General features: G+C 62.4%; 57 protein-coding genes (1 of these 57 running past the window's edge). 26 read left to right on the top strand and 31 right to left on the bottom strand.

The window, feature by feature from the left end; translation table 11 throughout:
• The first annotated feature begins 120 nt into the window (after positions 1-120).
• Complete coding sequence (locus tag AArcS_RS00855; RefSeq protein ID WP_375139667.1) at positions 121-1,440, top strand: MATE family efflux transporter; 1,320 nt, start codon at positions 121-123, stop codon at positions 1,438-1,440.
• A 29-nt stretch (positions 1,441-1,469) separates the two neighbouring features.
• Here the strand turns inward: AArcS_RS00855 and AArcS_RS00850 are convergent, their stop codons facing one another.
• Positions 1,470-2,465, bottom strand: a complete 996-nt coding sequence (locus AArcS_RS00850) for a hypothetical protein (protein WP_238478542.1) — start codon at positions 2,463-2,465, stop codon at positions 1,470-1,472.
• Positions 2,466-2,605: 140 nt separating this feature from the next.
• The gene (locus AArcS_RS00845) at positions 2,606-3,907 is read right to left on the bottom strand and encodes an amidohydrolase (RefSeq protein ID WP_238478541.1); all 1,302 of its coding nucleotides are present in this window, start codon (positions 3,905-3,907) and stop codon (positions 2,606-2,608) included.
• A gap of 269 nt (positions 3,908-4,176) precedes the next feature.
• On the opposite strand from AArcS_RS00845, the gene hisG reads away from it, so the two are divergent.
• Complete coding sequence (hisG, locus tag AArcS_RS00840) at positions 4,177-5,037, top strand: ATP phosphoribosyltransferase (protein ID WP_238478540.1); 861 nt, start codon at positions 4,177-4,179, stop codon at positions 5,035-5,037.
• A gap of 3 nt (positions 5,038-5,040) precedes the next feature.
• Here the strand turns inward: hisG and AArcS_RS00835 are convergent, their stop codons facing one another.
• The 3 genes from AArcS_RS00835 to AArcS_RS00825 all read right to left on the bottom strand — a co-directional run bounded on the left by AArcS_RS00835 (position 5,041) and on the right by AArcS_RS00825 (position 6,578).
• Positions 5,041-5,358, bottom strand: a complete 318-nt coding sequence (locus AArcS_RS00835; protein WP_238478539.1) for an SHOCT domain-containing protein — start codon at positions 5,356-5,358, stop codon at positions 5,041-5,043.
• A gap of 223 nt (positions 5,359-5,581) precedes the next feature.
• Positions 5,582-5,953: a DUF7473 family protein gene (locus tag AArcS_RS00830; RefSeq protein WP_238478538.1), complete on the bottom strand. Its 372-nt coding sequence runs from the start codon at positions 5,951-5,953 to the stop codon at positions 5,582-5,584.
• A 64-nt stretch (positions 5,954-6,017) separates the two neighbouring features.
• Positions 6,018-6,578, bottom strand: a complete 561-nt coding sequence (locus tag AArcS_RS00825; RefSeq protein WP_238478537.1) for a TATA-box-binding protein — start codon at positions 6,576-6,578, stop codon at positions 6,018-6,020.
• A gap of 138 nt (positions 6,579-6,716) precedes the next feature.
• On the opposite strand from AArcS_RS00825, the gene AArcS_RS00820 reads away from it, so the two are divergent.
• Both AArcS_RS00820 and AArcS_RS00815 read left to right on the top strand, forming a co-directional pair.
• Entirely contained in the window at positions 6,717-7,787 is a 1,071-nt protein-coding gene (locus tag AArcS_RS00820) for a methyltransferase domain-containing protein (protein WP_238478536.1), read from the top strand.
• A gap of 157 nt (positions 7,788-7,944) precedes the next feature.
• Complete coding sequence (locus tag AArcS_RS00815; protein WP_238478535.1) at positions 7,945-8,211, top strand: hypothetical protein; 267 nt, start codon at positions 7,945-7,947, stop codon at positions 8,209-8,211.
• A gap of 3 nt (positions 8,212-8,214) precedes the next feature.
• Here the strand turns inward: AArcS_RS00815 and AArcS_RS00810 are convergent, their stop codons facing one another.
• Positions 8,215-9,231, bottom strand: coding sequence for an AAA family ATPase (locus tag AArcS_RS00810; RefSeq protein ID WP_238478534.1), 1,017 nt, complete (start codon positions 9,229-9,231; stop codon positions 8,215-8,217).
• Positions 9,232-9,316: 85 nt separating this feature from the next.
• Between AArcS_RS00810 and rnz the strand changes: the two genes are divergently transcribed.
• From rnz to AArcS_RS00795, 3 genes are all read left to right on the top strand, one after another.
• Entirely contained in the window at positions 9,317-10,243 is a 927-nt protein-coding gene (gene rnz / locus AArcS_RS00805) for a ribonuclease Z (protein ID WP_238478533.1), read from the top strand.
• Between the two features lie 213 nt (positions 10,244-10,456).
• On the top strand, positions 10,457-10,966 hold the full coding sequence (locus AArcS_RS00800; RefSeq protein ID WP_238478532.1) for a hypothetical protein: 510 nt from the start codon (positions 10,457-10,459) through the stop codon (positions 10,964-10,966).
• The gene (locus AArcS_RS00795) at positions 10,953-11,378 is read left to right on the top strand and encodes a hypothetical protein (RefSeq protein ID WP_238478531.1); all 426 of its coding nucleotides are present in this window, start codon (positions 10,953-10,955) and stop codon (positions 11,376-11,378) included. Before AArcS_RS00800 ends, AArcS_RS00795 begins: the two co-directional genes overlap by 14 nt.
• Positions 11,379-11,713: 335 nt before the next feature.
• On the opposite strand, the gene AArcS_RS00790 is transcribed toward AArcS_RS00795, so the two are convergent.
• Positions 11,714-12,313: a TetR/AcrR family transcriptional regulator gene (locus AArcS_RS00790; RefSeq protein ID WP_238478530.1), complete on the bottom strand. Its 600-nt coding sequence runs from the start codon at positions 12,311-12,313 to the stop codon at positions 11,714-11,716.
• A 170-nt stretch (positions 12,314-12,483) separates the two neighbouring features.
• On the opposite strand from AArcS_RS00790, the gene AArcS_RS00785 reads away from it, so the two are divergent.
• Positions 12,484-14,478 carry a DUF460 domain-containing protein gene (locus AArcS_RS00785; protein ID WP_238478529.1) on the top strand — a complete coding sequence of 665 codons (1,995 nt, stop codon included), beginning with the start codon at positions 12,484-12,486 and terminating at the stop codon, positions 14,476-14,478.
• Between the two features lie 367 nt (positions 14,479-14,845).
• Here AArcS_RS00785 and AArcS_RS00780 read toward each other — a convergent pair whose 3' ends face one another.
• Complete coding sequence (locus tag AArcS_RS00780; protein ID WP_238478528.1) at positions 14,846-15,034, bottom strand: DUF7470 family protein; 189 nt, start codon at positions 15,032-15,034, stop codon at positions 14,846-14,848.
• A gap of 95 nt (positions 15,035-15,129) precedes the next feature.
• On the opposite strand from AArcS_RS00780, the gene eif1A reads away from it, so the two are divergent.
• Genes eif1A through AArcS_RS00765 form a run of 3 tightly spaced genes read left to right on the top strand, consistent with a single transcriptional unit; the run spans position 15,130 to position 16,881 of the window.
• Positions 15,130-15,414, top strand: a complete 285-nt coding sequence (gene eif1A / locus AArcS_RS00775) for a translation initiation factor eIF-1A (RefSeq protein WP_238478527.1) — start codon at positions 15,130-15,132, stop codon at positions 15,412-15,414.
• A gap of 52 nt (positions 15,415-15,466) precedes the next feature.
• Positions 15,467-16,345 (top strand): serine/threonine-protein kinase Rio1, encoded by an 879-nt coding sequence (rio1, locus tag AArcS_RS00770; RefSeq protein ID WP_238478526.1) that lies wholly within the window; start codon positions 15,467-15,469, stop codon positions 16,343-16,345.
• Complete coding sequence (locus AArcS_RS00765) at positions 16,342-16,881, top strand: GNAT family N-acetyltransferase (RefSeq protein WP_238478525.1); 540 nt, start codon at positions 16,342-16,344, stop codon at positions 16,879-16,881. Before rio1 ends, AArcS_RS00765 begins: the two co-directional genes overlap by 4 nt.
• Here the strand turns inward: AArcS_RS00765 and trpB are convergent.
• Together trpB and samp2 are read right to left on the bottom strand one after the other, a co-directional pair.
• Positions 16,878-18,038 carry a tryptophan synthase subunit beta gene (trpB, locus tag AArcS_RS00760; protein WP_238478524.1) on the bottom strand — a complete coding sequence of 387 codons (1,161 nt, stop codon included), beginning with the start codon at positions 18,036-18,038 and terminating at the stop codon, positions 16,878-16,880. The genes AArcS_RS00765 and trpB overlap by 4 nt on opposite strands.
• A 69-nt stretch (positions 18,039-18,107) precedes the next feature.
• The gene (samp2, locus tag AArcS_RS00755; RefSeq protein ID WP_238478523.1) at positions 18,108-18,305 is read right to left on the bottom strand and encodes a ubiquitin-like small modifier protein SAMP2; all 198 of its coding nucleotides are present in this window, start codon (positions 18,303-18,305) and stop codon (positions 18,108-18,110) included.
• 207 nt (positions 18,306-18,512) lie between these two features.
• Between samp2 and AArcS_RS00750 the strand changes: the two genes are divergently transcribed.
• Positions 18,513-19,034, top strand: coding sequence for a hypothetical protein (locus AArcS_RS00750; protein ID WP_238478522.1), 522 nt, complete (start codon positions 18,513-18,515; stop codon positions 19,032-19,034).
• 55 nt (positions 19,035-19,089) lie between these two features.
• Positions 19,090-20,082 carry a replication factor C small subunit gene (locus tag AArcS_RS00745; protein ID WP_238478521.1) on the top strand — a complete coding sequence of 331 codons (993 nt, stop codon included), beginning with the start codon at positions 19,090-19,092 and terminating at the stop codon, positions 20,080-20,082.
• 23 nt (positions 20,083-20,105) lie between these two features.
• On the opposite strand, the gene AArcS_RS00740 is transcribed toward AArcS_RS00745, so the two are convergent.
• The 3 genes from AArcS_RS00740 to AArcS_RS00730 form a co-directional block, all read right to left on the bottom strand.
• Entirely contained in the window at positions 20,106-20,474 is a 369-nt protein-coding gene (locus tag AArcS_RS00740) for a hypothetical protein (RefSeq protein WP_238478520.1), read from the bottom strand.
• A 151-nt stretch (positions 20,475-20,625) separates the two neighbouring features.
• Complete coding sequence (locus AArcS_RS00735; protein WP_238478519.1) at positions 20,626-21,240, bottom strand: helix-turn-helix transcriptional regulator; 615 nt, start codon at positions 21,238-21,240, stop codon at positions 20,626-20,628.
• Between the two features lie 67 nt (positions 21,241-21,307).
• Positions 21,308-21,820 carry a TspO/MBR family protein gene (locus AArcS_RS00730; protein ID WP_238478518.1) on the bottom strand — a complete coding sequence of 171 codons (513 nt, stop codon included), beginning with the start codon at positions 21,818-21,820 and terminating at the stop codon, positions 21,308-21,310.
• Between the two features lie 80 nt (positions 21,821-21,900).
• Between AArcS_RS00730 and AArcS_RS00725 the strand changes: the two genes are divergently transcribed.
• Both AArcS_RS00725 and AArcS_RS00720 read left to right on the top strand, forming a co-directional pair.
• Positions 21,901-24,087, top strand: a complete 2,187-nt coding sequence (locus tag AArcS_RS00725; protein WP_375139624.1) for an ATP-dependent DNA helicase — start codon at positions 21,901-21,903, stop codon at positions 24,085-24,087.
• A 69-nt stretch (positions 24,088-24,156) separates the two neighbouring features.
• Positions 24,157-24,903, top strand: coding sequence for a DUF7537 family lipoprotein (locus AArcS_RS00720; RefSeq protein ID WP_238478517.1), 747 nt, complete (start codon positions 24,157-24,159; stop codon positions 24,901-24,903).
• Positions 24,904-24,918: 15 nt separating this feature from the next.
• Here AArcS_RS00720 and AArcS_RS00715 read toward each other — a convergent pair whose 3' ends face one another.
• From AArcS_RS00715 to AArcS_RS00700, 4 genes are all read right to left on the bottom strand, one after another.
• Positions 24,919-25,317 carry a PIN domain-containing protein gene (locus AArcS_RS00715; RefSeq protein WP_238478516.1) on the bottom strand — a complete coding sequence of 133 codons (399 nt, stop codon included), beginning with the start codon at positions 25,315-25,317 and terminating at the stop codon, positions 24,919-24,921.
• 3 nt (positions 25,318-25,320) lie between these two features.
• The gene (locus AArcS_RS00710; RefSeq protein WP_238478515.1) at positions 25,321-25,584 is read right to left on the bottom strand and encodes an AbrB/MazE/SpoVT family DNA-binding domain-containing protein; all 264 of its coding nucleotides are present in this window, start codon (positions 25,582-25,584) and stop codon (positions 25,321-25,323) included.
• A 66-nt stretch (positions 25,585-25,650) separates the two neighbouring features.
• Positions 25,651-26,163, bottom strand: coding sequence for a KEOPS complex subunit Cgi121 (gene cgi121 / locus AArcS_RS00705; protein ID WP_238478514.1), 513 nt, complete (start codon positions 26,161-26,163; stop codon positions 25,651-25,653).
• Complete coding sequence (locus tag AArcS_RS00700) at positions 26,164-28,458, bottom strand: ATP-dependent DNA helicase (protein ID WP_238478513.1); 2,295 nt, start codon at positions 28,456-28,458, stop codon at positions 26,164-26,166. It abuts the gene before it with no gap.
• 103 nt (positions 28,459-28,561) lie between these two features.
• On the opposite strand from AArcS_RS00700, the gene AArcS_RS00695 reads away from it, so the two are divergent.
• Positions 28,562-28,807, top strand: a complete 246-nt coding sequence (locus AArcS_RS00695) for a ferredoxin (protein ID WP_238478512.1) — start codon at positions 28,562-28,564, stop codon at positions 28,805-28,807.
• A gap of 1 nt (position 28,808) precedes the next feature.
• Here the strand turns inward: AArcS_RS00695 and AArcS_RS00690 are convergent, their stop codons facing one another.
• Complete coding sequence (locus AArcS_RS00690) at positions 28,809-29,342, bottom strand: GNAT family N-acetyltransferase (RefSeq protein WP_238478511.1); 534 nt, start codon at positions 29,340-29,342, stop codon at positions 28,809-28,811.
• A 205-nt stretch (positions 29,343-29,547) separates the two neighbouring features.
• Between AArcS_RS00690 and AArcS_RS15820 the strand changes: the two genes are divergently transcribed.
• Positions 29,548-29,673: a hypothetical protein gene (locus tag AArcS_RS15820; protein WP_259372670.1), complete on the top strand. Its 126-nt coding sequence runs from the start codon at positions 29,548-29,550 to the stop codon at positions 29,671-29,673.
• 26 nt (positions 29,674-29,699) lie between these two features.
• On the opposite strand, the gene mdh is transcribed toward AArcS_RS15820, so the two are convergent.
• Positions 29,700-30,614: a malate dehydrogenase gene (gene mdh, locus AArcS_RS00685; RefSeq protein ID WP_238478510.1), complete on the bottom strand. Its 915-nt coding sequence runs from the start codon at positions 30,612-30,614 to the stop codon at positions 29,700-29,702.
• 241 nt (positions 30,615-30,855) lie between these two features.
• Here mdh and AArcS_RS00680 point away from each other — a divergent pair, with 241 nt between their 5' ends.
• Positions 30,856-31,422, top strand: coding sequence for an Sjogren's syndrome/scleroderma autoantigen 1 family protein (locus tag AArcS_RS00680; RefSeq protein ID WP_238478509.1), 567 nt, complete (start codon positions 30,856-30,858; stop codon positions 31,420-31,422).
• Here AArcS_RS00680 and msrA read toward each other — a convergent pair whose 3' ends face one another.
• The 3 genes from msrA to AArcS_RS00665 all read right to left on the bottom strand — a co-directional run bounded on the left by msrA (position 31,423) and on the right by AArcS_RS00665 (position 35,903).
• Positions 31,423-31,959 (bottom strand): peptide-methionine (S)-S-oxide reductase MsrA, encoded by a 537-nt coding sequence (gene msrA / locus AArcS_RS00675; protein ID WP_375139623.1) that lies wholly within the window; start codon positions 31,957-31,959, stop codon positions 31,423-31,425.
• A 65-nt stretch (positions 31,960-32,024) separates the two neighbouring features.
• Positions 32,025-33,380 (bottom strand): cytochrome P450, encoded by a 1,356-nt coding sequence (locus AArcS_RS00670; protein ID WP_238478508.1) that lies wholly within the window; start codon positions 33,378-33,380, stop codon positions 32,025-32,027.
• A 66-nt stretch (positions 33,381-33,446) separates the two neighbouring features.
• A complete protein-coding gene (locus AArcS_RS00665; RefSeq protein ID WP_238478507.1) occupies positions 33,447-35,903 on the bottom strand; it encodes a DEAD/DEAH box helicase in 2,457 nt (818 codons plus the stop codon).
• A gap of 96 nt (positions 35,904-35,999) precedes the next feature.
• Between AArcS_RS00665 and AArcS_RS00660 the strand changes: the two genes are divergently transcribed.
• Both AArcS_RS00660 and AArcS_RS00655 read left to right on the top strand, forming a co-directional pair.
• The gene (locus AArcS_RS00660) at positions 36,000-37,082 is read left to right on the top strand and encodes a mechanosensitive ion channel family protein (RefSeq protein ID WP_238478506.1); all 1,083 of its coding nucleotides are present in this window, start codon (positions 36,000-36,002) and stop codon (positions 37,080-37,082) included.
• A gap of 48 nt (positions 37,083-37,130) precedes the next feature.
• Positions 37,131-37,319, top strand: a complete 189-nt coding sequence (locus tag AArcS_RS00655) for a hypothetical protein (protein WP_238478505.1) — start codon at positions 37,131-37,133, stop codon at positions 37,317-37,319.
• A 23-nt stretch (positions 37,320-37,342) separates the two neighbouring features.
• Here the strand turns inward: AArcS_RS00655 and AArcS_RS00650 are convergent, their stop codons facing one another.
• The 4 genes from AArcS_RS00650 to AArcS_RS00635 form a co-directional block, all read right to left on the bottom strand.
• Positions 37,343-39,040, bottom strand: coding sequence for a cation:proton antiporter domain-containing protein (locus AArcS_RS00650; RefSeq protein WP_238478504.1), 1,698 nt, complete (start codon positions 39,038-39,040; stop codon positions 37,343-37,345).
• Positions 39,033-40,856 carry a cation:proton antiporter gene (locus AArcS_RS00645; protein WP_238478503.1) on the bottom strand — a complete coding sequence of 608 codons (1,824 nt, stop codon included), beginning with the start codon at positions 40,854-40,856 and terminating at the stop codon, positions 39,033-39,035. The genes AArcS_RS00650 and AArcS_RS00645 overlap by 8 nt, the downstream gene beginning before the upstream one ends.
• A gap of 97 nt (positions 40,857-40,953) precedes the next feature.
• Entirely contained in the window at positions 40,954-41,397 is a 444-nt protein-coding gene (locus AArcS_RS00640) for a universal stress protein (protein WP_238478502.1), read from the bottom strand.
• Positions 41,394-42,176, bottom strand: a complete 783-nt coding sequence (locus AArcS_RS00635; protein WP_238478501.1) for an Lrp/AsnC family transcriptional regulator — start codon at positions 42,174-42,176, stop codon at positions 41,394-41,396. The genes AArcS_RS00640 and AArcS_RS00635 overlap by 4 nt, the downstream gene beginning before the upstream one ends.
• A gap of 186 nt (positions 42,177-42,362) precedes the next feature.
• Between AArcS_RS00635 and AArcS_RS00630 the strand changes: the two genes are divergently transcribed.
• Genes AArcS_RS00630 through AArcS_RS00615 form a run of 4 tightly spaced genes read left to right on the top strand, consistent with a single transcriptional unit; the run spans position 42,363 to position 48,181 of the window.
• Complete coding sequence (locus AArcS_RS00630) at positions 42,363-44,663, top strand: amino acid permease (RefSeq protein ID WP_238478500.1); 2,301 nt, start codon at positions 42,363-42,365, stop codon at positions 44,661-44,663.
• 1 nt (position 44,664) lies between these two features.
• Positions 44,665-46,350, top strand: coding sequence for a potassium channel family protein (locus AArcS_RS00625; RefSeq protein ID WP_238478499.1), 1,686 nt, complete (start codon positions 44,665-44,667; stop codon positions 46,348-46,350).
• Positions 46,351-46,395: 45 nt separating this feature from the next.
• A complete protein-coding gene (locus AArcS_RS00620; protein WP_238478498.1) occupies positions 46,396-46,908 on the top strand; it encodes a cation:proton antiporter regulatory subunit in 513 nt (170 codons plus the stop codon).
• A gap of 1 nt (position 46,909) precedes the next feature.
• On the top strand, positions 46,910-48,181 hold the full coding sequence (locus tag AArcS_RS00615) for a cation:proton antiporter (RefSeq protein WP_238478497.1): 1,272 nt from the start codon (positions 46,910-46,912) through the stop codon (positions 48,179-48,181).
• A 10-nt stretch (positions 48,182-48,191) separates the two neighbouring features.
• On the opposite strand, the gene AArcS_RS00610 is transcribed toward AArcS_RS00615, so the two are convergent.
• Positions 48,192-49,421 (bottom strand): TrkA C-terminal domain-containing protein, encoded by a 1,230-nt coding sequence (locus AArcS_RS00610; protein WP_238478496.1) that lies wholly within the window; start codon positions 49,419-49,421, stop codon positions 48,192-48,194.
• A complete protein-coding gene (locus AArcS_RS00605) occupies positions 49,418-50,650 on the bottom strand; it encodes a potassium channel family protein (protein ID WP_238478495.1) in 1,233 nt (410 codons plus the stop codon). Before AArcS_RS00605 ends, AArcS_RS00610 begins: the two co-directional genes overlap by 4 nt.
• Before the next feature lie 190 nt (positions 50,651-50,840).
• Here AArcS_RS00605 and AArcS_RS00600 point away from each other — a divergent pair, with 190 nt between their 5' ends.
• Positions 50,841-52,973, top strand: a complete 2,133-nt coding sequence (locus AArcS_RS00600; protein ID WP_238478494.1) for a response regulator — start codon at positions 50,841-50,843, stop codon at positions 52,971-52,973.
• 1 nt (position 52,974) lies between these two features.
• Here the strand turns inward: AArcS_RS00600 and AArcS_RS00595 are convergent, their stop codons facing one another.
• Positions 52,975-53,559 carry a hypothetical protein gene (locus AArcS_RS00595; RefSeq protein WP_238478493.1) on the bottom strand — a complete coding sequence of 195 codons (585 nt, stop codon included), beginning with the start codon at positions 53,557-53,559 and terminating at the stop codon, positions 52,975-52,977.
• A 199-nt stretch (positions 53,560-53,758) separates the two neighbouring features.
• On the opposite strand from AArcS_RS00595, the gene AArcS_RS00590 reads away from it, so the two are divergent.
• Positions 53,759-54,601: a universal stress protein gene (locus tag AArcS_RS00590; RefSeq protein WP_238478492.1), complete on the top strand. Its 843-nt coding sequence runs from the start codon at positions 53,759-53,761 to the stop codon at positions 54,599-54,601.
• Between the two features lie 3 nt (positions 54,602-54,604).
• Here the strand turns inward: AArcS_RS00590 and AArcS_RS00585 are convergent, their stop codons facing one another.
• Both AArcS_RS00585 and glyS read right to left on the bottom strand, forming a co-directional pair.
• Positions 54,605-55,180: a diacylglycerol/polyprenol kinase family protein gene (locus AArcS_RS00585; protein WP_238478491.1), complete on the bottom strand. Its 576-nt coding sequence runs from the start codon at positions 55,178-55,180 to the stop codon at positions 54,605-54,607.
• On the bottom strand, positions 55,181-55,232 hold the end of the coding sequence (glyS, locus tag AArcS_RS00580) for a glycine--tRNA ligase (RefSeq protein ID WP_238478490.1). It continues 1,685 nt past the right edge of the window; the window shows 52 of its 1,737 coding nt (coding positions 1,686-1,737); the start codon falls outside the window, past its right edge; its stop codon occupies positions 55,181-55,183. It lies immediately after the preceding gene.

The following is a 55,232-nucleotide window of genomic DNA, read 5'->3' as shown; positions in this document are numbered from 1 at the left end:
TCAACGTTCAACTACACGCTCGGCTAACCCGACACCGTGAGCGAGTCGTCCGAGGAATCCACCGGGTGGGCACGCCTACGAGCGGTCTGGCTCTCGGTCCTCGGGCTGTCGTGGCCGGTGATGACCGAGCAGGTCCTGCGCACCCTGATGCGGACGACCGACGTGATCGTCGCCGGGTTCTTTTCGCCCGCAGCCGTCGCCGCGGTTGGCCTCGCGGACATCTACGCCAGACTGCCGCTCTGGTTCGGACTGGGTGTCGGTGACGGCGCGATCGCCCTGTCGAGTCAGGACACGGGCAGCGGCGCGACCGCCAACCGCGATGAGGCGGTGACCACCGCGCTGGCGCTGGGCGTACTCGCCGGAGTTCCCTTCGCCGTCTTTGGTCTCCTCTTCGATCAGGCTGCGATCAGTGTACTGGGAGCCGAGCAGGACGTCGTCCTGATCGGTGCGAGCTACCTCGCAGTCATCCTGCTGTCCTCGCCCGCGCGTCACGTCACTCTGATCGCCGCCCGATCCATTCAGGGTACCGGCGACACGCGCACGCCGATGTACGTCAACCTCGGCGGTAACACCCTCAACATTGGGCTAACAGTCGGTCTGGCCTTTGGCATCGCCGGACTCCCCGAGTACGGCGTCGTCGGTATCGCGGCCGCCACCGCCATCGCGGACACGCTCACCGCCGGAGCCTTCCTCCTGGTGCTCTCGACCGACCGAAGCCCGATCACGCTCGTCCGGCCGTCCGATCCGATCATCGGCAAACAGCTGGTCCTCATCAGCGCCCCCCGCATCGCCGAGGGGCTCTCGGAGGTCGTCGCACAGTTCCCCTTCAACGCCATCCTGCTTGCCTTCGGCACCGAAGTCAACGCCGCCTATCACATCGGAATGCGCCTCTACCAGCAGATCGCCGCGCCGCTCTCGCGGGGTTACGGCGTCGCCGCCAATGTCATCGTCGGGCAGGCGCTCGGCCGCGGCGAGCCGGATACCGCGTACTACGACGGGCTGGCAACCGCCGCGCTGGGTGCGATTACGGTCGGCGGGCTCGGTGTCGTCCTCTTCTTCCAGGCCGAGGCGTTCGTCAGTCTGTTCACCCGCGATCCGGTGACGATCGGCTATGCGACCGACTTCGCACGCGCATACGCCGTCGCCACCGTGCTGATCGCCCCCTACGCCATCCTCGCCGGGGCACTCCGGGGCGGCAGCGAGACGCGCTCGCCCTTCGTCGCCAAAGTCACGGGGACCTTCGTCTTCCTGCTCGGTATGACCTACGTCGGCGGCCTCCACCTCGGCTACGGCGTGGTCGCCGCCTACGTCGCCATCGTCGCCGACTACGTCTGGCGCAACATCGTTCTCGGCAGCGTCTACGTCCACCGCGGCTGGATCGAGCGCGGCACACGGATGATGCGCGAACGCGGCAGTCTCGACGCTACTGGGGACGAGTAAAGAAACAAAAAAGCGGTTACCGGATCCGATCAGGCATCCGCGTCGTCGCCGTCATCGTCACCGTCGTCCTCATCATCGTCTTCCTCGTCACCGTCGTCCTCATCATCGGCTTCCTCATCGTCGTCTTCAGTCTCTTCGTCATCTGCATCGTCACCGCCAGGTCCCGCATCCGCTGGTGGGCCCTGGTCGCTGTCCTCGTCGTCACTGTCCGGGCCTGCGTGGGACGGTGGACCCTGGTCGCGATCTTCCTCGTCACCGTCCGGGCCTGCGTGCTCAGGCGGACCAGCGTGATCCGGGATGTTGTCAGCGGCCGGGTTGTTCTCCGTGACAAACTCGGCAACGTGGAGACCCATCGGTCCGCTCGTGTCCTCGTCCTGTAGGTCAGCGACGAACGTGGAGACTTCCTGACCGAAATTCGCTGCCGCATCGTCCGGCGTCAGCGTCGCGGTGGCTTCGGCGGTGCGGTCACCGTCTTCGGCCGTCACGACGACTTCGACTTCCTCATCGGGTGCGGGAAGCTCGACCTGTCCGTCCTCGTCGGTCGTGTACTCGCCCGTGCCCTCGTAGGTGTACGCTTCTTCTTCATCGGATTCCTCGGAGTCATCTTCTTCGGACTCGTCAGCATCCTCGTCGTCCGATTCCTCGTCGTCCGATTCTTCATCGTCCGACTCCTCATCATCGGACTCATTAGCGTCCTCGTCATCCGATTCCTCGTCGTCCGATTCTTCATCGTCCGACTCCTCATCATCGGACTCGTCAGCGTCCTCGTCATCCGATTCCTCGTCGTCCGACTCCTCATCATCGGACTCATCAGCGTCCTCGTCGACCTGCTCGACGATCACCGTCGCGTTATCGACGGGGCCGTCGTCGTCAGTGAGCGTGACGACGTTGTCTTCGACGTCGATGGTCAGATCGCCCGGTTCTTCCTCTGCCACGGCCGCTCCCGCGGCGGCCGGTGCCAGGAGCGACGCGATCATCAGGACCGCGCCGACGATGGCGAACAGTTGTGCACGGTTGCGTGTCATCTACCCGGATAGAGACAGGTCAGTATGATAAAGTAGCCACCCTGTTCAGTCGATTTACGACCCCTTCCGGATACCAGACAAGAGCTTCAGAAATAGTTACAGCGTTTAAAACAGATTGTAAGCGTTTAGTTCAGATATAGTCAATCGTCCGCCTCCGCTCGCGCAACCAGCGACGCCGCGTGATCGGTGGCGTTCGCGATCACGGCCTCTTCGTCGAGCGTGAGGACCTCGCGGTCGCGCATCAGGATTTCGCCATCGACGACTGTGTGGCGAACGTCCGACCCCGACACGGCGTAGGCGAGATGGCTGACGAGGTCGTGCGGTGGCGTCAACCGTGGGGCGTCCAGGTCGATCACCGCGAGGTCGGCGTTCGCACCCTCCTCGATGCGCCCACTGTCGAAGCCGAGCGCCTCCGCGCTGCCGGTCGTCGCGAGCGAAAACGCGGTTTCGGCGTCGACCGCGCTGGCGTCGTCGGCCGCGAGCTTTCCGATCATTGCGGCGTCGCGGATCTCGTCGAACATGTCGAGATCGTTGTTCGAGGCCGCGCCGTCGGTGCCCAGACCGACCGTGACGCCCGCGTCGAGCATCTCCTGTACGGGAGCCATCCCGCTGGCGAGTTTCATGTTCGAGGCCGGACAGTGAATTGCCGCCGCGCCGGAGTCGGCGAGCAGATCGATCTCCGTCTCATCGATATGGACACAGTGTGCGAGATAGTCGCCCGAGCCCAGCAAGCCGTGTTCGTCAGCGAGTTCGAGCGGGCGCATTCCCTCCTCGTCGACGATCGGGTCGACCTCACCGGTCGTCTCGTTGGCGTGGTAATGCAGCGGGACGTCGAGGCCGCGTGCGCCCTCCGCGAAGTCGCTGAAGTACTCGGTGGCGACGGTCGTCAGGCTGTGCGGCATCACGGCCGAACTGACGAGCTCGTCCTCGCTGTCGTCGTACTGGCCGGCGATCTCGACGCTCGTCTGGACGTCTTCTTCGGCCGCCTCGTCGTCTTTCGCGACGGTGACCGCGGCGTGGCCGACGCGGGCGCGCAGGCCGCTTTCCTCTACTGCCTCGACGATGTTGGGGACCATGAAGTACATGTCGCCGAAGGCGGTCGTCCCGGACTTGATCATCTCCAGTACGCCGAGTTTCGTCCCCGCGTAGACATCGTCGGGCGTCAATTCAGCCTCGGTCGGCCAGATGTCCTCCTGCAGCCAGCGATCGAGTGGCTTGTCGTCGGCGTAGCCCCGCAGGAGCGTCATCGCGACGTGACAGTGGCCGTTCACGAGGCCGGGGATCACCAGCGACCCGTCGGCGTCGAGATACTCGTCCTCGCCATCGACGTCCGGGCCGATCTCCAGAATCTCGCCTGCCTCCTGGTCGACCAGCACGTCAGCCTCGATCACGCTCATGTCGGGGCGGAGCACCTTCCCGCCCGCGATCCGGAGTGTCGTCATAGCGCGGAGTTCGGAAGGCAGATAGTTAACGGGACCGGTGCAAAGTAACGATCAGAACAGACCGGAGGCCGAATGTTCGAAGTCTTCGTCTAGCTCGTTTTTCACGGTACTAACAGCCACGTCAATCTCCGTGTCCCTCCACGCTCCGAACCCAGACAGCGGTTCCGTCATCTGTCTCGACTGTGAACTGCTACGGCCTTCAACATATCGGCGATACTCTCGCTCCAAGGCCGAAACACAGTTCACGCAGGACGGTCAACTCCCGGTCAATGCGAATCGCTGTCCCCAACAAGGGTCGTCTTCACGAGCCAGCACTCGACCTGCTAGAGCGGGCAGGCCTGCACGTCGTCGACGGCGCGGACCGAAAGCTGTACGCCGACACGATCGATCCGGACGTCACCCTGCTCTTCGCCCGTGCCGCGGATATTCCCAAGTACGTGAGCGACGGCGCGGCCGACGTGGGAATCACCGGCCACGACCAGATCGCCGAATCCGATCCGGACAACGTCGCCGAACTGCTGGATCTCGGCTTCGGCCAGTGTCGTCTCGTGCTCGCCTCGCCGGAGGACGGCGATATCGAGCGTGTCGAACAGCTCGATGGGAAGAAAGTCGCCACCGAGTTCCCGACGATCGCCCGGAACTACTTCGACGAGCAGGGCGTCGAGCCCCACATCGTCGAGGTGACCGGCGCGACCGAACTCACGCCCCATGTCGAGATGGCAGACGCGATCATCGATATCACGAGCACGGGCACGACGCTCAAGGTCAACAGGCTAGGAATCATCGACGAGGTCCTGTCGAGTTCCGTCCGGCTGTTCGCCCGCGAGGACGTGGCCGACGACGACAAGGTCGGGCAGATCGAGACCGCGCTGGAATCGGTGCTGAGTGCGGACGGCAAACGGTACCTGATGATGAACGTCCCGGAGGACCGCCTCGATGCGGTTCGGAGCGTGATCCCCGGGATGGGCGGCCCAACGGTTATGGATATCGCAAGCGGGAACGGGAAGGATGGAAAGGTTGCAGTCCACGCGGTCGTCGACGAGCGCGACGTGTTCGAGACGATCAACGAGGTGAAATCGGAGGGGGCGAGCGACATCCTCGTGACCGAAATCGAGCGACTCGTCGAGTAGCCCCTATCGGTTCCGGCGGAGACGTTCGCGTCGGCGCTCGAACTCCTCGTCGGAGAGATCGCCACGAGCGTACGCCCTACGGAGTTCGTCGAGCGCCGCGTCGGTCTCCTGCTCGGAATCGTCGTCGACCAGCGCCACGTACAGACCGTACCCGAACAGGACCAGCAACAGGAGCGGGACGAGACCGAACAGCCCTCCACCGATGAGACCACCGCCCATGTGAGTACCGGCTCCGAACAGGCCAGTGGTCATCCATACCAGCGGGAGGAAAACGATCAGGGCGACGGCCAGCAGGACGCCGCGCAGGATGGCGTCGCTCATCCGACCACCCCGACGGTGTGGGACGTGTCCCCTGCTGTCTCGGTGGGCGAGGTAGCCCACGAACGTGTCCGTCGAACAATCTCGGTTCTGTATGTCATTGCTCTCACTGTCCCATTGTTGTGCTATCCGGTTAGCAGTACGGACGAAAACTCATCTTGGAGACGCCACTATAGCGTTTATAATCGTTTCTGAAGCCGCGAAATAGTAGAGACCGTTCGTCCGGCTATGCGACGAACATGGAGCCGAGCACGCTCCCGAGCAGGACGCTGATCGCGAAGTGGACGACGGTAATCATGGCGGCGAACCGACACTCCGTGTCATAGAGCCGTTCGATCGCCAGAAAGTCGGCGACGATCGCGGCGAGCACGACGAGGACGAGCCCTGCACCAGCCCCGAGTAGTTGGACGCCGACCACGATGATCACGGCCGGGACCGCTCCAACCATCAGGCCGTGCTCGATCCGGACGTCGCCGAGAACGTACCGGGCCGCGATGTGTGCCGTGAGACCGTAAAAGACGGTGGCGATGAGTACGGTGCCAAGCACGGCCGGGATCGTCTCGGGGACGGCAGACAGCGCAGGAACTGGGGAGCTCATGTATCAGGGTTCCGCCGATGAGACTTGTAAATGCTGATATACGATAGAACCGGAGTTTCGAGAGTTACTCCAGCAGTCCGAGATCTTCGAGTCGGGAGACGATCTTGTCGACCGCATGCTCGGCGTCAACGGGCTGTTTGCCGCCGGTGATGACGAGTTTCCCACTCCCAAAGAGCAGTGCAACGACTTCCGGATCATCGAGTCGGTAGACGAGGCCGGGGAACTGCTCGGGCTCGTACTCGATGTTCTCCAGGCCCAGCCCGATCGCGATGGCGTTCAGGTTGAGGTTGTGGCCCAGATCCGCCGAGGTGACGATGTTCTGGACGACGATCTCGGGGTCCTCGTTGACGTTGATCTCGAGGTCACGAAGCTTGTCGAAGACGATACGCAGACTCTCGTGGACGTCGTCGGTCGATTTCGCGCCGGTACAGACGATCTTGCCCGATCGGAAGATCAGGGCAGCCGACTTGGGTTCCTGGGTTCGGTAGACGAGACCGGGGAACTGCTCGGGATCGTAATCCGCGCCTTCGAGGTCCATTGCGACGCTCTGGAGGTCGAGCTCCTGTCCGATGCCCGTCGACGCCACGACGTTTTCGATATTGATAGTTTCCTTGGGGTCGCTCATAGCTCGTTTTAAAGGTTGTATTTAAGGCTTATAAAGGTTCATGCCACGGATCGATGAGTTGGGTAGTTTGCAGGTCAAATATTCGAAACGACGAGCGAAACCGGCCGATTCTTGAGCGCCCACGGCCCACAGTGGAGTGTGTACCTGCTGGAACTCGGCGGCGAGGACGACCGGTTCGCGGCCTACGAGGCGGCGAGCGCCGCAAGCGGAGCCGAGCTGATCGCCCCGGGCGTCATTACGGCGCGCGCAGTCGACCGTGCGAGGGTCTCGACACTCGCCTACACCCGCCACGCGAGCGAACTTATCGGGACGAGCGACGCGGATGTCGACAGTGCAACAGCCCTGCTTTCGGCCGCACCGCTGGACCGTGAGGGGTCGGTCGCGGTGCGCGCAGTCGATGTCCGATCGAGCACAGGAATCGACACCCAGCGCGTCGAACGCGCGCTCGGGGACGTGCTCGTCGACCGGGGCTTCTCGGTCGATCTCGACGACCCCGATCACGTGCTGCGCGCCGTCTTTACCGACGAAACGGCGTGGGAGCGTGAGGGCGATATCGACCCACGTGAGGCCGTCACGTCCGGGACGGCCGGTCCCGTTCCGATCGAAGACGACCCCGGGAGCGTCTGCGCGCTGGGCTGGCTCGCGGTCGAGAGCGTCCGCGAGTACGGTTCGCGCGCGCCGACCGATCGCCCGTTCTTCCAGCCCGGGAGTATGGACCCGCTGCTGGCGCGCGCGCTGGTGAACATCGCCGGCGCGCGGCCGGGCACGACGCTCGTCGATCCGATGTGTGGTACCGGCGGCGTCCTCATCGAGGGCGGGCTCGTCGGCGCGTCGGTGCTGGGCGTCGACGCGCAGGCGAAGATGGCCCGCGGCACGGCGGAGAACCTCGCCGCACTGGTCCCCGACGAGCGCGTTCTGGGGACGATGCGTGGGGACGCCACTGCCCTGCCCCTCGCCGACGACGCCGCCGACGCGGTCGTCTTCGACGCGCCCTACGGCCGCCAGTCGAAGATCGCCAACCTCGATCTGGCGGATCTCGTCGCGGGCGCGCTCGCGGAGGCACGCCGGATCGCCGATCGGGCGGTCGTCGTCGCCGATCGCTCGTGGGAGCAGGAAGCGAGGGGCGCCGGCTGGACCGTCGAGGCGCGCTTCGAGCGCCGGGTCCATCGGTCGCTGACGCGGCACGTGCTGGTGCTGGACACCGCGTAGTGGCACGCTATAGAAACTATAGTTATACGCTACAGTATTTGTAGTATAATACTATAGAAGCTGTAGTTATGTCTGTTCATCGTTTAAACCGCCGATGCGTCCGACATATCCCGATACGAACGTTGAAGTGTGGTACCGACATCGCTTCGGATATCCGATGGTAGATCTCCTCGCACTCGCTGGCGCTGTAAGCGTCGTTGCCGTCGTGGTCGCGGCGCTGTACGAACTCCGACGGAACAGTTCACGGAGACAACGCGTGGGTGCCCTTGTCCTGGCGGTCGGCTACGCAACAGGTATCGTCGCCGCTCTGGGGAGCCCAGCAGCGTGGCTTCCCGCGCCGGTTGGGGAATCACTCAGTCTGGTGGCGCTCGCGCTGTTGCTCCTCGGGGTGTCACTGTACCGGATCGATCGCGAGGCGGCGTGAATGTCAGGCTTCGGCCCACGTCAGCTCCGGCAGTTGCGAGAGCAGATGCGAGAGGTGGAGCCGGTCGTTCGTCCCCTCGGTGAGATCCATGTCGATCTCGCCCGCGATCCGGTAGAGCTTCGTCTGTTTGTCGCCGTCGTACCGTGACTGGGCGATCCGCAGGATGTCTTCGAGCACCTCCTCGCCCGACAGTCCCTCATCGACGAGCAGGTCGTCGAGCGTCGAGCGTGCGTCGGTGAACTCGCCCGCTTCGGCGGCGTCTAGCATCTCCTTTACCTGATCGTCGGTGCCCAGGTCGCCGAGCACCTCGTACGCTGCGGTGCGAGTGATCTCCCCTTCTTTCCCGTAGGTGGTCTGTGCGCCCAGGATCGCCTTCCGGAGGTCGCCGCCAGCGTAGCCCGCGATGAACTTGAGGCCGTTCTCGTCGAACTCGGCGTCCTCGGCGGTCGCGATCCGCTCCAGTATTTCAGCGATCTCGTCGTGGGTCGGCGCGCGGACGGGGACGGGGAAACACCGCGAGCGGATCGGCGGGATGAGCTTGGTCGGCTGGCGCGTCGTGATGACGAACTGCGTGGTTTTGTGGTGTTTCTCCATCACGCGCCGGAGCGCCTGCTGGAAGTCCTCGCGGATCGCCTCGGCGTTGTCCAGCACGATCGTCTTGTACGTCCCGGAGACCGGCGCATAGCTCGCCGACTCCTTGAGGACGTGATTGATCATGTCGCGTTTCGCCATCGAACTTCGCCCCTCCAGAAACGACGCAAACCGGTCGTCGTTTTTGATCTCGGTTTTCGTCCGGTCGAAGAAGTCGGCGACGTTGATCTCGATGAGATCGTTGTCGGGGTTCTCGTGCGCTTCAGCGGCGAGCGCGCGAACCGCGGCGGTCTTGCCGCTGCCCGGCGGGCCGTGCAAGACCAGATTCAGCGGCTCGTCGACGCCGCGCTGGAGATACTCGCGGACGTCGTCCTGCGGTAGCTCGTCCAGCTCCGGGGCGTGCACGTCGGTCCACAGCGGCGAATCCATCACGCACCCGTAGCGCTTGCGGGGGTAAGAATCGGTCGGTCGGGATCCGAAGCCGGTTTACCCGACCGGCGACCAGGTGGATGTAATGACGCTTCGCGTGACGTTTCTGGGGACCAGCGGGGCCGTGCCGACGACCAGACGCAACCCCAGCGCGATCTCGGTCGCCCGCGAGGGCGATCACCTGCTTTTCGACTGCGCCGAGGGCACCCAGCGCCAGATGATGCGCTTTGGCACCGGCTTCGACGTCTCGCATCTCTTCGTCACCCACACCCACGGCGACCACATCTACGGGCTCCCCGGCCTGCTGGACACGATGGAGTTCAACGACCGCGAGGCCCCGATGACGATTCACGTCCCGCCGGGCAAGAAAGGCCAGCTCAAAGCCTTCATCGAAGCCGCGGGCGGTCGTCCTGATTTCCCACTCCGGCTCAACGAAGTGGGGTACGACGACGTGGCGCTACGAACTGAGGAGTACGAGGTTCGCACCTTCCCGGTCGACCACCGCACGACAGCGGTCGGCTACGCCCTGATCGAGGACGACCGGAAGGGCCGGTTCGACCGCGAGCGCGCCGAGGAACTCGGCGTCCCAGTCGGGCCGAAGTTCTCACAGCTCCACGACGGCAAGCCGGTCGAACTCGACGACGGGACGGTCGTCGAGCCCGAACAGGTCGTCGGCGAGCCCCGACCGGGCCGGAAATTCGTCTACACCGGCGATACCCGGCCGACCGACGAGACCGTCGAGACCGCCCAGGATGCCGACCTGCTCGTCCACGACGCCACGTTCGCCGCGGACGGTCGGGAGCGTGCCGAAAAAACCGGCCACTCGACGGCGAGCGAGGCTGCCTCCGTCGCCCGCCGCGCGAACGCCAGACGGCTCGCGCTGGTCCACATCTCCTCGCGGTACACCGGCGACGTGAGCGACCACCTGCAGGAGGCCCGCGAGGCATTCGAGGGCGAGGTGCTCGTTCCGGAGGACGGCGAGACGGTCGAGATTCCGTACCCACACAGCTAGAATATGTCCCTCTTTTGAGTTAGATGTGAGCAGTATAACCTACTTTTCCAGATAGCGGACACAGAGGCTATTCCAGATATTTAGAAAATTCCGCGCCCGAATTTCCAATAAATAGATGAAACAAAGAATTTTCTAGTTAAAAATTCTTGATGGGATTTATTTTTAGTAAATTATAATAATTATTAAGGGTATGTGCATGGTAATGGTAGATGGATGACGGAGAGAAATAGTAGATTTAGCCGTCGTAAGGTGCTCAAAAGTGCTGGAATTGCCTCGGGCAGCAGTTTAGTTGTAGGATCTGCCTCTGCTGGGCCAGATCAGCGAAATAAACAAACTGGGAAAGGTGATCATGCTGGAAAGAAGATATCAGAGAGTGTTAAACCTGAAAGCGTACCACCCAAGCCTAAAAAGCCAAAAAATATCAAACAATTCAATCCCCACAACCCTCATCACGTCGTATACGTAGCTGAGAAATACAGTAGCTCTTCAAAAAGAGAAAAGAAAGCTATTGAAAATAAATTAAGCAAAAAACAAAAGCAAGCTATCGTAGATGCTCAAAAACCGGTTTTTACTGTTGTTAAATCATACAGTAATGAATCTGAGGAACAGTTGTCAAGATCTGATACAGTAGATGAAATAAAAGAGGCAGACGTTCATTCATCTGAAAGGAAAGTAATCAATGAATCAGTGATTGACAAGTGGGGGTGGTATGATGAGTTGTGAAGGTGATCTTACGGAAACTTCCGGAAATGAATCACATAATGTTGAAATTGATGGATATGGGTTGACGGGGCATGTTTTTACTTGGAGATGTGAGGTAGACTGGGAATATTCGTATTGTACTGAAGACTGCACAAGTTGCACAGGTTTGGTAGAAGATGCAACAGTTGACAGTGTAAATCACAACTCATATTCTGTCGAGTCCGTCTCACGCTTCAGTTATCAAAGAAATGTTTCGAAAAATACCAGTTCCAGTCAGAACAATGATATTGAATCTGTAGAAGTATTCAGGCAAGATCTATATGAAGGAGATTCATGGTTTGGAGTGCCAACAGGTAATGCAAATCCTTATGCAAAAATAGAGGTTAACGGTACTGGGGATAGCACAACAATCGAATCAGACAGTGATTTGTAGTTCCAGATTGTGTAAATGACAGATAGATACTAATATGCGAAATTACGTGTGAAATCCAAAGTCATAATCGGATATTTGGCGATTTTATTCGGCCTCGTCCACATTTTTGTGGGGTTTTTAGCTATATCAGTAGATTTGGGAATATATTATATACTAATAGGGTTGTCGTCAGCTTCACTAGGGTTCTTCTTAGTACTAAAATGATATAATTCTTTTGATCACAATGGATATATCGTAATAGTCAAAGTGCCGTTTCCCGATAGCTAGGAAATAGAGTTGCACTTCGTGGTGGCAGGGGCAGTCTTTCGCCTGCCAGCCGTTCTGTTCACAGTCAGCTACGCGCTGTCGTTTACGAGCAGGTACTCGTCAACGAGGTTGATGAGGCCATCGTGGACAGCCGTGACCGCCTCCGGATCCGCGAACACCGCGGTCAGATCCTGCGATGCCTCGATGCCGCTCGCATAGGCGGCGGCGAACGACTCGACGTCCACGTCACGGAACTGGCCACGCTCGATGCCATCCGCCACGGCATCGGCGACGAACGCTTCTAGCCCCTCGCGCTCGCCGCGAACGATATCGCGCGCCCAATCGTTGCGAACCGCCAGCGAACGCAGTTCAAGCAGGACCCGGTTTACCTCGACCACCTCCTCGAACTCGCCGCCACCCATGATCATGTAGTCGGTCCACTCCACCAGACGCTCACGCGGGTCGTCACTGTCGACGCGATCCTCGACTGCCTCCTCGACGTTCTTGCCACCCCACTCGAACAGTGCCCGCACGAGGTCCTCTTTCGTCTCGAAGTAGTAGTGTACCAGTGACTGGCTTACGTCCGCCCTCTCGGCGACTTTCTCCGTCGTGAACCCGTTGTATCCCTCCGCTCCGAGTACGATGCCCGCCGCTTCGAGGATCTCCTCCTCGGTGGTTTTGTCACCCATAGTTTGATTGAGTACTCAAACAGTAATAAATCTGATGGTGGGTTGCGGGGGATACTGAGACTCTATACGTTCCAGGACCGGCGACCGCAGAGAACATCCGGCCGGTCCGCTCACAGTCGATCCGGCCGACGAGGACAACATTCACCTTCCGCCACCGCCTACCACGGGACGTGAGCCATCGAACGAGTGCGCTCGATGCCGTGGTTTTCGGCATCGACATCCAGAGCGGTGACGTGCGCGGATCCGCACCCTCCTACGCGCTGTGTATCTACGACGGCGAGTCGATAGAGCGCGACGTCGTCAGCTACCGCAAGCTCCGGCGGCTGATCGACGACCGCGAGCCGGCGATGCTCGCGACCGACAACATGTACGAACTCGCCGAGAACAAGGACGCCCTCGTCGGGTTTCTCGGCGATCTGCCCGACGGAACCCGGCTGGTGCAGGTCACCGGCGACGAGCAGCCCGAACCGCTCTCGCGGGTCGCCAAGCGCCACGGCGTCCCCTACGGCAAAGAGCCGATGCAAGAAGCCGAGGCCGCGGCGCGACTCGCCGCCGGGAACGTCGGCTACGAGGTGTCGGCGTTCACCGACACGACCGAAGTGAAGGTCTCGCGGGGGCGCTCGACCGGCAGCGGCGGCTGGAGCGAGGATCGGTTCACCCGCCGCATCCACGGCTCGGTCAAGCGCCGGGCCCGCGAGGTAGAGAGCGCGCTCGACGAGGCGAACCTCGAGTACGAAAAGGACATCACCGAGAAGTACGGCGGCTACAGCAACGCTATCTTCGCCGTCAGCGCCCGCCCCGAGGAGATCCCGGTCTCGCGGAACCGCTCGGGTGACACCCGCGTCGAGATCGAGCGCGAGCGCCGGGACGGCATCGAGTTCGAGCCGCTCGTCAAGCGCCGGGACCACGTCGTCGTGGGGATCGACCCCGGCACGACGACCGCAGTCGCCGTGGTCTCGCTCGACGGCGACCTGCTTGACGTGTTGAGCACCCGGACCGCCGACACCGCCGCCGTGATCGAGTGGCTCATCGAGCGCGGGCGGCCGATCGTCGTCGCCGCGGACGTCACGCCGATGCCCGAGACCGTCGAGAAGATCCGCAGGAGCTTCGACGCCGCCGCATGGACGCCAGAGTCCGATCTCCCGATCGACACGAAACAGCACCGCACCCGCGAGCACGGCTACGACAACGACCACGAACGCGACGCGATGGCCGCCGCCCTCTTCGCCTTCGACGACCACGAGGACCAGTTCCGGCGGATCGCCCGCAAGGTGCCCGGCGAGTTCGACCGCGGGGAGGTCACCGCCGACGTCGTGCGCAACGACGTGTCGGTCGAAGCGGCGATCGACAGCCGCCGCGAGGACGACGAGGACGAGGAGGAGTCCACCGAGCACACGCCGCGCGAACTCACCGCCGACGAAAAGCGCATCCGCGATCTGGAACGGCAGGTCGAACGGCTCGAAGACCACGTGGAGAGTCTTGAAGGCACTATCGACGAGAAGGACGACCGGATCGAGGAACTGGAAGCGGAGCTGACCGACGCCCGCCGCGAGGAACGCGAGAAGGCCCGGGAACGCCGCGAGGTTACCCGGCTCCAGCGCGCGAACGAGCGGCTCGAACGCGAACTCGCCGCGGCCGAGGAGCGAAACGAGACCCTCGAAGGCAAGTTGGAGCGGCTCAAGGAGCTCTGGAAGCTCGACCACTCGAACTTCGCCGACGTCTCGGCCAAGAAGAAGGACCTGATCCCGATCAAACCCGTCGAGAAGTTCACCACGAACGCCCTCGAAGACGCCCACGAGCAGTACGGGCTCGCCGAGGACGACGTGATCTACCTCCGGGATGCCAGCGGCGCGGGCCGCAGCACCGCCGAGCGCCTGGTCGAGGTCCAGCCGCGCGCCGTCCTGAAAAACGGCGGCAACCTCTCGGAGGTCGCTGACGAGATCCTCTTCGAGCACGACATTCCGGTGGGGCCGGTCGCGGACGTCCGAATGCAGGAGGTCGACGAGCTCGCGGTCGCCCGCGAATCGGATGTCGAGGACGTGATCGACGACTGGGAGGATCGCGCCGAAGAGCGGCGCAAGGAGCAGACGACCGAGATGGTCGACCAGCTCATCAGCGAGCACCGCGCGGACGACGAACGGGATAGCCGGGCGACGGAACTGTAGAACGGTTCCCTGCGGTGGCGCGCGCTGGCGAGGCGTCTATGCCGAGCCAGCAATGCGCGAGGGCGAGAACCGCAGCGAAGCGAGGATCGCAGTCGGCTGGGGAGGAGGAGGCTGTCTGGGTGGATCGAAAGGGGCCGTGCCGGTCGGCGGCTCCGCGGCCTGCTAGCACCGCAGCGACGCGAGGAGCGCACGGGCGCAGAGCCGCCGAGCGGTACGGGGGCTTTCAAGGAGAGATTGATGACGAGGTCGTGATAATCAAGACAAACGGGCGGTGCGGGGGCTTTCAGGCTATCGACAGAGCTGAGAACGGATCGTCCCTGCCAAAATCCTGGATCTCGCGGTGAGCAAAAGCGTACGAGACCAGTCTTTAGAACATCCCGCCCATCCCCATCGAGCCGAGCACGCTCTGGATCAGCGAGCGCACCATCAGCCCGAGCCCCGCGAGGACGAGCGCCAGCCCGCCAGCGATAACGAGACTCTCAGAGGCGATCAGGACGATTCCGCCGAGCAGTGCCAGCAGACCGACGATTCCGGCTGCGCCGAGTTTCTGTATCATACCTCTCGCTGGTCGGGGCGCGTACAATAATCCGGTGGTTTCGACGCGGAACCGACTCCATCGGGTTTAAAACCACACCTGTCCAATATCCGCGTATGAGCGACGACAACGGACGAAACGACCTCCGGATGCCCGACGACGACGAGGTCTTTGCCGAAGTCACGGATATGCTCGGCGCGAATCGCGTAAAGGTACGCTGTGCGGACGGCGAGGAACGGACCGCCCGGATCCCCGGCAAGATGCAAAAACGCATCTGGATCCGCGAGGACGACATCGTGCTCGTCGAGCCGTGGGACTGGCAGGACGAGAAGGCCGACATTACGTGGCGCTACGAGAAACAGGAAGCCGACCAGCTCCGGGACGAAGGCCACATCCACTGATCGAGCCTGCAGAACGCATCCTTTTACCGCTGGATTCCGTACCCGGGAGTAGATGACAGGCGAGTACGGCCTGCTCGAACCCGACGAGTCCGACGCGCCCGGCGACGAGTTCGAGCAGATCGACGTCAGCGACACGGAAGCCGACCGGATCGCCCGCAAGCGGGATCGGGAGTTCAGCCAGTTCCGCAAGCGGATCAAGGACTCCGACCGGTTCAAGGTCGACGACGGGGCCTTCGACGACGCCACCTTCGCGGCGCTGTACAAGCTAGTCCAGGACGGCTACGTCGACGCGATCGGCGGGCCGCTCTCGACCGGCAAGGAGGCAAACGTCTACAATGCACTTGCCGGTGAGCGATCGCTCGACCTGCTCCGGGAGGGCGAAGAGGAGGTCGCGATGAAGGTGTATCGCACCCGCGCGACCAACTTCCAGGACATGCGCGAGTATCTGGTCGGCGATCCGCGCTTCGAGGAGCTCGGCGATAAAAAGAAGATCGTGATGGCCTGGACGCGCAAGGAGCTCTCGAACCTCGAACGCGCCCGCAAGGCGGGCGTTCGCGTTCCTCAACCGCTCGCGGTCGAGCGAAACGTCCTGATCATGGAGTATATCGGGACCGAGGACGGCCGGGCCAAACGACTCACCGAGGTCTCCATCGAGAACCCCGAGACGGCCTTCGAGGTCGTCCGGGAGTACATCCGACGGCTGTACGCGGCCGGGTTGGTCCACGGCGACCTCAGCGAGTACAACGTGCTCTTTTACGACGGCGAGCTGGTCGTCATCGACGTCGGGCAGGCGGTGACGGTCCACCACCCGAACGCCGAGGAGTTCCTCGAACGCGACTGCGAGAACGTCGCATCCTTCTTCCGCCGACAGGGGATGGACGTGAGCGGCGACGAACTGCTGGCGTGGGTCCAGGAGCACGCCGAGCCATGAGCGGTCTCCGGTGCCGACCGTTCGATCAACGGGACGCGAAAGCGGTCCAGCGTGTCGACGAGCTAGCACTGGCCGAGACCGAAACGGACCCCGACGACATCCCCGGCAGTGGCGACCTCGCGGACGTCGCGGCGTCGTATCTGGACCGAGGTGGCGAGTTCCTCGTCGGCGTCCTCCCGGAGCCACTTGAGGTCGAGGACTCGGCGGCCATCACGACCCACGACGGCTCCGTCGTCGCGATCGGCGGCTACCTGCCAGGCGAGGCGGGGTACGAGGACGAACGGACGGTTCCCGGCGCTGCGGAACTCCACCGAATGCGCGTCCATCCCGCTGTGCAGGGACAGGGCTACGGTCGCGATCTCCTCGCAGCGCTCGAATCGCGGATCACGGCGGCGGACTTCGATCCGATCCTGGCGACGACGGCACGCCGCCAGCGCAAGGCAATCGCGTTCTATCCGAGTGCGGGATACGAGCAGGTCGACGAGTCGACGCTGGGCGAGTACGAACTCGTCCACTTCGAAAAACGGCTCGATTAGCTCAGATCGAACTTCTCGGCGGCGGTCTGCATGTCCTTGTCACCGCGGCCACAGAGGTTGACCAGAATCGTGTCGTGGCGGTCCTCCTCGGCGAGTTTGATCGCGAGCGCGATGGCGTGGCTCGGCTCCAGCGCGGGAATGATCCCCTCTGACTCGCTGAGTTCCCGGAACGCGGCGAGTGCCTCCTCGTCGGAGACGGCGTGGTACTCGGCTCGTCCGAGCGCCTGTAGAGCGGCGTGCTCGGGACCGACCGCGGGGTAGTCCAGCCCGGCGGAGACCGAATGGTTTTCCGTATCCTCGTCGATCACTTTCGTCTTCATGCCCTGGAAGATCTCCGGGTCGTCCTTTCTCGTCTTCGAGAGTGGCGCGGAGTGGTGTGTGTCGTCAAGTCCGCCCGGCTCTGCGCCGTAAAAGGCCACGTCGTCGTCTTTGAACGCGTGCCAGAGACCGATGGCGTTCGAGCCGCCGCCGACGCAGGCGACGCAGGCGTCAGGCAGGTCGCCGTGCAGTTGCTGGATCTGCTCGCGGGCCTCCTCGCCGATGACGGACTGGAACTCCCGGACCATCCGTGGGAAGGGGTCGGGGCCGACCGCGCTGCCGACGAGATAGTGGGTGTTCTCGTAATTCTCGACCAGGTCTTCGAGCGCCGCGTCGACCGCCTCGGCGAGTCCCTCGTTGCCGCGGGTGACCTCCTCGACCTCCGCGCCCATCAGGCGCATCCGGAAGGCGTTCATCTCCTGGCGCTGGATGTCCTTACGGCCCATGTAGACCGTGGTGTCGATATCCAGCAGTGCACCAACCATCGCCGTCGCGGTGCCGTGCTGGCCCGCGCCGGTCTCGGCGATCAACCGCTCTTTGCCCGCACGCTTTGCGAGCAGCGCCTGTCCGAGCGTGTTGTTGAGCTTGTGGGCGCCGCCGTGGAGCAGGTCCTCGTGTTTGAAGTAGATCTCCGCGTCGTAGCGCTCGCTCAGGGTCTCGGCGTAGAAGACCGGCGTGGGACGCCCTGCGAAGTGTTTCAGATAGTAGGCGAGCTCGGACTGGAACTCCTCATCGTCGACGAACCGATCGAAGGCGTCTGCCAGCCCCTGCAGGGGCGCTTCGAGCGGTTCCGGAACGTGTCGGCCACCGAACTCACCGAACTTGCCATCGGATGACATACCCCTCACTTGGCGTGGATTGCCCTAAATCGTGCGGTAGCGACGACACGAAAGACGGCGCTGAAACGGCTACCCCCCTTTGATCAGCCGCAACACGGTGACGTGCTCGGCCTCGACTGGCTGGTCCTCCGGAACTGGGCGGCCGTCGACCAGCACGGACGCCTCGTGCGGGCTGACGTCGACCCGCTCCAGTAGCTCCGCGTAGGTCGCGTCCTCGACGTCGAGTTCGACCGTCTGCTCGCCCTTTACCTCGACGGTGACCTGCATAGCTCATCGTTGCGCCGTCGATGGCTTGAGGGTGTCGCCACGGTGCCCTTGCTGGCACCCGGTAGGATCGTTCAAATCCGTGAGCAACCGTCGAACGCCGGGATGCCGGGCTCTTGACGTGTCGTTATGAACGTAATAAAACGAAGCGAAGCGAATCAACGACAGGGACGGTATTTGTCCGCTCGGCACCCGGATTCGACTGCAACGATGACAGGTAACTACACCGACCACAACGCACTGGACGACCGGACGATCCACCGGATTGGGAAGCTACTGCTCGCTACGGTGGCACTCGTACTGCTGCTGGGGCTCGTCTCCCTGCTACCAGGTATCGACCGGCTCGTCCCAGGCTCGCCGGTCACCTTCATGGCGCTCGTGAGCGCGGTCGTCACGATCGTACTCGTCGGGCTGCTGATCTCGCTTGCGCCAGCAGTCAAGCGGCTCGTCACCTCGGCGCTCGACGGCCCGCGACTCGTCGTCGACGACGTGGCAACGATCGCACAGTTGCTGGTCGTGTTCGTGGCAATCGTGATCGCCCACCGCGGTCTCGCGCCCGCGATCGTTCCTCTGCTCGACGGACTGGCGTGGCTCTACGATCTGGCCTTCTTCCTGCTTGCACTCCCGCCGCTGGCGGTTATCGCGTGGCAGGTGTACGACTCGCTCGATCCGATGGCCGAGCTACTGGCTGATCGAGTGACAGCGGGCGAAAACGGCGACGAGGAACAGTAGGTCGGCGCTGCCCGCTCTCGGACGTTTTATAGCATCGAAGAACCAGACACGGAGTATGAGCGATGCCGAAGCCGAGTCCGTGGGGGGCCGCGAGGACGTCTGGACGGAGAAGTACCGGCCACACACGCTCGACGACGTGGTCGGCCACGACAACATCACCGACCGGCTGCAAAGCTACATCGAGCGTGACGACCTGCCGCACCTGCTGTTTGCCGGGCCGGCTGGGGTTGGCAAGACCGCCAGCGCCGTCGCCATCGTCAAGGAGCTGTACGGCGACAACTGGGAGGAAAACTTCCTCGAGTTGAACGCCTCCGACGAGCGCGGGATCGACGTCGTCCGCGAGAAGATCAAGAACTTCGCCAGCACCGACTGGAGCGGCCGAGCGGGGTCGAAACCGAGCATCATCTTTCTGGACGAGGCCGACGCGCTGACCAGCGACGCCCAGTCCGCGCTCCGCCGGACGATGGAGCAGTTCTCGAACAACACCCGCTTTATCCTCTCGTGTAACTACTCCAGCAAGATCATCGACCCGATCCAGTCCCGATGTGCCGTCTTTCGCTACGCGCCGCTTGGCGACGACGCCGTCGAGACACAGATCCGGAAGATCGCCGATGAGGAGGGCATCACGCTCACGCAGGACGGCGTCGACGCACTGATATACGCCGCCGATGGCGACATGCGCAAGGCGATCAACGCCCTCCAGGCCGCCGCAGTGATGGGTGAGACCGTTGACGAAGAGACAGTTTTCAAGATCACCGCCACCGCCCGGCCCGAGGAGGTTCAGGAGATGGTCCAGACGGCCATCGACGGCGACTTCGTCGCCGCCCGCAGTCAGCTCCGCGATCTACTGATCGACAAGGGGATCGCCGGCGGCGACATCATCGACCAACTGCACCGCTCTGTCTGGGACCTGGAGATCGAAGAGGAAGCCGCCGTCCGGCTGATGGACCGCGTCGGCGAAGCCGACTACCGGATCACGCAGGGCGCAAACGAGCAGGTACAGCTAGAGGCAATGCTGGCCTCGCTCGCGCTGGAACCCGGGGAGTAGTCCGCAGAAAAGACGTCAGTCACTTAGCAGTGGCCGCCGTTCCCGGCATGGCGCTCGCTGGACTCGTGCTCGGCGTGATGTTCACCGGGTTCGTGCTCGGCGTGATGTTCACCGGGTTCGTGCTCGGCGTGATGTTCACCGGGTTCGTGCTCGGCGTGATGTTCACCGTGTTCGTGATCATCGCTGTGCATGCCCGGGACGTGCTCACCTGCCATACCCTGCATCATCTCGCCGAACTGCCCGGGCGCGTGATCGGCCATCGGTCCGACGGGCCCGTTCGTCTGTGGATTCTGTTCCTGGTCAGTCGTGTCAGCACTGACGAAGCCGACAGCTCCGAACAGTGCAACGATGACCGCGAGTGCGACGGCGATTGTGGTCAGTGTCTGTCTCATGGTAGTGCGTCCAGTTGTACAAATGAGGCATGGATGGTTATGTCCATGGCTGTGAACTTACCCACGAGAACGTTTTAGAACGTTTTTACGCGGTTTTGAGACGTTCTTTTCGAGGAGATCGTTCGTCCGGCCAGATTTCGGGAGTGTCGCGCTATGGCTCGTCGAGATCGTCCGACGGGTACACGCGATACGTCCGCCCCTGCGGTTCGCGGTAGAGCAGTCCGCGTTGCTCCAGGTCACTCACCGTCTGGCTCACCTTGCTCTTCGAGAAGTCGGCACGATCGCGAAGTTCAATCTGGGTCAGTCCCGGTGAGTCGATCACTGGCTGGAGAATGCGGCGTTCGTCTTCGGGCAGGACGTCGAGGAGGGGGCGTGATGGACGGTCTGACTCGTCGGCATCACTCGACTCGACAGTATCACCGGTTCCACCGTCGCCTGCCGTGTCCGCAGCCGAATCGACGCCAGCATCAGCCGCCACTGGGTCGTCGGCCATCACCGCACTCGTGGTCCCAGTAGCATCGTCCGCGACGAACTGATCGCGGACCGCGAGGTAGCCACCGCCCACGAGGGCAACGGCGACGACGGTGCCGAGCAGGTACCATAGCGGGTGCGTGCCGTGCATCGCCGCCGCCCCGTCACCCATATGCCCGCCCATCTCTCCCAGCGCGAGCCACTGCTGGTAGGACTGCCAGGTGAGCGCGAGCCCGATGAGGAGCACGGCCCCAACAACTACCAGCGCCACGTAATCTGCCTGTCTTGCGTTCACGGTCTTGTGGTAATCTTGCACGCGAACGTATCAAAGCGTTCTGTTTTGCGAGTCAAAGCGGGGGATGTCAACCGCTTGGCTGCCAGATCTCGAAGTTCAACACCGCCGCAAAACTCACCCACGCCAGATACGGCACCAGCAGGGCGGCAGCGCGCCGATCCACCCGGTCAAAGGCGTAGATCGTCGCGACGATTGCTACCCAGAGCGCGAGGACGATCGCAAGTCCCCAGCCCGGCTCTTGCAGGCCAAAAAAGACCGGCGTCCACGTCACGTTGATCGCCATCTGGGCGGCGAAGACGCCGAATGCGAGCTTGACGTTACGTCGCCCGATCCCGCGACGCCAGAGGAGAAAGAGGGCGAGGCCCATCAGCGTAAACAGGAGCGTCCAGACGATCGGAAAGGCGATTTCCGGTGGGTAGAACCACGGTCGTTCGATCCAGGAGGTGTCTGAGCCCGCGAAGACGGCCGGCAGCGCGCCGACGACGTTGACGCCGACGATGAACCCGGCCAGTGCGAGTAGATCGCGCCCGTCGAGGTCGTCGAATCGTCCCCTAATGCCCGCGGAGGTCGAGTGGCTCATGGGTGAATAAAGGAGGCGGAGGCTGGTAGCCGTTTGGGTCGGGCGAACCCTTTTAGTAGAATACGCGCCACCTCACAGACGTGCCAGAGACCAACGGGTACATGCGCTTTTTTCCCTACGAGGAGGCCTACGAGAACCAGCGGGAGGCGATGGACCGCATCTACAATGGACTTTCCCGCGGACAGGATGTCCTCTTCGAGGGGGCCTGCGGGACGGGGAAGACGCTCTCGGCGCTCGTGCCCGCGCTGGAGTACGCCCGCGAGGCGGACAAGACGGTCGTCATCACGACCAGCGTCCACCAGCAGATGCGCCAGTTCGTCCACGAGGCCCGCCAGATCACGAAGCAGGAGCCGATCCGTGCGGTCGTCTTCCGGGGAAAATCCTCGATGTGTCATATCGAGGTCGACTACGAGGAGTGTCAGGTGCTCCGGGACAACACCTACGATCTGGTCGATGCCGAGCGCGACAGGAATCAACTAGAGCGCCGTCAACAGGAGCTCCTGGAGGCCAGCCAGGAGGGCGACGAGCGCGCCACGGAAGCCCGGAGCGCGGTGATGGACGAACTCGACTCGCTCGAAGAACAGGTCGAGAGCCTCGAAGAACAGAACACCTGCGAGTACTACTACGAGAACCTCACCGCCGATACGGACGAGTTTTTCGGCTGGCTCTACGAGGACGTCCGGACGCCCGACGAGATCTACGAGCACGCCGGCGAGCAGGGCTTCTGTGGCTACGAACTCCTCAAGGAGGGGATCGAGGGCGTCGATCTCGTGGTCTGTAACTACCACCACCTGCTCGACCCGGCCATCCGCGAACAGTTCTTCCGGTGGCTCGGTCGCGAGCCCGACGACGTCATCACCGTCTTCGACGAGGCCCACAACGTCGAGGGGTCGGCCCGCGAGCACGCGACGAAGACCCTGACCGAGAACACGCTCGACGCCGCGCTGGACGAACTGAAAGACAGCGACGACCTGCGCGCCGAGCAGGCCGACAACGTCATCCGGACCTTTCGGGACGCGCTCGTGGAGACGTACGAGGACGCCTTTGGCTTCGGCGGGCGCGAAGGGGTCGACGAGAACTGGAATGATATCGCCATCGCCAACGAGGAGGGGCGGGACGACCTCACTCGCGCTTTCCTGCAGAGCTACACCGGACGGGGGATCGACGAAGACGTCAAGTCGGCCCGAAAGCTCGGTCGGGAACTCGACGAGGAGTACGAAGAGGCATACAAGAGCGGCGAGTCGAGCACGCGCCAGGAGTGTCAGACGCTGGCCGCCGCACGGTTCCTGGAGTCGTGGATGGCCGACGGCACCGAACTCGGCAAGTACCCAGTCGTCTCCGTCCGCCGAAACGAGGGGACAGGTGAGGTCTACGGCCGCGCGGAGCTGTACACCTGCATCCCGAGAGAGGTGACCGGCGAGCTGTTCGAGGAAGTCCACGCTACTGTTCTGATGAGCGCAACCCTGCGCCCCTTCGACGTGTTCGAGGACGTGCTGGGACTGGAGAGTCCCGTCACGCTGGCCTACGGACTGCAGTTCCCGCCGGAGAACCGCCGCACCTACGCCGTCGGGACGCCGCCGCTGTTCGCCAGCGACCGCGAGGATCCCGAGGTACAGGAAGCCGTCGCCGACGCGCTGGCCGACGCCGCCGAGTTCACGCCCGGGAACACCCTCGCCTTTTTTCCGAGCTACGGCGAAGCCGAGCGGTATCACGGACACTTGCAGTCGAGTATTCAGCCGGAGAACCTCTACCTCGATCAGGCCGGAACGAGCGCCGAGGAGCTCCGCCAGTCCTTCGTCGACGACGACGGCGGCGTCCTGCTAACCTCGCTATGGGGGACCCTCTCGGAGGGAGTGAGCTTCGACGGTGACGACGCCAGCACCGTCGCCGTTGTCGGCGTCCCGTACCCGCATCTGGACGACCGTTCGGAGGCGGTCCAGGAAGCCTACGACGTCGCGTTCGGCGGTCGCACGGGCGTTGACGACGCCGGGTGGCGCTACGCCGTCGAAATTCCGACGATCCGGAAGACCAGACAGGCGCTCGGGCGCGTGCTCCGGTCGCCCGAAGACGTCGGAGTTCGAATCCTGCTCGATGCCCGCTACACCGCCGAGAAAGAGCGCGACCTCGGCAAGTACAGCGTCAGGGATGCGTTCCCCGCCGAGGAACGCGAGGAGATGCTCGACGTCGATCCCGAGAAACTCAAGTTCGCCATGCTCAATTTCTACACAGATCACGACGCCTACGATGGTGCGCCGCCGACGCCCTGACGGTCTGCAGTGCGCCATACTGCTCTGACGGCCAGAACGGTTTTGTCGGGTCAGTACCCCGATTGGTGTATGCATCGACGGCGTCTTCTACTCGCGGGGGGCGGGCTCGCCGCGCTGGCAGGCTGTAGCGGCCAGTCGGGCGACGACGGGAACGGCGAAGAAGAGAACGGGGATGAAGAGATCGATCCAACGTATCCCGCTGGCTTCGACGAGAACGGCGTCACAGATGCCGACGAGGCGCTTTCAGGCCACGAGACCGCAATTGCCGACAGATCCGTCGAGGGCCAGACCACGATCGAGCTGACGATACCAGCCGAAGACGACGGGGAAGACCGAATCCAGCAGCTCTCCCTGATGACTCAGGCTGATGGCACTGGGACGGAATTCTCCCGGATCGAACTCACCGAGAGCATCGCAGAGACCTACCGAAGCGGCGACGGCACCGTCTACACGCGGATCGACGACGGCGAGAACGTTCAGTACGAGGCAGAAGAGATCGAAACGCCCGAAGCCGTCTCGCTCGGGACGTTTGGCCCGGCCCTCGCCGCCGCCGATCTCGCACTCGATGACGTCTCCGACGACGACCCACGGCGGCTCACCTACAGTGGTTCCGGCGTCCTCGACGAGGACACCACCTTCGGCGACGTCGAGGACGTCGAGACGCGAATCGTCGTCGACGAGGAGGGTGCGATCCACTCCTTTGGCGTCTCCTACACCGTGCCCGACGGCGCGGACGTCGAGGCGAGTTTCGAGTTTACGTACGACGACGTCACCGTCGACGAGCCGGACTGGCTCGACGAAGCCAGAGGAAAGTAACCGTCAGTCACTGTTTCACTCTGGATACGTTTCCAGCGGTCGTCGATCGAGGCCGACTGTGTCGTAGTCCTGCTCGCTGGAGAGGACCGGTCCGTCTCCCGTGGCGGCCATCCCTGCATGAAGCGCGTCGAACGGCGTGAGTTCGTGCTCTTCGAGGAACGCCGCCGCAGCGAGGACGGCCATCTCGTGGCGTTTTGAACCGATCGGAACGAGTTCCAGCAGGTTCGTGATCGCACGCGGGACGTCGATTTCGTATTCGGCATCGTCGCGGTCGTAGAACAGCACGAGAACCTCGGCGTACGTCAGTATCGAAGTGTGGATGTCGTCGTGGTCTTCGAGGGCCTGCAGTGCTTCCTCTTGAAGCCAGTCATCATCTTTGACCTGTGCCGTCAGGAAATCGGTCTCGACGTACACGGCTCAGTCCCCATCCCGTGAGTGCTCTGCCGCCTCATCGAAGACGTCCCCGCTAATGCGCTCTCGCGCCTTCGCTTTCAGTTCCGTGGCATCCTCGTCCTCGAACGCGTCTCCGACGGCTTCCCGAAGCCCCTCAATCGGATCCTCATCTACGGGGAACAGCGCGACGTGGCTGGGGAGTTCGACGATCCGGTACTGTTCGCCGAAGCGGTCTCGAACGTCTTTTGGAAGGTAAATCCGCCCTCGTTCATCGGTGGACTTCGACATGGGAACAACTACTACGGGAAGTTTCCTAAATCTTCCCGTGAATGCACGTGCTTTTCACGGTAGATGTCACTTTTCGACGTCCAGCAGCGCAACCCGCTCACGCACGAGCTCCGCGAGCGACGCGTCCGTCGCGGCCAGCTCCGCGGCACCGATATCGAAGAACTCCCGGAGCAGTGTCTCGTCGGCGTGCTCGGTAGCGAGCGTCTGGCCGGCTGTCAGTTCGAGACGCTCTCGGAGAGCCGTCACCGTGCCGGCTTCGTCCGCCGACTCGCGTTGTCCGTCGATGAGCACGACCGCTTCGTTGTCACCCGCTTCGAGTCCCATCTCAAGTGCGTCGTTGATCTGTCGACGCCCCGCAGCGTAGAGCAATATCTCGACGGACCGATCCCGTGCGACGTTCTCGCCGCGCTCGATGGCTCTGTCGGCGAGGGTGCGGGCGCGTTCTACGTGCTCGCGTCCGGCGATGTATCTGGCGTCAAAGGCCTGGATCGTACAGTCGTACTCCTCACCGATCTCCGCGAGTGTTTCGACGAACGCGTCGACATCGTCGACGACAATTGTGGCTTCGAGTAACTCCATTCAGAACTCACCCAGACTGGCCTGTCCGGCGTCGTCGGTTGTCTCGCCGTCCGAGCGGTCGCCCTCTGATTCCTCGCCAGAACTGTCACCCGGCCGAGCGCTCCCATCCGGACTCACCCCGTCCATCGAGTAGTCCTGTCGACCGGCGTTTTCGAGGATCGTCTCGGCGGTCTTCTCGCGACCGCGGAGCGCGCCGAGGACGACCGACTTGTCGGCCTCGCGGAGCTGTGATCGGGTCTCGATCCCCGCGTCGTAGAGCCGGCGAGCGCGCTTGCGCCCGACTCCGCGGACCCCTGCGAGTTCGAGCAGTTCGTCGCTCACGCCGTACTCGACGCGCTTTTTCGCCTCGCGGATCGCCGGAGTGACATCTAGCTCGAGATCAGCGGCCAGCTGTTCGGCCGCGTTGAGCAGCCACTCGGCAGTGTCGACCTTCCCCCGGACATCGCCCGGCCCGACGCCGTACCGTTCGGTGATCCGATCCTCGTCGACCTCTTCGGCCCAGTCTTCGAGCATTCGTGCTGTTTTGAGTGCCGACAGCCAGCTCTCGAAGCGCACGTCCTCGAACTCGCTTGGCATCGGTCCGAGGAACTCGGGCTCGCGTTCGTAGGCGAGTTCGGTGTACTCCTCGCGGTCGCCGGACTTGAGGTAGAGTTCGTACATATCGGGCGTCCGGGAGACCAGATGGTAGAGCCCGAGGGGGGTCGGCTTTCCCTCGGCGGCGTCTAGCCCATCAACGATCTCGGCAGCGCTCATCGGGTCGAGGTAGAGTCGCGAGACGGTGTGTCCGAGACTGGTCGCGTCGAGGTCGTCGCCATCACGGCTCACGAACTCGTTGCGCTCCAGATACTCGATCACCGTGTCGGCCACCTGCTCGAGGCGCTCGGGATCGTCGGCCTGACTGGCGTGCAAGGTTTCGGCCAGGAAGTCAAGTAACTCGTCGCGGGTGCGCGCGAAGCCACTGGCGATCGTCGCCAGAACGTGCGTTCGCAGGGCGGGTTCGGCGGCGAGCTTCGACCGCACGGGTTCGGGATCGGCGTAGACGTACCGGTCGAACAGCTCGTCGAGCTCGTCGTGACTGCTCGCCAGCAGGACGGCCTCGCCGTAGGGGTCCCGACCCGGACGGCCCGCCCGGCCCATCATCTGGTGGACTTCGAGGACATCGAGGGGTTGCATTCCACCCGCAGTCCCGTCGTAGCGCCGCCAGTCCCGGACGATCACCCGTCGCGAGGGGGTGTTCACGCCCGCCGCAAGCGTTGGCGTCGCCGAGACGACTTTCAACAGCCGGTCACGGAAGGCGTCCTCGACCAGCGAGCGGTGTTCAGGCGCGAGCCCGGCGTGGTGAAAGGCCCCGCCACGCTCGACGCAGGCCGCGAGGTCGTCGCTGGTCTCGGTATCGGAGACGCTCCTGATCTCGGCGGCGACCGTGGCCAGTTCCTCGCGCGCCTCGGGCGAGAGCGTCGGTTCTATCACGTCCGCGAGCCGTCGCGCCGCCGCCTCCGCGTTGCGCCGGGAGTTGACGAAGACGAGCGAGGAGCCCCCGTCGTCGAGGGTGTCCCGGACGATGGCCGCGGTCTGTTTCTGTCCGCGTTCGACCGGGAGTTCGCGCTGGGTACCATCGTCGAGATGGAGGGCGTTCCCGAAGTGAACGCCCTTTTTCAGATCGATCGGTCGCCACGTCGTGTCGACGAGTTCGGCGTCGAGCCACGTCGCCATCTCTTCGGCGTTGCCAACGGTCGCCGAAAGCGCGACCGTCTGCAGGTTGGGATTGAGCTGGCGGAGCTTCGCCATCGTCACCTCTAGAGTCGGCCCACGATTCGAGTCGTCGATCAGATGGACCTCGTCGGCGACGACACAGTCGACGTCGTCGATCCAGCGCGCGCCGTTTCTGACCAGCGAATCGACCTTCTCGCTGGTGGCAACGATGATGTCCTGATCCGCGAGCCACTCGCCGTCCGATTCGTAGTTGCCGGTCGAGACGCCGACCGATACGCCGAAGTCCTCGAAGGCCTCGAACTCGGCCTTCTTCTCGCTGGCGAGTGCACGAAGCGGGACGATATACAGCGCCCGCCCGGTCGACGTGCCGCCCGAGCCGCCACGCTCGATGGCCGACAGCATCCCGAGCTGGGCGATCAACGTTTTCCCGCTGGCGGTCGGCACGCTGGCGACGACGTTTTCGCCGTCCAGAATCCCGGCCTCGACGGCCGCGGCCTGCGGTGGGTACAGCTCCTCGATCCCCTCCGCAGCGAGATACTCGATGAAGCCGGGAGGGAGACCCGATAGGTCCGCCGTTTTCATTACTCACGCGTTGGCCCCTGTTCGGGTTTAAACTTGCGTCCCGCGGGAGAGGACACCTGCCACCTCCGTCACGACTTTATTCCCGTCGCGCGAACGCCATTCCATGGAAATCGAGTTCGATCGTGACGTCTGTATTGGGATGTTCCAGTGTGTCGTCGAGTGGGACGCCTTCGAGAAGGACGAGGACGCCGGGAAGGCAGTACTGGAAGACAGCGAGGAAGTTGAAGACGACGTGTTCCGCCGTGAAATCCCCGACGACGCCGAACTGGACGCGAAGTTCGCTGCACGAACCTGTCCGGTCGACGCGATCGTGGTCTACGACGACGACGGCGAACAGATCATTCCGTAGCTCACACCGGGTACGGATCGAACGGCGACGAGTCGTCGATCGATGTGCGATAACATAGCAGCTCGAAGGGGCGGGCAAACCGGGTTACCTCGACTCGGCAAACCTCTCGAAATCCGTTCACCCGGTAGAAGTGCTGGGCTGCAGTCTGCCTGTGAGTCGTATGCAGCACGAGCTCCTCGTAGCCGTCGGCCCGCGCACGGCGTTCGAGTTCCTCGTACAGCCGGGTGCCATGTCCCTCCCGCTGGTACTCGGGCAGGACGTTGAACCGCTCCAGCTGTGCGGTCGTGGTATCCACGTCGTCCAGCAACTCCCGTAGCAGGTCCCCCGGCGTCCGGTACGCGATCGTCCCGACGATTTTACCGTCTACCGTCCCGACGAGAAGCTCGCCATCGGAAAAGTACCCGTCAACGACACTGTCATGATCGTCAACACCCGGGATCCACGCATCCGCAGCTCGATGAGCAGCCTCCATCACCGTCTCGATCCGGTCGGTTTCACCGGGGCGGTACCGGCGGACGGTCAGTTCGTCGCTCACAGAAGCAGTTCACCGTCGAGTATGTTAACAGTCTCGGCAGTACGGCTGCGCACTATACTTCAAAAAGTGTAGTGATAAACTTCGAATTACGAACTATTGAAAAAGAGCCGGTCCACGATCTCGAAGGGAGCGCATCACCGATCTGTTGCTCTCAATCGATGGGTGTGAGAGAAACAATTATTAAAGATGCTGTAGCATCCCTCGCATGAGTATGGCTCCAGATAGGTCACACATCTTCGAGTGGGCCGAGTTCGTTGACGCGGAGGTAGCCGAGTCAGTACTGGTCGACGAGCGACGGAACCCGACGGAACACGGACGCGTTGAGAAGTAACGACGCCGGATTCGGATACGTCAACGCTACTCGATCTTCCCGTACTGCTCGGCGAGTTTGTCGGCCGCCTCGCCCAGCTGTTCGCGCTCGAAGCTATCGAGGTCCCACTCGACGACCTCCTCGACGCCGTTAGATCCGAGTCGGATCGGGACGCCAAGTGCGACGTCCTCGTGGCCGTACTCGCCAGCGAGCGGGATCGAGCCGGGAAGGACTTCGCCGGTGTCCCGCAGGACGGCTTCGACCATGTGCCCAACACCGGTGGCGGGCCCCCACTCGGTCGCCCCTTTCTTTTCGATGACGTTCATCGCGCTCTCTTTCAGTTCGTCGAGGATCTCCCCTTTCTCGTCGTCGCTGAACTCGGGATCACGACCGTCGACGCGGACCTTCGAGAACACGGGGACCTGCGCGTCACCGTGCTCGCCGAGAATCGACGCCTCGACGTTCTCGACCGGCGTGTCGAAGCGCTCGGCGAGGACGTACCGGAAGCGCGCGGAGTCGAGGCGTCCGCCGAAGCCGATTACCTTCTCACGAACTCGCTCGCCCGTCTCGTAAAGATGGCGGTTGAGCAGATCGACGGGGTTCGAGGTCGTGATCGTCACGAAGTCGTCGTTGTGCTCCGCCAGCGAGGAGCCGATATCCTCCATAATCGGTGCGTTGTCGCCCGCCAGATCGATCCGGGTCTGGCCGGGCTGGCGCGGGATCCCGGCCGTGATCACGACGACGTCCGACCCGGCGGTGTCGGCGTACGTTCCCTGCCGTACCGTCGTGTTCGAGTCGTACGCAGTACCGTGGTTGACGTCGGCAGCCTGTCCGACCGTCGTATCCTCCTGATCGGGGATATCGACGAACACCAGTTCGTCACAGATGTCGCGAAGGGCGATGTTGTATCCTGCTGCGGCACCGACCGTTCCGGCTGCACCGACCACGCTAACTTTACTCATACCAGTTTCAACTGGGCCATCCATGATGAATAAACCTTCGGAACGGTCCAAAGCGTCGCTGTACGTCGGTTTTTACCCATCAATTGACGGTAGTATTTAAATATATCTCGGCTCTGCGCAGCGATTGCCAGTCGGACACATCATATTCGCCGTGCCGGTGGCCGTCGCCTACGCGCTGGTCGCTGGGGAATAAAGAAGTGAACTTGCTGGTTTTTTGTCCGTGCACGTCCTGCATACTGACATGAGCGAGTTCGACAAGGAAGCAGAGCGCGAGAAGCTCCGCGAGAAGTACGGCGAGGAACAGGCAGACAGGGAGGCCACCGAACACATGAGCGAACTCCTCCTGCAAGGCGCGACGATGACCAACAAACACTGTGACGCCTGTGGTGATCCGATCTTCCGTCAGAACGGCCGGGAGTTCTGTCCCAGTTGTGGACAGACGGCTGATGGGGATGTCCCACAGCAGACGGCACAGGCCGAATCGGCGGCAACCAACGACGAGGGGACTAATGACCAACCGACAACACCGAGACCCGGAGCGACGCCCCAGCCCGAGCAGGTGCAGGATCACCAGGGGACAACCGATCCCAGCCCCCCGGGCACCGACACGGCGGATACTGCGTCAACGCCGACCGCTCAGCACGTCGAGACGCCGACCACCGGCCTTGCGGACGCCCAGGCGGCGCTGACCGATACGATCACCCAGCTAGCACGACAGGCAGCACAAGAATCGGATCCGCGACAGGCAACAGAACGACTCGCCGCGGCCCGCGAGGCCGCCGAAGCGCTCGACGCCCTGCGCCGGTAGCTACTCGGCGAAGCGCTCGCGCACTTTCTCGACTTTCGGAGCGGCGTGCATCCGGCAGTAGGCGTCCCGTGGGTTCTTCTCGAAGTAATCCTGGTGTTTCTCCTCGGCCTCGTAAAACGTCTCCAGCGGCTCGATTTCGGTGACGATGCTATCGTCGTACGCGCCCGACGCGTCGAGTTCGTACACGAAGTCCTCGGCGAGGTCGCGCTGTTCCTCGTCGTGATAGAGCACGATCGAGCGGTACTGCGAGCCGACGTCCGGCCCCTGTCGATCCTTCGTCGTGGGGTCGTGGATCGTAAAGAACACTTCGAGCAGGTCGACGTAGCTAATCTCGTCGGGATCGTACGCGATCTGGATAACTTCGGCGTGGCCGGTTGTCCCCCGACAGACCGCCCGATAGCTCGGGTCTTCCGTGTGACCGCCCGCATAGCCTGAGGTCACCGAATTGACGCCGTCGAGTTGCTTGAACGCCGCTTCAGTACACCAGAAACAGCCGCCGCCCATCGTGGCGTGGGCGAGTGAATCGTCAGTCATCATCGGAAAGAGGGGCTACAGCGGAAAGTATTGTGCGGTGGACGAAGCCGATCTACCCTCAGACAACGCTACCGTCTGCGAGGGATCATCGCTACCGGACCGTCCGGCCGAAGCGTGATCGACGGCGCAAAGGAGAGTTCGTCGACGGTCGACTCGACAGACCACTCCTGCATGATCGTCGCGAGCGCGAGGCGGGCCTCCATCATCGCAAAGCGGTCGCCGATACACCGGCGCGGCCCGCCGCCGAAGGGGAAGTACGCGAACGCCGGCAGCTCCTGCTCGAACTCGTCGGTCCAGCGCTCCGGGCGGAACGCCAGTGGATCATCGTAGAACCGGGGATCGCGGTGGAGCACCCATTGCTGGAAGGTGATTGAGGTTCCTTCGGGGATCCGGTATCCTCCGACCACGTCCGGCTCAGCGGTCTCCCTGATCAGATCGTACACCGGTGGGTAGATCCGCATCCCCTCTTTGACGACCTGCTCGGTGTAGGTGAGGTCGGGGAGGTCCCGAAGGGTCGGCGAGTCACCGCCGAGCACGTCGTCGAGTTCGGCTTGCAGAGTCGCTCGCTTCTCCGGGTTCTCCGAGAGCAACTGCAGCGTGTAGGTCAACGCGAGGGCGGTGGTCTCGTGGCCCGCAAGCAGGATCGTCACGACTTCGTCGCGGATCTGCTCGCGAGAGGGCGGATCGTCCTTCGACTGCAGGAGCGAGACGATGTCGACAGCGTCGCTACTGTCATCGCCTTCGTGCCTGTCGATTATCCGCTCGGCGACGGCGTGGAGATCCTCCATCGCCCGATCGAACCGCCGGTTCATCGGCGTCGGTGCCCAGTCGGGGACATGGATCGGCCGACGCATCCGCTTTGTCGCCCGATCCATCACCGTCTCCAGGGCGTCCGAAATCGCCTCTTCCTGATCACGAATATCGATGTCGAACAGCGCCTCAGCGGCGATCTCGACGGTCAACGACATCATGTCCTGGTGGATGTCGCGCTGGTGACCCGTCGTCCATTCCGAGCAAAGCCGTTCGGTCGCCTCGACCATCACGTCGCCGAAACGCTGGAGTGCATCGGGGTGGAACGCGGGCTCGATTGCGTGGCGCTGCGAGCGCCAGAACGAGCCCTCACTGGTGAGCAGGCCGTTCCCCAGCGCTGGCCGGAGGGTACTCTGAAAGCGTTCGCCTTTCCGGTAGGCCTGGTTGTTCCCGATGAGTACCCGCTGGACATCAGTGGGGTCGCTCAACTGGAGGAACTCGTAGCGGCCGATACTGTACCGGGCGATCGGCCCGTGCGTTCGTGCGACGCGAGTATAAAATCCGAGCTGGTCGTTCACGAACTCAGCAGTGTTACCGAGCAGCGGATCACCGTCTGGGCCGGGGATGTCGGTAAACGGACGTGGCGACGACCCGGATGAGTCTGCTGTCGTCATCGTTTGTGATACTGTAGAACGTCCGTCCCGAAGGGTGTTCGGGCGTGCGGACGGATCGGTCCCCGCTCACATCCCCGTGTACTCGCTCCCGATCACTTCCCGGATCCGCTCGGCGGTGACCTGTCCCACCCCATCCGCTTCCAGCAGGTCCTCCTCTCTGGCAGTCATCACCGCCTCAACGGTGCCGAACTCCGAGAGGAGGGAGCGGGCCGTCACGGGACCGATATCCGCGATGGAGGCCACGACGTACTCCTGCTGTTCGGCCAGCGTCTTCGACTGTTTCTCGCCGTGAATCGAGACCTCGCGACCCTCGTTTTCCTGCTCGCGTCCGGCGATCACTGCCAGTAGCTCTCGGGTTTCGTCCTCGTCCTCGGTCCGCAGGACACTCGCGCCGAAGTCGACCGCGAGACTCGACAGTGCGCCCCGGATCGCGTTCGGGTGGACGTCCCGTTTCCCGTAGAGGTCGGTCCCCTCGATGATCACGACGGGCCGGGAGTAGTGGCGGGCAGCGTCGCCGACTTGCTCGAACATCGATCGATCTCCACCGGTGAGCGTATCGAGGAAGTCGTCGACGGTCTTTCGCTCGACTGCGACCCGATCGGAGAGGATGTAATCGCCGACCGCGAGCGTCTCCAGTCGCGTCTGGACGTCCTCACGCTTCGAGAGCTCGCGGGCGATGTTGGCGTCGAGCTCGCGCTGGTCGGCGACGATCTCGATCCTGTCTTCGTCCGTGTCGGGGGTAGCGACGACGGCGTCGGCGGCGTCTTCTTCGGTTGTTTCGGTACCCTCCTCATCGGCGTCTTCCTCGGTCGCGTCGTCGCTCTCCACATCGCCTGTGAACTCCTGCAGGCCTGGCTGGACGTCCGACCCCGGATCGCTCGGACTTTCCCCCGCAGTACCGCCATCTGCGGACGCCGCCTCCGCCGAACCGCCGAAATCGCCGAGCTGTTGCTGGCTGTCGTCTAGCTCCTCGACGATCTCGTCGGTCGCCCGTTTCAGGTCCCGCAGCTCGTCTTCCATCTGCTGTTCACGCCGTCGGGAGATCCAGAAGTACGCCTCGTCGCGGGTGTCCTCGGCGAGTAAGACGACGACCCGGCCCTCATCCTGTCGACCCGTCCGTCCCTTGCGCTGGATCGAGCGGATCGCCGTCGGGACAGGTTCGTAAAAGAGCACGAGATCGACCTCGGGGACGTCGAGTCCCTCCTCGGCGACCGACGTGGAGACAAGCACCTCGAATTCGGCATTTCTGAACGCGTCGAGCGTCTCCTGTTGCTCGTTCTGGGTCATCCCATCGCTGCCCTCGCGGTCGCCCTGCCCGACGAAGCGGCGGGCGTCGAAGTTCTCGTTCAGAAAGTCGGTGAGGATTTCGGCGGTATCTCGGGACTCGGTGAAGACGATGACGCGCTCGCCCTGCTCGATCCCCAGCGTCTCGGCGAGCAGAACGTGCATCCGCGAGAACTTGGGGTGGATGTCGTCGTACGCGTTGACGTCTTTCATCGCCTGGCGGATCCGCGGGTCCGAGACGAGGCGCTGGTCAGCCTTTGACGCGCCCGAGGAGCGAGCAGCGTTCCGAAGCCGGTCGAAGTACCGTTCCAGCGCCTCGACGCTCTGGGTTTCGACGTAGGTCACGGCCGTCTTGAGCTTTCGGATCTCCGCGTGCAGCGACATCCCCTTGTACCCTTCCGACTGGTCGTTGTTCATCAGTTTCTGCAGCTCCGCCCGCATCGACTGGAGGTCGTTTTCCGAGAGGTCGGCACTTCGCTTGCCCGTCACGCCGAGTTCGCGCAGTTTCTCCAGTCGGTCCTCGATTACGTCGTTCAGCGCGTCCCGGATCTCCGTGATCTCTTCGGGCAACTCGATGCGTTCCCACTCGACATCGGTGTCGTGGGTGTACTCGGCCACGTCGGCGTCCTCCTCGGTCATCACCTCGACGTCGCCGATCCCGAGGTTCTCACAGACCTCGAGGATCTCCTCTTCGTCGCCGCCGGGGGAGGCGCTCATCCCGGTCACGAGCGGATCGCTCGCGTCGGCGTGGTAGCGTTCGGCGATGTAGTTGTACGCGTAGTCGCCGGTCGCGCGGTGGCACTCGTCGAAGGTGAGGTGGGTGACCTCGCGAAGGCTGATCCGCCCGCCGACGAGGTCGTTCTCGATGACCTGTGGGGTGGCGATGATGATCGTCGACTCCTCCCAGAGTGCTGCGCGATCGTCGGGGCTCACATCGCCGGTGAAGACGACGATTTCCTCGTCGGGGATCGAGAGCGCCTCGCGGTAGAACTCGGCGTGTTGCTGGACCAGCGGCTTCGTCGGCGCGAGAAAGAGCGCTTTTCCACCAACTTCGTCGAGTCGCCGGGCCGTCACGAGCAGGCTCACGGTCGTCTTGCCGAGCCCGGTCGGGAGACAGACGAGCGTGTGTCCTTCCGCGGCGGTTCCAGCGAGCTGGAGCTGGTAGAGCCGCCGCTCGATGAACGAGGGGGCGAGCAGCGGGTGGTCCACGTACTGTGTGTCCGCATCCGTGGAGGCCATTTGCCGACCGTTCGGCATCGGCGAGGTTAAGGGTTGCCGTACCGCGGTGAAAGTAGTCAAGCAAGAGTTAACACCCTCGCCCGGGTCGAACAGAGTATGCAGGCGCTCGTGGTCGGCGTCGTCGAAAGCGTTCAGGCCCTCTCTGTCTGGCGACAGGTGGCGGTCGTGATCCTCTCGGCGGCGGCGCTGGCGACGGCCGTGGAGATCGTTGCCCGGTGGTGGCTCAACCGCCGCTCGCCAGATGACACGCTCTCGATCGTCTTCGAGATATTGCACGTACCGCTGTATCTCTCGGTGATCCTTGGGGGCGCGTACACGGTGGTCCAGCTCCTCCAACCACCCCGGCTCGGTTTCTTGCTCGAAGGGGCGACACTGTCGGTGCTGGTGATCCTGTGGGCCTGGGGGATCCGACGGCTCGGTGCGGAGTGGTTCGTCCGCCTCGACAGGACGAATCCCGTGTACGACATCGCGCCGGTGTTGAAAAACCTCTGGACGGCGACAATCGTCGCCGTCGCGGCGGGGCTGTTGCTGGCTGTGTGGGAGGTCGATCTTACACCGCTTCTTGCCTCGGCGGGGCTGTTCGGCATCATCATCGGCTTTGCCGCACGGGACGCCATCGCCAACTTCGTCGGCGGGATCGCCCTGTTCGTCGACGACACGTACAAGCCAGGTGATTTCGTCGTGCTCGAATCCGGTGATAAGGGAACTGTCATCGACATCAGTCTCCGGAGTACGACGATTCTCACCCGGGATCGGGTGATGGTGACGGTCCCCAACGCGGTTCTCAACTCGACGCAGGTCATCAACGAATCCTCCCCACAGCGGTACAAGCGAATGCGTGTACCGGTCGGCGTCGAATACGGAGCCGATCCCGAACGGGTCGAAGAGATCTTCTACGAGGTGCTCGACGCCGAGTCGGATGTCATGTCCTCGCCCCCGACCGAAGTGCGGTTCGTCGAGTTCGGCGACTCGGCGCTCCAGTTCGAGCTGCGGGGCTACATCCCACACTCGACGCGGGAATCACGGGCACGTCACGCCGTCAACAAGCGAATTCACCGACGGCTCGCGGAGGAGGGGATCGAGATCCCGTATCCACAGCGAACGCTGACGTACGGAGACGATGACGACAAGGAGAGCCAGCAGCTCGAGGACGCCGAGCTCCCCTCGAACGACGAGTAGTCGACCCGAGAGCGGTACCGTTTTTGAGGGCGAGCATACAGGGAGAGTATGATCGAATCGAACGCTGCGCTCGTCAGAAACCTCTCGGTATACGCCGTGGGCGTCGGAATGGCCGTCGCGGGCGCACTCGGCATCGCCGCGGCAATCGAACTGTCCCTGCTCATTGCGTGGCCGCTATTCATCGCTGGTCTCGCGCTCGTCCTCGTCGTCCACGAGTATCTCGGTGGGCCGGTCTAGGACGCTACAGGGCGGGGGGCAACTCAGAGCCGATCCGCACGCGAGGCAAAGCCGTACCGTTCGAGCGTAGCGAGTCGGTCGAGATGCTCCTCGCTGAGCTCGTCGGGCGTCACCTCGCCGGAGAGCAAGCGATCGATGATCTCCACGAGCTGTCCGGCTGCGAGCATGTCGGGGACGACAACGTAGAGGGCTCCGTCTTCAAGCAGCTGTTCGGCTTCTGCCGTACTGTCAGCCCGCAGTATGAGATCAGCATCCGTGTCGAGGGCGAGCAGCGTCTGTGAGACGGGTGCGTGATCGACCGTCGACACGACCGAAGTTACAGTGTCGAGCCGTGCACGCTGCCAGGTGTAGTCGGCTCGCGCGTCGCCGAGGACGTAGTTCCGACACTCCGACCGGAGGTCGTTCCACAGCGAGGGATCGTTTTCGACAACCACGTAGGGCCGGTCCAACCGTTCGAGTGTCTCGACAACCCGACGGCCCTGCCGACCGTACCCAACGACGATCGTATGGTTCTCGATGTCGTCTGCGACCTGACTCCGCTCGTCGATCTTTCTCGTCTGCCTGTCGCCGAACATTCGTTTGATAACGGTCTCGTAGATGCTCTCCTCGTACTGACGTTTAATCGAAGACAGGATCATCGTGATGGCTGCAGCGAGGATCACGGCATCGAACATCGAGTCGGCGATCGTCCCCATAATCCACGCCTGAATGGCGATAATCAACGAGAACTCGCTTACCTGTCCGAGGCTCGAACTGGCGAGGAACGACGTTCGGGCATCGTAGCCCTCGTAGGCGAACGCCAGCATGAGCACGATCGGGTTGACGATCATCACCAGTCCGACCAGCACGACGGCCAGTGCGAGTACTTCGACAGAGGGAATCGACACCAGTGCGCCAACCGTGACAAAGAAGATCGCCACGAAGAAGTCCCTGATCGAGTCGATCCCGTTCTGGACGGGAAGCGCCTGCGTCCCGTCGTTTCTGATAGCGATTCCCGCGGCGAATGCACCGACGACGATCGAGATGTTTGCCATCTCTGCGATGGCGACAAAGGCGATCATAATCGAGATACTCCCCATCAAGACGAGCTCGTCGACGCCGTCGGCGAGTCGGACGAGCAGTGGGAAGCCGTGACGATAGATCACCAGTGCAGCCAGAATCAACAGGACGCCAATGCCGATATTCGAGGTTACGAGCTGTACGTCGGTGAGCTGGTCGGCAGAGAGTATCAGCACTGCCATGATCGCGACCAGATCGTCGAAGAAGTGGATCGACGACGCAAGCCGCCCGTGCGCAAGGTTATCACGGATCTGCGCTTTCAACAGCCCGCCACCGACAATCGTCGAGCTAAGGGTTGCTGCCGCAGCAAAGTAGAGGGCGTTTCGGACCGGCTCCGCGAAGCCGAACAGCTCGCCGAACGCAAGTCCCACGCCGAACGCGACCGGCGCGACCACGATCAGCTGTGTTGCTGCTGCCACCTCGCCGTCCCGGAGCACCGACTGGAGGTCATTGAAGTCTACCTGAATCCCGAAGACGAAGACCAGAAACGCGATCCCCCACTGTGCGAGTTCGACGACGTCGGCCGGCTCTACAACTAATCCAACGATCAGTCCTGCAAGGATGTAAAACGGTGCCGGTGGCAGTCCGAAGTGGTTCGCCACGATCAACAGGACCCCAGCTGTAATGAAGACGGCGGCCAGCGAGATGACCAGATCAGTCATCGTCACCACCCCGCGTACCAGCGCGACCCTCACCGAACGGAAGCTCTTCGGCTGTGGCGTTGAGTGTTTCGAGTCGTTCGATATCCTCGCTGATCGAACTGTCGAACGCCTGTCGGTCGGCGAGATACGCTTCGAGATACTCTTCGAGTTTCTCGGCGGTGAGGTGTGTACTCATGATGACATACGTCGCGCCGCGGTCGTAGAGCGTCCGGGCGTCCTCGATTCGCTCTGCTTCGACGAACACCGTCGCGTCGTCGTCGACCTCATCGAGCAAAGCGGTGTTAACATCGACCTGCACGCTCGAACTGAGTACGAACGAGGCCCGTTTGAGGTTTGCTTCCTTCCGGACTTCGCCGTGTCGGAAGTCCCCGAAAATATAATCGTAGCGCCCTTCGGACTCGATCTCCTCGATGTGTTCCGTCTTGCGATCGATAATCACTACCTCGTCGTAGTGGTCGTCGAGTCGCGAGAGCGCCCGTTCGGTGACCTCATCGTAGCCCACCGCAATCGCGTGATCGCGGTACTCATGGAGGTCGGCATCCTGCTTGCTCTCATCCTCGAACCGGGCAAACCACGGCTGCAGTCGGGCGTAGATCGCGTGGTTGTAGTTGATGATATACGTCGAGGCGCTCATCGTCATCAGCGCCATCAGGCTCAGGTAGCCGAGCACGTCCGACCCGATGTACTGCTGATTGAACGCGAGCGCACCGACGACCAGCGAGAACTCGCTGACCTGCACCATGTTGATCGACCCCAGGAAGGAGGTTTCGACGCTAAAGCCCTCTCGGTCGATCAGATAGAACATGATCCAGAAGTTTCCGATCATCAGGACGAGGGAAGCGACGATCGCCTGCCACCAGAACGCCAGCAGGCTGCCTAGCCCATCGATCTGGAGGCCGATGCTGGCGAAGAAGACGAGGATGAAAAAGTCGGTGATTGGCGTGATCCGGTCCTGTAGCTCCTTGCTGTAGGGTAGCTGTGCGAGACTGATCCCCGCGAGGAAGGCCCCGACCTCGACCGAGAGATCGAAGCCCTCGGCAATCGCGATAAAGAGGAACGCCCACGCGATCGCGACGATTAGGAACACATCCTTGTTGTCGGCGATTTCGCGGAACAGCTTCGGAAGGAGATAGCGAGAAGAGAGCAACGAGAAGATCCCGATAAAGCCCATCATCACGAAGATGACGCCGAGCGTCGTGGCGATCTCGCCCGCGTTGTCGAGGGAATCGGCCGAAAACAGCGCGAGGACGACGACGAGATAGATGTCCTGTACGATCAGGACGCCCACGTCGATCTTGCCGGGCAGGCTCGTGATCTCGTCCTTGTCGGTGAGGATTTTGACAATGATCGGCGTCGCGCCGAAGACGGTAGCGAGTGCGATCACGAGGACCTCGGTCGGATCGAAGCCGAGCGCCCACGCGACCAGAAAGGCGAGAGCAGTCTGCAGGACGGTCTGCCCGATCGCGATGTTGGTGATCGGCCGCAGGATATCACGGATATCGTCAAAGCGCATCTTCATCCCGAGCAAAAAGAGAAGGAAGCCAAGACCGAGTTCCGCCATCAGATCGACGAGACTATCCTCCGTCACGCCCAGATACGCCTCGAAGAGATCGGGGAGGTCGGGGCCGACGATGGCTCTGACAACGTCGATGCCGACCAGCAGTTCCAGCAGGTCGATCATCACTGGCCCGAGGATGATCCCCGTGAGGATGTACGCGATGATCGTGGGCTGGCCGGTCTGTCGAGCGAGCAGGCCGATGATCGTCGCGACGACGACGATGGTCGCAAAGTTCGCGGCGAGGGCTATCTCACTCATCGAGTAGTCTCAGTAGCCCTTCACTCGTCGGGGTTTTAAGACTTGCAAATGAGACGCGCCAGAATTGTCCCAGTGCCAGAATGAACCGCCCAGACGACTACTCATCGTCCGTCTGAGGGGGCAAAACAACGACCGGGAACCGCTCGTTCGAGACGATTCCGGTGGTCAGGTTGCCGGAGAGGAGTTTCGAGAGAATAGTGTGATCTCTCGGCGTGAACGCAATCACTGTTGCGTCTACTGCGTCGGCAACTGCGACAACTTCGTCAGTAACGCTCGTGCCGTATCGAAGCGTCGTTTCGACCGCGAATTCGCCGGAGCCAAAGTGCGCCTCGACGATATCAAAGATCCGATCGGCCTGTTCTTCGCGGGCACCAAGCGGTGCTTTATCAGGTGCGCCACCGCCTTTCTCGATGACGTGAACGAAGGTCAGTTTTGTCCCGGCCGGATCGAACCACTGTTCGATCGCCGAGAGGGAGTTCGTGGCGTCGTCCTCGTTCGCAAGCGGGACGACAACGCGTTCGGTGAGGGAGCCAGGCATCATTCATCGACCTCCACGGGGTCCGCAACCTCGAACCCATTGAGAACGGTCTCGGATGGATCGCGAGAAAACACGGTAACGATGTCGTTCGACTGAATGACTGTGTCGCCGTGTGGCGTGATCGTCTCGTCGTCCCGTTCGATTGCAACCAGCAGTGCCTCCGGCGGCAGGAGCCCCTCCTCGACGGCGTGCTCGACAGTCAGACCGACGACCGGTGCATCCGCATCGACCGGGATGTCGATGACCTCCGCGCCGCCCGCCAGCGAGATGGAGTCCGCAAGCGACACCGACTCGTCTGCCTCCGGCCCGAACGGGCCGTACGAGAACCGTGATCTGTCTTTGACGAGCATCTCGTCCTCGATTTCGACGCCGATTTCCGAGAGCTGACGGCCGATACGACGCAGTTCGGTCGTGTTATCGCCCACTGCAAGGACGTGGAGGTTCGTTCGCCCACCCATAAGCTCGCGGATATCGATGACACCAGGGATCCCTCCCGACTGTGCGGTCACACGTTCGATATCCGGGAACGGGACATTACAGAGAAAGAGGTTCGTGAGACTGCCATCCGCACGTTCGAAATCGACCGCGGCATGATACCCGGTGACGATCCCATGTTCTTCAAGCCGTGCAATTCGGTTCCGTATTGTCCCGGCGGAGACGTTGACGTCGTCCGCAATATCGGGTGCGGAGATCGATCGCGCGTCCGTCATCAGCGCGTGGACGATCAACCGATCAATCTCGTCTAACCGGTAGTCGTGTCCATGCTTCGAGCCAGATACCATAGCAACAGTATGTGCTTTAGTTTCAATGAATATAATACTACTAGTCTGCTCAAGGCGCAAAATATACCCCATTAATTGTGCGACCAGCAATCCATTCGGAGATATTATATATCTGGACAGGGGAAGACAGAATAACGAACTTCATCGACCAGCGATCCACAGCGGTCGAGACTGAACAAATACACCATGGCAGAAGAACTAGAGCGGGATCTGGGACTGGTAGCGGTCGTAGCAATCAGCATGGGCGCGATGATCGGCAGTGGGATCTTTATTCTGCCGGGGCTAGCAATGGCAGAGGCGGGTCCCTCGGTTATTCTCGCGTTCGTCATCGCAGCACTCCTCGTCCTTCCCGCGGCAATCAGTATCGCCGAGCTGGGGACTGCAATGCCCGAAGCGGGTGGGGACTACATCTTCATCGAACGAGGGATGGGCCCGGGTGCCGGGACGATCGCCGGTCTCGGGACGTGGCTGATGCTGATGTTTAAGGGTGCGCTCGCACTCGTGGGCGGGATGCTGTATCTCGGCCCGATCTTCGACAGGCTTGGCGTTGATGTATCCGGCGAACTGGTCGGCCCGTTTCCGATTGAAAGCGCGGCGATCGGTCTGTCGTACGCGCTCGAAATAACATACCTCGAACTAATAGCGGTCGTCATCGGAGCCCTTCTGATCACGATCAACGTCGTCGGTGTCAAACAGACCGGCGGACTCCAGAAGATCCTCGTTCTTGTAATGATGTTTATTCTCGGCGGCTTCGTCGCACTCTCGATGGGCAACATCGAGGGAGGAAGCTACGACGGCTTCTTCGAGGAGGGTGCTGTCGGGCTGTTCGCTGCTACAGCGATGGTCCTGATCTCCTACGGTGGTGTGACGAAAGTCGCTGCCGTTGCCGAAGAAATCAAGAATCCGGGTCGAAACCTACCGCTTGGGCTTCTGTTGTCGCTCGGGCTCACTACGGCGCTGTACGCGCTTATTGTGTTCGTGCTCGTCGGCGTCGTCGACGCCGAGACGCTGGCAGGATCCGACATCCCGATGGTCGACGGGACGGAGCCGTTCTTCGGCTTCATCGGCGTATTGTTGATTATCGTTGCCGCGATGTTTGCGCTGATCAGTACCGCGAACGCCGGTATTCTCACCGCATCGAGATACCCGTTCGCGCTGAGCCGGGACAACCTCCTGCCGGACGAGTTTGCGACGGTCAGTGACCGGTTCCACACGCCCGTGACCGCGATCCTGATCACCGGCGGCGCGATGCTGTTCATTATCATCACGTTACCGGTTGAAGAGATTGCCAAGACTGCGGGGGCGTTCCAGATCGTTGTGTACATTCTCGTCTGTCTCTCCCTGATCGCGTTCCGACGCCGGGATCCAGAGTGGTATGACCCTGACTTCAGGTCGCCGCTGTACCCGTGGATCCAGTTATTCGGCGTGTTTGCCGGACTCGGGATTATCACACAGATGGACCTGTTGCCACAAGTGGGCGGGATCGGTATCGCCCTGCTGGGTGCGCTCTGGTACTGGGTCTACGGCCGTCCGCGAGTTGACCGAACCGGAATCGTCGGCGAAGCGCTGATCGACACGGTCGAACCCACGCCTGAAGGGGGCGAGAGCCCGTACCGTGTCGTTGTACCGGTTGCGAGCCCAGAGACTGAACGAGGACTGATACGTCTGGCTGCTGCGAGTGCGGCAAGCCACGACGGTGAGGCCGAACTCGTCGTAATGAACGTCATCACGGTACCGGATCAAACCTCGCTTGCCCAGGAGGTCAGCTACGAGCAAGAGCGGATCGACCGGCAGCAGGAACTGCTAGCCGAAGCCGAGGAAATTGCAACAGAACTGGATATCGGGCTACGGACACGTGCGCTCGTCGGTCGTGACGTCGGGAAGACGGTCCTGCACGTGATCGAACAGGAGAACGCAGACGATGTCGTGATGGGCTGGTCCGGGACACGGAAACGCCGTGACCGAGTGCTCGGATCGAACATCGACCGCCTCATCGAGCAGGCACCCTGTGAAGTGACACTTGTAAGGTATGTGGAGGAAACGGCCGGTGACGTCGTTGCGTTCGTTGGAGAGGGACCCTACTCGTCGATCGCCGTCCGAAAGGCAGCAGCGATCGCACGAATGGATGACGACGCAACGCTGACGCTGGTGAACGTCCAGACCAGTGACGGAAGCGAAGAGACTGATGCGCTCGTCAAGCGAGGCCAAGAGATCATCGACGAAACCGCCCGATCGGTTGATGTCGAAGGGTACGAGTCGAACGTCGTCGTGACCGACGATGTTGAGTCAGAACTCGTGAAGATCGGGCGTAGATACGATACCGTCTGTCTCGGTGTCTCGAGAGTGAGCTCCGTCGAACGGCTCCTCTCGGGAGCGATCCCGGAAACGATCGGTGAGCAAGTACCGGGAACGATCCTGCTTGTACGGAGCAGGGACGGGACCGAGCGGTCGCTTCGTGCCGCAATACGGAAACGACTCAGCGTTTGAAATGAGTACAAACACACCGACAGTTCAGGACGAAGCGGACTGGCGTCGACGTATCTGGGTCGCCGTACTAGGCATTGTCGCGATCATCGTCGTCTATACGCTGTTGTACCAGTGGGCGGCAAGCGCGTTCACGGGCGAGGAGATCTCGTTCGCTCAGGCACTACAGAACGTCGTCGAGATCGTAACGACGGCTGGCTTTGGCGGCGATACAGCTCTCTGGGAACAGAGCGACCGGTTCGCCCTCCTGATCGTATTTATGAACCTCTCGGCGGTGCTTCTGGTCTTTGTGGCGATTCCCCTGTTTGGTGTCCCCCTTCTCCGGCAGGCACTGGAGACGCAGCCCCCAACGGAGAGTACCCTCCGGGACCACGTTATCATCGCTGGCTACTCTATGCGTGACGAAGTGCTCCGCAAAGAGCTCGAAGCGATGAACATTTCATACCTGTACGTCGACGACGATCCGGATGTAGTAACGGAGTTGAATGAGCAAGGTCTCAACGCGATCGTCGGGGATCCGGAGGTCGTCGATACCTATCGAGCAGCCAACGCGTCACACGCACGGTCGCTCGTCGCCGACATCGGTGACGAGACGAATCCGACGGTGATACTTTCTGCCAGACAAGTAAACCCGGAACTGCGAGCGATTAGCGTCATCAGGTCCGAGGACGTAGAAGCGTACCACCGATACGCAGGTGCGGACGATATCGTCTCCGCACGGCAACTGCTCGGCAAAAGCCTCGCACTCCGTGCTGCGGGAACCTACGCGGAAAAACTCCGGGCCGCAATCGAAATCGAGAGCGATCTTCGTGTCACGGAGTTGTTGATCGAACGCAACAGCGAGCTCGTTGGCCAGACACTCCGAGAAGCTGATATCTTCGAAGAGCGTGGAATGACGGTCGTCGGCGCGTGGCTCGGGGGGAAGTTCGTTGTCACGCCGGATCCCGACACGATCATCGAGGAGAACACCATTTTACTGGTTGCCGGAGAGCACGAGGACTTTGAAGATATCCAGACGAGATCTATCCCGACACACGATACACACGAACCGCGGGTTGTCGTCTGTGGCTACGGAACTGTCGGACGTACGATTACGAAGACGCTACGACAGAAAGGGGTCGATGTCGAAGTGATCGATATCGAAGACAAAGACGGGGTCGATGTCGTTGGAGATATTACTGACCCAGCGACTCTGGAGCAAGCAAATGTGAGAAACGCCCGTTCGGTCGTGCTTTCGCTCGACGAGGATACCCCGACGATTTACACGACGCTCGTCCTCGAGCAGTTGGCTCCTGATGTAGAAGTTATCGCACGGGCAGACGACGCCGACAGCGTCCAGAAGCTGTACAGCTCTGGCGCGGATTTTGTGCTCTCACTACCAAACGTCACCGGCGAGAGTCTGGCGTCACTGTTGATCGATGAAGCGGAGATACTGACGCCCGATGCGGACTTCGAGTTCGTGAGATCCTCGGTGCCCGCCTTCGTCGGACGGTCACTCAAAGAACTCGATCTGCGGAGACAGACTGGCTGTACCATCGTGGCAGTTGAACGTGATGAGCAGGTACTGACCGATGTCGATGCGACCTTTACCATCCGTGAAGAGGACGTACTTATCGTCGCTGGGAGCGAGCGGTCCAGAGAGCAGTTCTGCCAGTTTACCGAGCGGGTAACAGCGGACATCGACGAGTGACCGAATTCCCTGAGCTTTACCATGAGGGGTTGCCATTGAGCTACCATGGTAATCTACGAGAGCGACCTGCCGGGGGTCGGAAAGAAGTTCGAGATCGATCTCGAGGACGAGACACAGCTGATTATCGTCATCCACAACACCGGAAAGCGGGAAGTGTTCCTCCGAGAGAGCGCCGACGATGACTCCGAGAAACTGTTCGAGCTCTCGGACAAGATGGCCCGGCAGATCGGGACGATCATGGAGGGAGCATACTTCCAGCCGATCAAGGATACCGCGGTCAACACGGTGCTGGGCGAAAACACCCTGATCGAGTGGTCGAAGGTCACTGAATCGGCCGATATCGTCGGAGAGACGATCGAAAGCTCGGAGATCCGGAACAAGACCGGTGCGTCGATCATCGCGATTCAGCGTGGCGAGGACACGATCGACCATCCGACCGCCGACACCGTCATCGAGCACGGCGACACGCTCGTCGCGGTCGGCGATCGGGAGAGTCACAGAAAGCTCGAAAACCTTGCCGGCGGCGAATCACCCGAGGGAGACGATCTAAACGAGTAGCATGGCGGAGCTAGAACTGATCCACGTCGGTGTGATGTTCGCGGTGCTCGCCGTGGCGGGCGGGCTCGCGAACCGGGTCGGACAGTCGGTGATCCCGTTCTATCTGGTCGCCGGGATCCTGATGGGCGAAGCAGTGCTGGGAAGTGTCGGCACGCTTTCGCTGGATACCATTGGAGTGGCGATTTCGGGGAGCGAGCTCTGGCTCGATCCCGATTCGGAGTTCATCCACCTCGGCGCGGAGCTGGGGATCGTCTTCCTGCTCTTTTTCCTCGGACTGGAGTTCAGCATGGACCGGCTCATCGAGAGCAAGGATCGGATCGGGAAGGCCGGAACGATCGATCTCCTGAACTTCCTGCCGGGTGTGCTGATCGGCTACTTCTATTTCGGCGGGATCGTAGAGGCGATTTTGCTCGGCGGGGTCGTATACATCTCCTCGTCGGCGATTATCACGAAATCGCTGATCGATCTGGGCTGGATCGCCAACGACGAGAGTGCCCCGATGCTCGGGACGCTGGTCTACGAGGATCTCGTGATCGCGCTGTATCTCGCGGTCGTCTCGGCCATCCTGCTCGGGGCAGGCGGCATCTCGGGAGCGACGACGGATATCCTGCTCGCGATCGGCGTCCTGTTCGTGCTCGTGTTCGTCGTCTACTTCGGCACCGAGTACTTCCAGGAGTTCCTCGAGATCGACTCCGTGGAGCTGACCGTCCTGCGAACGGTCGCCATCACGGTCTTCGTCGCCGGGGGCGCACTCGCACTGGGAGTCAGCGAAGCAGTCGCGGCCTTCTTCGTCGGGATGGGCTTTTCGAGCACCTCACACGTCCACGAGATCGAGGAGCTGTTGATCCCCATCCGGGACGTCTTCGCCGCCGTCTTCTTCTTCTGGATCGGCCTGCTGACCGATCCCTTCGTGTTCCTCGATACGACCGTCGCCGGGTTGATCCTCGCGGCGGTCGCCCTCTCGGGGCCAACGAAGTTCCTCACCGGCTATCTGGGTGGGCGCGTGTACGATCTCGACGAGCGCCGATCGTTCCGGGTCGCCTGCGGGATGACCACGCGCGGGGAGTTCTCCCTGATTATTGCGGCGATCGCCACGTCCGCGAGCGTGGACCAGTGGGGACAGGCCGTCACCGAAACGATTCCATCGATCGCCGTCGGCTACGTGCTCGTCATGAGCGTCCTCGGAACGCTGGCGATGCAGTACGCCGACCGTCTGTGGCTCATCGCCGAGCCGATCCTCGTCGAGGACGAGGACGTGACACCCGCCGACTGACCCCGTGCCGTTACTCCTCGTCCGCCAGCGGTCGTTCCGATACCGGTTCCGCCAGCAGCGTAGCATCGTCGGCATTTGACAGCTCCCCGTCGACCGTGATGGGCTGGACCGCGTTCGTCGCCTCCAGTTTGCGGAGCACGTCTGGCCGACCGATCGCGAACAGCCGTTCGCCCGCCTCGATTATCCACTCGCGTGCGGGGATCGTCTCGACCTCGCCGCGCGCCGTTTGGACCGCGATGACAGTCACGTCGAGCGCACTGATCGGGCTCCCGACGAGCGGACTCCCGGTACCGATCTCGACGACGCTCATCGTTTCCTCGCCGCGGCGGAGCATCCCCGCGAACTCCCGATCCGGGTGGGAGTCCGCCGAGAGCGTCATCAGGCGGTACTCCGCCGTCGGATCGATCCGCTCGGCGACCGATTCGTCCGTCGCGAGCGTCGCGACCGACCCGACGCTGGCGCGCAACTCTGCAGTCCCGATTCGCGTCTCCTCTCCCTCGAGAACCTGCCAGACCTGCACGGTATCGCCCGGCGTCGCGCTAAAGGGCGGATCCGCACGGACCGCGACCGCCGCGGTCTTCGGGGGGAGCGTGGGGCCGATCCCCGCGACGCGACGGCCGACCGCAAAGTACTCGACCGTGCCGTCCTCGGCGAGATCGACGTCGACGTAACCGATATCGTGGTCCTCCTTGAGCCGCGTTATCAATCCCGATTCCAGTTCCGCAAGCGTCAGTCCGCGCGAGAAATCGAGCGTTCGGCCGGACAGTGCGTCTCGTGTCTCGTCTTCGACCGGATCGTAGCCCTCGATATCCTCGATGTCGTCGGGGAGCGTAACGGTAATGTACCGCCCCGTGGCGCGAACGAGCGGGCTGAAATCCGGCTGGAGCCGTCCCCAGGAGAATCGCTCCGATTCCCCGGCCCAGTTGCCAAGTCGGCGTCCGCCGTAGGATGCCACCCCCGCCGCCACGAATACCGAAACGTTGAGCAGTGCCTCGGAGACGGTAAACGGGTCGCCGGTCTCGCCGACGAACTGGATGAACACGATCCGGGTGTTTAGGTAGATGGCGACGGCTCCAAGTCCGATGATGAGGGTCGCCCCTTCCGGCAGTTCTGCCCGTGCCCGGACCCGATAGACGTAGGCCACGAGCGTCGTCACCGCGGCGGCAAGCAGCGACAGGCCGACGATTCGGATCCCCGCCTCGACGAGCGGGTTCGAGAGAACCGTCGCAAGCAGCGTCATCTGGCCACCTCCTCGAACGCCCGCAGCTGGCTCGGTCGCCCGACGACGATCAACGCGTCGCCCGGCGTCAGTTCGGCGTCGCCGTCAGGAGCGACGATCCGTTCCATCGAACGGCGGATCGCCAGCACGGCGACGCCGTAGGTATCACGGATCCGTTCGGAGCCGATCGTCCCCCCGGCGAGGTTACTCGATGCCCCGATCGTCACCTTCCGGAAGCGGTTGCCGTGGGCTCTGAGCACGCCGATCGCCTCGTATTCGCGCTGTTTGCCGCGCGAGTGGACGATCACCGGCGCGAAATCGGCGCGAATCACACGCCGGGCGTCCTCGGGCGACAGGGCGACCGTGATGCGACCCTCCCCGCCCGTCGTCGTCGGTACAGGTGGCGTCCTCGGCGACATATCGGCGCTTTCGTCCCCGGCCGTCCCCGCAGTCTCGCCTGGCGGTTCCTGTGTCGAGATCGTGTCGTCGCCCTCCGTCCGTGCGCTCACGACCGGACCGGTCACCGGTCCATCGGAAAGCCGGATCGTCACCGAGTCCCCACGGGCGACCCCACTCGGCAGCAGCGTCCTGATCGAGACGGCGCGTTGTCCGGGCGGGACCCGGCGGGAGAGACCGGCAGCACTGGGCGCGGCGGCGATCTCGGCCCGCCCCTGCTCGTCGATCGTGACCGTGGCGGCCGCCAGTTCGTGCTCCGTGAGAAGCCGTTCTTCGAGCCGTGATTCCAGTTCCGCAAGCGAGAGACTCGCAGGGAACTTCCAGGACCCCTCGTGGAGCGTCTCGCGGAGACTGTTCGGGAGTGGTGGATACCCCTCCACATCGAGAATCTCTCCGACCGGGCGAATCCGTATCTGGCCGTACGAGTCGACGCGATCGACGAGATCCGCCGACAGCCGACTCTCTCGAATCGACTTGAGCGTGAGCTTTCGCGGGGTCGACGCCCCGAGCTTGTCGCCCTGGCCGTGTGCCCACAGACAGGCCATCAGGATGACCAGCACGGCAGTGATACCGGTCCAGCTATCCGCCAGTTGCGGATCGACCAGCCCCATGAGACCGCCGGAGACGCCCGCGAGCGCCCCGCCGAGCACGACGACACCGAGACCGGGCACGGTGACATCGGTGAAGTACTTGAACCCAAAGCCGATCGAGAAGGCGATAAACGCCGGGAAGATCCCCGCGAGAAGCCCGAGATAGATGCCGACGAGAACGTCAGCAACCTGTGCCGAAGTCATTGCGCGTTGCGAGTCGCCGACGGAGTATAGAGGTGGCGTTTATACTCAGACTTCGAACATTATCCACGACGGAGAACGGGTAACGACACCGATGTTGCGCGCAGCTATCCACAACAAAGCGATGCGGAATACCCACGAGGGGCGTACACTCCCCACAACGCTTATATTTTCAAGCGGGAAAGTGGATGTCATGAACCGATCGGTCCGGGTGCTACACGTCGACGATGAGCCCCGGTTTACCGGACTGACGACGACCCACCTGCAGCGGATCGACGACCGCTACGTGGTCGAAACAGCGGAGAGTGTAACAGAGGGGCTGGACCGACTGGCGGATGGACGATTCGACTGTGTCGTCTCCGACTACGATATGCCGGGGAAAAACGGCATCGACTTCCTCGAAGCGGTGCGGGAGTCAGATCCGAACCTCCCCTTTATTCTGTTCACCGGCAAGGGAAGCGAGGAGGTCGCCAGTGACGCCATCTCGGCAGGCGTCACGGACTACCTACAGAAGGATACTGCCACCGAGCAGTTCGAGCTGCTCGCCAACCGGATCGAGAACGCCGTCTCACAGCACCGGACCGAACACGAACTCGAGCAGCAACGGATCGTGCTCGAAACAGTGATCGAGAACCTGCCAGCCGGAATCCTCGTGGAGGACGAATCCCGGGAAGTGCTGACGGCAAACACGGAGCTCCTCGAACTGTTCGGCGACGACATGAGCGTCGAGGAGTTCGTCGGCGCGGACTGTGCACAACTGGCACGGGAGCTCAAAGACGTCTTCGTCCGGAGCGAGGAGTTCCTGGCCTCGATTGAGGACCACCTCGACGCACGCGAGCCAGTCATCGGTGAGACCTTCGAGCTCGCCGACGGTCGGATCGTCGAGCGCGATTACATTCCGTACGAGCTGCCAAGCGGGGCGGCGAACCTCTGGATGTACCGGGACGTCACTGACGATCGGGAACAGACCAGACTTCTGGAGGGGCTGTTCGAGCAGTCGTTACACGGTATCAGTATCAAGGAGATCATCACGGACGAGGAGGGCACGCCGGTCGATTACGAGTATCTACATGTAAACGACCAGTTCGAGGAGTTGACCGGTCTTGACGGCGACGCGATCGTCGGGCGTCGTGCGACCGAGGCTATCGACGGGATCGAGGAGACGGGATTCATCGAAACGTTCGGGGAGGTGGCGCTGGGAGGCGAGCCGAAACGGTTCGAATCGTACTCCGAACCGCTGGATCGCCACTACGAGATCTCGGCGTTCGCCCCGAGCCACGGGCGGTTTATTACCATCTTCTCTGATATCACCGAGAGAAAAGCGAGGCAAAAAGAGCTCGAGAAGTTCAAGTTCTTCGTCGAGCACACGCCCGATTTCATGATCATTCTCGAGGAGGATCTCACCGTCCGATACCAGAGCCCGATCTCGCCCGCGGTCGAGTACGATCCACTGGTCGTCACGGCAGAGAACCCGATCCAGTACGTCCATCCCGACGATCAGAAAGCGGCCATCAACGGGTTCCAGCTGGCGCTAACGAGCCCCGACGAGGTCGTGACGAGCGAGTTCCGGGCGAAGGATGCCGAGGGTACGTGGCGGTGGTTCGAGACTCGCTCCCAGAACTTCATCGGCACCGAGCCGATCGACGGCGTGCTGGTGACGATCCGGGAAGTTACCGAGCGCAAGGAGAAAGAACGGAGGCTCCAGCGACAGAACGAGCGCCTCGATCAGTTCGCGAGCGTTGTCTCCCACGACCTGCGAAACCCGCTAAACGTCGCGGACGGACGCCTGGATCTACTCGCCGAGGACTGTGATAGCGAGCACGTAGCGGAGATCGAGTGGGCGCTCGACCGGATGGACCAGTTGATCGACGACGTGCTGACGCTTGCCCGCGACGGAGAAACGGTCGGCGAGACGGAGCCGATGACGCTGGATTCGATCGCCGTCCAGTGCTGGAGTAACGTGGCGACCGGGGAGGCGACGCTGACCTGCGAGACGTCGGGCGAGATCCGCGCTGATCGGAGCCGGCTCTCACAGTTGCTCGAAAACCTGTTCAGAAATTCGGTCGAACACAACGCCAGGCCGGTGACGATCACTGTCGGCGACCTGTCCGACGGGTTCTACATCGAGGACGACGGACGCGGGATCCCGGCAGCGGAACGCGAGGCGGTCTTCGAGGCCGGTCACTCCTCGACCGAGGACGGCACCGGCTTCGGACTGGCAATCGTCGCGGAGATAGCGTCGGCACACGGCTGGGAGGTCGACGTTACCGGAAGCACAGCAGGTGGGGCGCGCTTCGAGATTACCGGCGTCGAGCAGGTCGAGTGAATCACCGGCGTAAGTAGTAGACGACGACGCCGGGAACGGTCAATCCGACGAAGACGGAAAGCAGTGAGAGTTCGTAACCGAACACCAGGTACTCCTCGGAGAGCGTGCCGGTCCACGCACCGACCGAGAACACGACGGTGCCGTAACAGCCAGATGCGAGTCCTTTCGGACCACCAGCGATACCCAGGAGACGTACCCACCTCGACCTCTCGACCCACGGGAGCGCGCTGTAGAGCCCCGACCCCAGTCGGCGAACGACACCGCCGATGGCCGGGAGCGCGATCAGCGAGGGGAGTCCGATTCCGATCCCGAACGCACCCAGCAGTCCATACCCCCCGAGCCGTTTCAGTTTCCCCAGCAGGTACTTGCCAAACGCCAGTGCGACCGCCGCGGCGACGAGCAGGACGCCGAGTTCCAGTACGGACAGGTCTCGGCCGCCGATCCCGATCCGATACGCGAGGCTATCGGTGAACATACCGAGCGTCAGAACGCAGAGACCGGAACCAACGAGGAGCTTCCCGCTCCGGCCGCGGGGCTGTTTCGTCCGGAGCGGCGTCGACCGAAGCGCGCCAGCGATCGTCGACATGGCTGGTGATAGGGAGGTGGAACTGAAAACCCCACTGGCTGATCTGCGTTGCCGAGGGGACCGGAGTAACAGCCGTCGTGAACCAATAGTTCGAATGCTGTAGTGAAACACTACAGATTTCGAAGTTCTGATGGGCACCGAATAGTTCCAGTTCGGCACCGGCAGCGGATTTTATACATCGTCGGCGCGATATCCCGGTATGGCAACCGACACCGCCGACGGAACCCTGCTGGTTCCCGTTTCCAACCCGGAGACGGTCGAGCGGCTGATAGACACCGCCGTCGACATCGCCCGAGGGCGCTCGCTCCGGATCCTCGCCCTGCACGTCGTCGAGGTTCCGGCACAGGTCCCGCTCTCTGAGGGCCATCAGCTCGTCGAGGAGGACGGCGAGGAGCGACGAGTACTGGCCGACGCCAGGGAACGAGTCGAAGCGGCCGACGTGCCCGTCGAGACGACGCTCCGGTACGCCCGCGACGTTGCGACAGGAATCGTCGGCGCGGTGGGAGAACACGACGCCGACGGGCTCTTGCTCGGCTGGCACGGTCGTCCACGTCGGCGGGATATCATTCTGGGGAGCTTCATCGATCGCGTGCTCGCAGAGGCCGACTGTGACGTCTTCGTCAAGCGAATCCGTCGTCCCGCCCGGCACGTCGACTCGATTCTCGTGCCGGTCGCGGACGGCCCCCACTCCGATCTCGCCGTCGACCTCGCCGGAGCGCTCGCGACGGAACACGACGCCAGCGTCCGACTGGTCCACGTCGTCGCATCCGACGCCGACGACGCCGCGGTCGAGAACGCGAACGCCCTGCTGAAAGAGAGCGCCGGGACGCTCCCGGAAGGGCTCGACATCGAGACGGATGTACTCCAGCACGATCACGTCCCAGGTGCGATCAACGACGAAACGACGTATCACGACCTGACGATCCTCGGTGCGACGCGGGACCCGTTCTTGCGTCGCAAACTCGTCGGGTCGGTGGCGGAAGGTGTCGGGCGCTCCGCAGCGAGTGCCGTGATGCTGGTGCGGAGCGAGCCGGAAGAATAGCGCTCAGACGAGTATCGACAGGAGCTCGACGGCAACGTACGCCGCCCCACCAGCGACGAGCGGGATCGAGAGGTTGTCGTCGACGACGAACTCGCCGATTCGCGGTTTGACGCCGTCCGCCACCATCGCGCCGAGCGCCGCGACCGCGGCGACAGCCGGACTCAGGAACGGCCACGCGATGGCGAAGCTGATGACGAACATCGCTACCAGCGAGCGTGGATGTTTGATCGTCCGGAGCTCGTCGGTCCCGAGCAGCCCGCTCACGGGGTCACCGATCGTGAGCATCAGGATGGCTGGGACCCCAATCGCGGGCTCGAAGGCGAGTATGACTGCCGTCATGCTAAAGGCACCCAGCGCGTATCCCGCGACCGTCTCCTGTTCGTACTCCCGGGTGAGCTTCTCGAAGACCCACAGGTCGAGGCCCGTGCGCAGGCGCAGGATCTCGATGACGACGACGGCGGCGCTGGCCGCGAGCATGAGTACGCCCAGTTGCGACCACGTCAGGACGTCGAGCAGGTAGAGGCCGGGGATAATCGAACTGCTCGCGTGGAACAGTCGCCGCTTGATCTCGTCGGCCATCTACGCCAACTCGCCGAACGACAGTTCTCCCGACCGGAGCGCCGTCAGCGTC

This window comes from Natranaeroarchaeum sulfidigenes, from assembly GCF_017094485.1.
Taxonomy (GTDB): Archaea; Halobacteriota; Halobacteria; order Halobacteriales; family Natronoarchaeaceae; genus Natranaeroarchaeum; species Natranaeroarchaeum sulfidigenes.
This window is presented reverse-complemented; position numbering and strand designations above follow the sequence as displayed.

Coding starts and splice junctions, on each gene's coding strand:
- AArcS_RS00855 (WP_375139667.1), top strand. CDS start 121: ATGACCGAGCAGGTCCTGCGCACCCTGATGCGGACGACCGACGTGATC.
- AArcS_RS00850 (WP_238478542.1), bottom strand. CDS start 2,465: ATGACACGCAACCGTGCACAACTGTTCGCCATCGTCGGCGCGGTCCTG.
- AArcS_RS00845 (WP_238478541.1), bottom strand. CDS start 3,907: ATGACGACACTCCGGATCGCGGGCGGGAAGGTGCTCCGCCCCGACATG.
- hisG (WP_238478540.1), top strand. CDS start 4,177: ATGCGAATCGCTGTCCCCAACAAGGGTCGTCTTCACGAGCCAGCACTC.
- AArcS_RS00835 (WP_238478539.1), bottom strand. CDS start 5,358: ATGAGCGACGCCATCCTGCGCGGCGTCCTGCTGGCCGTCGCCCTGATC.
- AArcS_RS00830 (WP_238478538.1), bottom strand. CDS start 5,953: ATGAGCTCCCCAGTTCCTGCGCTGTCTGCCGTCCCCGAGACGATCCCG.
- AArcS_RS00825 (WP_238478537.1), bottom strand. CDS start 6,578: ATGAGCGACCCCAAGGAAACTATCAATATCGAAAACGTCGTGGCGTCG.
- AArcS_RS00815 (WP_238478535.1), top strand. CDS start 7,945: ATGGTAGATCTCCTCGCACTCGCTGGCGCTGTAAGCGTCGTTGCCGTC.
- AArcS_RS00810 (WP_238478534.1), bottom strand. CDS start 9,231: ATGGATTCGCCGCTGTGGACCGACGTGCACGCCCCGGAGCTGGACGAG.
- rnz (WP_238478533.1), top strand. CDS start 9,317: ATGACGCTTCGCGTGACGTTTCTGGGGACCAGCGGGGCCGTGCCGACG.
- AArcS_RS00800 (WP_238478532.1), top strand. CDS start 10,457: ATGACGGAGAGAAATAGTAGATTTAGCCGTCGTAAGGTGCTCAAAAGT.
- AArcS_RS00795 (WP_238478531.1), top strand. CDS start 10,953: ATGATGAGTTGTGAAGGTGATCTTACGGAAACTTCCGGAAATGAATCA.
- AArcS_RS00790 (WP_238478530.1), bottom strand. CDS start 12,313: ATGGGTGACAAAACCACCGAGGAGGAGATCCTCGAAGCGGCGGGCATC.
- AArcS_RS00780 (WP_238478528.1), bottom strand. CDS start 15,034: ATGATACAGAAACTCGGCGCAGCCGGAATCGTCGGTCTGCTGGCACTG.
- eif1A (WP_238478527.1), top strand. CDS start 15,130: ATGAGCGACGACAACGGACGAAACGACCTCCGGATGCCCGACGACGAC.
- rio1 (WP_238478526.1), top strand. CDS start 15,467: ATGACAGGCGAGTACGGCCTGCTCGAACCCGACGAGTCCGACGCGCCC.
- AArcS_RS00765 (WP_238478525.1), top strand. CDS start 16,342: ATGAGCGGTCTCCGGTGCCGACCGTTCGATCAACGGGACGCGAAAGCG.
- trpB (WP_238478524.1), bottom strand. CDS start 18,038: ATGTCATCCGATGGCAAGTTCGGTGAGTTCGGTGGCCGACACGTTCCG.
- samp2 (WP_238478523.1), bottom strand. CDS start 18,305: ATGCAGGTCACCGTCGAGGTAAAGGGCGAGCAGACGGTCGAACTCGAC.
- AArcS_RS00750 (WP_238478522.1), top strand. CDS start 18,513: ATGACAGGTAACTACACCGACCACAACGCACTGGACGACCGGACGATC.
- AArcS_RS00745 (WP_238478521.1), top strand. CDS start 19,090: ATGAGCGATGCCGAAGCCGAGTCCGTGGGGGGCCGCGAGGACGTCTGG.
- AArcS_RS00740 (WP_238478520.1), bottom strand. CDS start 20,474: ATGAGACAGACACTGACCACAATCGCCGTCGCACTCGCGGTCATCGTT.
- AArcS_RS00730 (WP_238478518.1), bottom strand. CDS start 21,820: ATGAGCCACTCGACCTCCGCGGGCATTAGGGGACGATTCGACGACCTC.
- AArcS_RS00720 (WP_238478517.1), top strand. CDS start 24,157: ATGCATCGACGGCGTCTTCTACTCGCGGGGGGCGGGCTCGCCGCGCTG.
- AArcS_RS00710 (WP_238478515.1), bottom strand. CDS start 25,584: ATGTCGAAGTCCACCGATGAACGAGGGCGGATTTACCTTCCAAAAGAC.
- cgi121 (WP_238478514.1), bottom strand. CDS start 26,163: ATGGAGTTACTCGAAGCCACAATTGTCGTCGACGATGTCGACGCGTTC.
- AArcS_RS00700 (WP_238478513.1), bottom strand. CDS start 28,458: ATGAAAACGGCGGACCTATCGGGTCTCCCTCCCGGCTTCATCGAGTAT.
- AArcS_RS00695 (WP_238478512.1), top strand. CDS start 28,562: ATGGAAATCGAGTTCGATCGTGACGTCTGTATTGGGATGTTCCAGTGT.
- AArcS_RS15820 (WP_259372670.1), top strand. CDS start 29,548: ATGAGTATGGCTCCAGATAGGTCACACATCTTCGAGTGGGCCGAGTTC.
- mdh (WP_238478510.1), bottom strand. CDS start 30,614: ATGAGTAAAGTTAGCGTGGTCGGTGCAGCCGGAACGGTCGGTGCCGCA.
- AArcS_RS00680 (WP_238478509.1), top strand. CDS start 30,856: ATGAGCGAGTTCGACAAGGAAGCAGAGCGCGAGAAGCTCCGCGAGAAG.
- msrA (WP_375139623.1), bottom strand. CDS start 31,959: ATGATGACTGACGATTCACTCGCCCACGCCACGATGGGCGGCGGCTGT.
- AArcS_RS00670 (WP_238478508.1), bottom strand. CDS start 33,380: ATGACGACAGCAGACTCATCCGGGTCGTCGCCACGTCCGTTTACCGAC.
- AArcS_RS00665 (WP_238478507.1), bottom strand. CDS start 35,903: ATGGCCTCCACGGATGCGGACACACAGTACGTGGACCACCCGCTGCTC.
- AArcS_RS00660 (WP_238478506.1), top strand. CDS start 36,000: ATGCAGGCGCTCGTGGTCGGCGTCGTCGAAAGCGTTCAGGCCCTCTCT.
- AArcS_RS00655 (WP_238478505.1), top strand. CDS start 37,131: ATGATCGAATCGAACGCTGCGCTCGTCAGAAACCTCTCGGTATACGCC.
- AArcS_RS00650 (WP_238478504.1), bottom strand. CDS start 39,040: ATGACTGATCTGGTCATCTCGCTGGCCGCCGTCTTCATTACAGCTGGG.
- AArcS_RS00645 (WP_238478503.1), bottom strand. CDS start 40,856: ATGAGTGAGATAGCCCTCGCCGCGAACTTTGCGACCATCGTCGTCGTC.
- AArcS_RS00640 (WP_238478502.1), bottom strand. CDS start 41,397: ATGATGCCTGGCTCCCTCACCGAACGCGTTGTCGTCCCGCTTGCGAAC.
- AArcS_RS00635 (WP_238478501.1), bottom strand. CDS start 42,176: ATGGTATCTGGCTCGAAGCATGGACACGACTACCGGTTAGACGAGATT.
- AArcS_RS00630 (WP_238478500.1), top strand. CDS start 42,363: ATGGCAGAAGAACTAGAGCGGGATCTGGGACTGGTAGCGGTCGTAGCA.
- AArcS_RS00625 (WP_238478499.1), top strand. CDS start 44,665: ATGAGTACAAACACACCGACAGTTCAGGACGAAGCGGACTGGCGTCGA.
- AArcS_RS00620 (WP_238478498.1), top strand. CDS start 46,396: ATGGTAATCTACGAGAGCGACCTGCCGGGGGTCGGAAAGAAGTTCGAG.
- AArcS_RS00615 (WP_238478497.1), top strand. CDS start 46,910: ATGGCGGAGCTAGAACTGATCCACGTCGGTGTGATGTTCGCGGTGCTC.
- AArcS_RS00610 (WP_238478496.1), bottom strand. CDS start 49,421: ATGACGCTGCTTGCGACGGTTCTCTCGAACCCGCTCGTCGAGGCGGGG.
- AArcS_RS00605 (WP_238478495.1), bottom strand. CDS start 50,650: ATGACTTCGGCACAGGTTGCTGACGTTCTCGTCGGCATCTATCTCGGG.
- AArcS_RS00600 (WP_238478494.1), top strand. CDS start 50,841: ATGAACCGATCGGTCCGGGTGCTACACGTCGACGATGAGCCCCGGTTT.
- AArcS_RS00595 (WP_238478493.1), bottom strand. CDS start 53,559: ATGTCGACGATCGCTGGCGCGCTTCGGTCGACGCCGCTCCGGACGAAA.
- AArcS_RS00590 (WP_238478492.1), top strand. CDS start 53,759: ATGGCAACCGACACCGCCGACGGAACCCTGCTGGTTCCCGTTTCCAAC.
- AArcS_RS00585 (WP_238478491.1), bottom strand. CDS start 55,180: ATGGCCGACGAGATCAAGCGGCGACTGTTCCACGCGAGCAGTTCGATT.